We start from the raw sequence: 55,750 nt of genomic DNA on the forward strand, positions 1-55,750 counted from the left end.
TCGGAGTACCGGCTGATCCCGGTCGCTCGTGACGCGGCGATCCGCGACTGGGTCATCGAATCCGGGCACACCTACCGTACCGGTGGCGCCTTCTACCAGCTGAGCAAGTCGGAGAAGATCCAGGCGCGGAAGCAGATCGCGGTGCTGGAGAAGAGGACGGACCGCGTGTACACGGGGCCCGAGGCGCGGGCCCTGCTCGGCCTGCCGGATGCGGAAGTCCGCATCAAGCCGGACCACAACGACGACTTCATGATCTTCGTGCAGAGCACCAGCGTGAACCGCAAGCTCGTACCGAACACGCGCCTCCTGCTCATGCTCTGACGCCGGTGGCTGTGCCGGCGGCGCCCGCAGCGGCGCCGCGGGCTCCCTCGCCCCGCCGACCCGCGGCAGGGCCTCGCCTATGCCCGCACCCGCCGACGACGCCCCGGCCGCGGTGCTCGGCGGGCGTCACCACCTCACCCCGGTCGGTGTGCAGGGCCGCGAGGTCGACGAACCCGTAGGCCCCACCCCTTCCGCCCGTGCCGTGGGGGGCGGCGCCGGAACCGGCCGGGTCGCCCGTCCAGTGCGGTGCGTCCTCGCGCGGATCCGGGGCTGATGACCGAAGGCGGCCGATTCCGTACCCTGGCGGCATGCGCATGCGCCCCACTCTGAGCTGGACCCCCACCGAGGACCTGCCGCCCGGCACGACGGATCTGGAGCCGGTCGCCGAGGTGCTGGGCATGGGCGGTGTGCTGGTGCTCAGCGGGGCGGGCATCTCCACGGAGTCGGGCATCCCCGACTACCGGGGCGAGGGCGGGAGCCTGCGTCGGCACACCCCGATGACCTACCAGGACTTCACGGCCAGCGCCGAGGCCAGGCGCCGGTACTGGGCGCGCAGCCACCTCGGCTGGCGTACGTTCGGGCGCGCCCGCCCGAACGCCGGGCACCGGGCCGTGGCGGCGTTCGGGCGGCACGGCGCGCTCTCCGGTGTGATCACCCAGAACGTCGACGGCCTGCACCAGGCCGCGGGCAGCGAGGGCGTCGTGGAACTCCACGGCAGCCTGGACCGGGTACTGTGCCTCTCCTGCGGCGCCCGCACCCCACGCCGTGAACTCGCCCAGCGGCTGGAGGCGGCCAATCCGGGTTTCGAGCCGGTGCCCGCCGCGATCAACCCGGACGGTGACGCCGACCTCACCGACGCACAGGCCCGGCACTTTCGCGTGCTTCCCTGCACGGCCTGCGGCGGCATCCTCAAGCCGGACGTGGTGTTCTTCGGCGAGGCCGTCCCACCGCAGCGGGTCGGACACTGCCGCAAGCTCGTCGGTGAGGCGACGTCGCTGCTCGTCCTCGGCTCCTCACTGACCGTGATGTCAGGACTCCGGTTCGTCCGACAGGCGGCCCAGGCCGGCAAGCCGGTGCTGATCGTGAACCAGGACCCGACCCGCGGCGACCGGCACGCCCGCAGCCGGGTGGCCCTCCCGCTGGGAGCCGCCCTCACCACCATGGCCGAGCGGCTGGGCATCCCGGCCTCGCCGCCCAGCTTGCCGTGGGCAGCACGGTGCGAGTGAACTCGGCGATCGCGTCGAAGCCGACGAGTACCCTGCCGTGAGCGGTCGTCCAGACGGCGCCGGAACGGAACAGCGCGAGGAATCCTTCCGGGTCTCATCGGCGTCCAGGCCGAGACAGTCGCGATACCAGGCACCCAGAGCCACCGGGTCGGTGGCCCGCATGAGGTATCCGCCGACTCCGAGTACTCGTTCCATGGCGCCATCCGGCAGACCCGAGTCGGTTACGAGAGACAGGCCCTAGCTCTGCGGGACGTCCTTGACGAACACGATGCCGTCGCTGTGCGCCAAGTGGGACGGGTCCAGCGGGGAATAGCCGAACCAGGGGGATACGCGGGGCGCGGGTGGCATGTCGGCGAGGGCGGCTGCCAGTCGCGGGGCGTCGATGACGCAGCGGTCCTCCGGGAGCGCGTACAGGAGCCCCTCGACGGTGTCCGGCGGCGGGGCGTCCACTGCCCGGTGCCGGATCGTCCCCAGGGCCGTGGCCACGAAGGCGTACTCCTCCCCGAGTTGAGCGCTCACCAGCGCACCCGCGCTCCACCACCGCAGTGGCTTCCCGCCCATCCGCATCGTGCTCTTCTCCCGCTGGAGATGGCCGTTGTGGGCGTGGACGAGGGCCGGCCCGCGAGCGGCGACGGCGAGGAGGTTACGGGCCATCATCTGGTCCCGCACCGCCACCAGCCGCGTCATGCGGGCCGGTGAGGTGTCGGCCATCCAGTAGTGGTAGCGCAGCAGGCCGGTCGCGGTACGCCCGTACAGGAGCGCCCGGTCCCAGTCGTCCCGCGACGTCGTCGCGATCAGGTGTGGCATCTGCTCGTGGAGCAGCGCCGCCAGATCGTCGGCGAGCAACCGCAGCTCCCTGGCCTCGGAGGACTGCCCCACGGACTGGGCCGGGTCCCACATCGCTGCGGGGTCGGTCCACCGGTCGTCGGCGCCGAGCAGGCGGTCGAGCAGTTCCGTGGTGCAGGGCAGCAGGTCCGCGTCCACCCCCGCCGCGAGATAGCCGTGGAGCGCGGTGACGGCCTGCCGGGGGCTCGCGGCAGCGGTGATCTCCAGCGGGCCGTCGAAGCCGGCGAAGCGGAGCCGATCGGCCGCGGGCCGGCCGTCGTTGTAGGCGCGCATCCAGCGCACAAGCTCGCGGTTGGCCGCGGACGCCCCCCACCCGTGACTGATTCCGCGCTCCATGACCTCGTCGAGGGTCCCCGAGCCCGAGGTCACGTAGTCGTCCACGACAAGGCCCATCAGGCAGTCGCTCTCGATCGCTATCGTCCGGTAGCCCTCCTCCTCGACGAACTGCCGGAAGAGGTGGTTGCGCAGGTCGAGCAGAGCTTCCTCATCGTGGGTGGGCTCACCCAGGGCGAGCAGCCGCGGCCGGGTGGAGAGGAGCCTCATCACGGCGGCCGCCTCGACGGGATGGACGGTGTCCTTGATGTCGTAGGGCATGGCGTCAACGGTATCGTTGAACCTTCGTTTGAAACTTTCCCGCTGTATTGGCAGAGCTATGGCACGAAACCCTCAAAGTGGTCAGCGGCTCAGGCCGGTTGATCTGGCGCGCGGACACGGTCTGTCCACGCAGGCGGTCAGGAACTACGAGGAGGCCGGCATCCTTCCGGCCGCCGCTCGCACACCCCACGGCTACCGCACCTACACGCCCCTGCACGCGGCGGCGCTTCGCGCGTTCCTCGCCCTGGTGCCCGGCCACGGACACCAGACGGCTACGTCGATCATGCGGGCCGTGAACGAGGACGCGACCGATGAGGCCTTCCGCCTCATCGACACGAGCCACGCCCAGCTCCTCGACGACCGCCGGACCCTCCAGGCCGTCGAAAACGCCCTCCGCGACCTGGAGCCCGTCACGACGCCCGAACCCGATACGGACCCCGGCTCCAACTCCAGCTTCAACACCGACTCCGGGTCCGGGTCCGGCTCCGACTCCGGCTCCGGCGGTACGTTCATCGGGCCGTTGGCGCAGAAGCTCGGTATCCGGCCCGCGACACTGCGGAAATGGGAGCGCGCCGGGCTGGTGCGCCCACGCCGGGACCCGGTGACCGGGTACCGCGTCTACAGCGAGGCCGACGTACGGGATGCCCGGCTGGCCCACCAGCTCAGGCGGGGCGGCTACCTTCTGGAACAGATCGCCCCGCTGCTCGCCCAGGTGCGGGCGGCGGGCGGCTTGGAGCCGCTGGAGGCCGCCTTGTCCGACTGGCGCGGCCGGCTGGCCGCCCGCGGGCGCGCGATGCTGACGGGGGCTGCCGAGCTTGAGGCGTACCTTCGCGCGCGATGCCGCCCCGACCGCCCCGTGTAAAACGGACCGGACGTCCAGAGAGAGTGACTCAGGGGCGTCCGTGACCCCCGGTGAAGCCACCAGCCTTGCGGCTGACCCGGAAGGGGCCGCCGAGTGACCAACCCTCCCCCGAACCAAGCCCCTTGACACCCGGGTTCTCGCCCTGCCGAGACGCGAAGCACGAGTGTAGGCTTCGAAGATGACCTTGGAATGGGAGCAGGTAATCGTTCACTCGGTAGATCCGGTGGCGTTGGGGCGGTGGTGGGCCGAGGCTCTCGGTTGGGTTGTGGTCCACTCGTCCGAGGATGAGTTCGAGATCCGCCCGGCGCCGGATCGCCTGCCGGGGTTGGACTTCGTCCGGGTCGACGAGGGCAGGACGGCGAAGAGCCGACTGCACCTCGACTTCAGGCCTGACGACCAGGCCGCCGAGGTGGCTCGTCTCGTGGCCCACGGCGCACAGCATGTAGATATCGGCCAGGGTGATCAGTCCTGGGTCGTCTTGGCCGACCCTGAAGGCAACGAGTTCTGCGTCCTCGGCCAGCGGCGTCACTGACGACCCGGTCCGCGATCGAGGTCGGGGCGGGATTGAGCAGTTCCAGCTGAGTTGCCCATGTGCCTGTTCAGAGCAGGCGGACTGAGATACTCCGGCCATGGATGCCGGGATGACGGGGATCGGGGCGCAATCCGACGTGGTGGTGCCCGCACGGGCCACGTCAGCGCATGCCGCGGGCTGGGTGCTGCGTTGTGCGGTGGCAGCGGACATCGAGGTGATCGCGGAGTTGCGGGCCACCGTCATGCGCGCGGATTTGGAGCGCCTTGGTCGCTACGACGAGCACCGGGTGCGGCAACGGCTGCGAGATTCGTTCTCGACGCAGCACACGTCGATCATCATGATCGACGGTGAACTCGTAGGATGCGTCACGGTCCGGCCCACCGAAGACAGACAGTGGCTCGAGCACTTCTACCTTGCTCCGCACCGTCAGGGCCGAGGGCTGGGATCCGCTGTCTTGCGCACGGTGCTGGAGCGGACGGACGAGCAGGGCATGACCGTGGGTTTGAGCGTCTTGCAGGGCAGTGCTACCCGTCGACTCTACGAGCGCCACGGATTCGTCCTGGAAGCCCAGGACCCGATCGACGTCTTCATGGTGCGCCCGCCCGGGGCGAGCACCGCTGAGAAAGCCTGACCTACCACAGCACGACGGCCTCACCCCGGTCCGCGAGGCCGGCTGCTACGGCCGTGACGTGACGGCGGCCGCTCAGGCTCTTCGCGTGTGACCAAGAAGTGGGCCCGTGCGGCCTTGCCCCACCCCGCCTTCTGCGGCGTCTCCCATGCCCATCTCGGCGATGTGATCGAGGAGTTGGCGGACCCGTGGCCAGCCCAGTGCGAGTCAGCGTCGGATGAACGGCGTGGCGCCAAGCGGCACCGGCAGGCCGGTGCCGGTCCGAAGTACGACCTGGTCTTCGCCGACCGGCGACTGGTCACCTTGGTGCACCTGCGCACCGGGCTTCCCCACGCCGCGCTCGCCGAGTTGTACGACACGACCCGCTCCAGGGTCTCGCGAGCCATCGGCGAGACCGCGCACGCGGCTCGGAGGGCGCCGCGGGCGGCGATGCCGTGCGAGGACGTTCAGTCGAGACAGAACTCGTTGCCCTCGATGTCCCGCATCGCGATGCACGCGTCGTGGCCGTCGTACAGGAGCCGCTCGCGTACCGCGCCCAGCGCGACCACTCGTGTGCACTCGGCTTCGAGCGCGGCGAGGCGCTCCTCACCCACGAGCCCGGTGGCGACCCTCACGTCGAGATGCAGCCGGTTCTTGACGACCTTGCCTTCGGGAACACGCTGAAAGAACAGTCGCGGACCCACACCCGAGGGATCGACGCAGGCGAACCACGAACCCTGCTCCTCCGGCGGCCGCGAGCGATCGAAATCGTCCCAAGTGGCGAACCCCTTCGGTGGCGGCGATACGACGTACCCCAACACCTCGCACCAGAAGCGGGCGACGCGCTCGGGCTCCGCGCAGTCGAAGGTGACCTGGAACTGCTTGATCGATGACATCGGCGCACCATAGCAATGGCGGGGGAGGCCAACCAGCTTTCTTCCAGCGGCCGGTTGGGGCGCAGTCCCTAGAGTGGGACGGTGACCTCGCCACCGGATCCGCGGACCGGTTGGAAGGACTCACTCTACAAACCCCGGCGGCGCTCAGGTCCCGGCGGGCCGGGGATCCGTATCTCCGGGACCCTGGGGTTCGGACGGCTGAGGGTCCGTCACCCACGGCGTTGAGGGCGTGAACATCACTCGTTCGGCCCCGTATCCACGTCTGCGTGAGGGGCACCGGGCGTTCGTGCCCTGGTGTGGTGCCTGGGTGGTGGTGCCGCGGTCCCCGAGAAAGGCCGCGGCACCACCGAGGCCACCAGAGCCTGGTGGGGGGGCACGGCACTTCGCGGGCCCTGTACGTCGGCGTCGCCCACCCGGACTCGGCCCCACTCGACGGCTCCCTCGATCAGGCCGGGTTCCCTCCTCGGAACGGCGATCACCGTACGCCCGGTCGGAGGCTACCGGCGTCCGGCCGGGGTGTCCCCTGGGCCGATCCGCGGTGCGACGGCCTCGGCTGCCGGGTCGTCGGTGCGCAGCCAGATGGTGCGCTGGGGGAAGGGGATGTCGATGCCGGCCGCGTCGAGGGCGTCCTTGACGCGGCGGCGCAGTTCGCGGGTGACGGCCCACTGCTGGAGCGGGACGGTCCTGGCCGCGATGCGCACCACCACTCCGTCGGCGTCCAGCGACTGCACACCCCACACGGCGGGGTCCTCGAGCAGGAGGTCGGTGAAGGCGGCGTCCTGGCGCAGGGACCGTCCCGTCTCCTCCAGTACCCGGTAGACGGCGTCGAGGTCGGCGCCGTAGGCCACGGCGACGTCGAGGACGGCGCGGGCCCAGTCCTGGCTGTCGTTGCGGACGCGGAGGATCTCACCGTTGCGGATGTGCCACAGGCCGCCGTTGAGGTCACGCACGTGGGTCAGGCGCAGCCCGACGTGTTCGACCTCTCCCACGGCTTCGCCGAGATCGACCGAATCGCCGACGCCGTACTGGTCCTCGATCATGATGAGCAGGCCGGAGAGATAGTCGGCGACCAGGCTCTGCGCACCGAAGCCGAGCGCCAGGCCGACCACGCCCGCGCTGGCCAGGAGGGGGCCCAGAGCGATGCCGACCTGGTCGAGGACCATGGCCGTCCCGAGCAGGAAGAGCACGATGGTCATCGCGCTGCTCAGCACGGAGCCGATGGTGCGGGCTCGTTGCTCGCGTCGCTGCCGGGCGCGCGAGCGGTCGCGGTGCAGGATGGCGACGCCGCGGTCGGAACGCCGGCGCCTGACCTCACCCTCGTCCGCGGCGGGCTCCAGGATGTGCTGGACGACGCGGGTGACGGCCCGCTTGGCGATCGACCGGACGACGGCCAGGACGACGACGATGAGAGCGATGCGCAGCGGGATCTCGACCAGCCCCGCCGCATGCTCGTGCATCCAGCCTGGCCACTCCAGCGCCAGATCGTCCGCGGCGACAGGACCGGCATGTGCGGGTAGAAGCGTTGTCGGCACGAAGGCTCCGAATCTCGAGGGTTCACGGCTCGTCGGCGGCGACTACCCGGTGACGCGAGGAACATGATCGGCACCGGCCGACCCGGTTCCGCCGACACGCGCGGATCCGCTCGGGTGCCGGCCTCCGCGTCCCTGGCCGCACACCGGGTGGCGGAGGTTCGGGACGAGGAGCGGCGTGGCCCTGCGCCGTCGCCGGTCGGCGCCTGAACACCATCCCGACCGAGTACCGCAACCGGTTCCGGCGCACGGTCACGGCGTGAAAGGGAGATCTCCCGTCGACATCCCCGATGAACGCGCCCGGCGTCCTCGTCGCAGACGTCCGGCGTCCCCTTCGCAGACGACCGGCGTCCCCTTCGCAGACGACCGGCGTCCCCTTCGCAGACGTCCGGCGTCCCCTTCGCAGACGACCGGTGCCCTCGTCGCAGATGTCCGCGTCCCCTTCGCAGACGACCGGTGTCCTCGTCGCAGATGTCCGGCGTTCGCCGCGGCGCCTCCCTGGCCCGGCGTCGTGGCGGAACGGGGTCGACAGATACGATCCGCGATCAGGGGCGGCAGCGGTGCCGGCGTACTGGGCTTCGTCTCGGGCCACTTGCGTGTGCCGGCCGTAAGCGATCAGATGCCTCGCGGCCGCGGAGGTGAGTACGGGCACTCAGGACCGGGCGAGGGGCGGCTCCTGGCGTGAGTCGGGCCTCGGAACGGCGGGGCGTGGTGCAGAGGTGCGGGAGGGGTTCATGGGAACGGGTGGATTCGGTGCGCCGGCACAGCGCGGGCCCGGAGGTAGCGGCTCGGGGCAGCCGGGTTCGGAGGATCGCGGGTCGCGACGTCGCGGGTCCGGACGTCGGGGCAGGGGTGCCGCGACCGTGGCTCTGATCGTCCTCGCGGCCCTGTGCCTCGGGGCCTGCGGTACGGAGCGTGCGACGACGGGCGCGGGCGGCGAGGCCAAGGGAACCGAGGGGACCAGCCGGGCCGGTGATGACGGCGCCGGCGCAGGCAGCCGTGCAGGCGGGGTCGGTGGAACCGGCGGGAGCAGCCAGAGCAGCGGAAACGGCGGGTCGGCGACCAGCGGTGCCCGGGCCACCCCGACCGCTTCCCCGGCATCTCCCTACGTCGAGCCGGGGGCCGGTGACGGTGCCCCGCACTACCGTGAGAACAACGGCTTCCGGATCTCGGGCGGCATGTCCGCCGCGAGTGCCGAGGACGCCCGCCGGGAGGCCGACCGCATCGAGCCGGTGCTCAAGCGTCTCTGGCAGCGGAGGACGTGGGACCCGAAGTCGGTCCGCGCCGCGATGCTCGGACTCGGGTACCGGGAGGAGCGCTTCGACGCCAAGGGCAACCGGCTCAGCGGCGCGCTGCAGGTCCGGTCGATGAACTCGCGCTTCGAGAACGGCCGGGAGGTCAGGCCCGAGGGCGCGCTGGTGGGCCTGCGCGTCCACGACGACGCCTGCGTCACCGCGTTCGTGCAGAAGACCAACTACCAGGTTTCGACGAACGGCCCCTACCCGGAGACGGGTTGCTTCGAGCCACCGGCCGGCCACTGAGGCCGGCCGCCGGACACGTGGCCTCCGTCGCGACCGCCGCTCTGCCGTTCGTCGTCGCTCTCGTCGTCGGTGATGCGGGCATGCCCGGGGTCCGCCGGGGCCGGTTCGGCTTCGGCTTCCTGCCGCCGAGGGCGGCGACACCTACGGCTCCTTGGTCTTCGCGGTGAAGGCTCTCACCCGGATCGGCATGGTCGCGCCGTCAGCACGGCAGGTCCTGCGCGCAGTCTGGGGACACGACCGTCGGCTCCGCCGTACGGCGACCACCCAGCGGTCCTGCGCGGCTGCGGCCCGCCCTGGAGGACGAGGAGATCCGCCGTTCGGATGGCGACGGGCACCCTGCCGCCTCTCAGCCCCCGACAACCCACCTGACCTGTGTCAGCTTGTACGTGTGGGGTGAGCGCGGGTCGAGGGCTGGAGGAGCGCCTGATGGCACATGGCGGACAGGCGCCGGGTTCCGCCCCGTCCGGTGGACCGCGACGTGGGAGGCCGGGCAGGAGGCCGGCGCTGGAGCGAGTGCGGCGTGTGCGCGGCTCCATGGCCGCCGTTGCGGCGGCGGGCGGGGACCGGGCCCGTGCGGCGGCGCGGCGCATCGGGCGGCCGCCGCCTCCGGGTCCGTTCCGCCCCGGATTCTGGCGCAGCCCGATCCGCGGGCCCTGGCTGACGTCGGTGTTCGGCCTGGTGCTGCTGGTCGGCATCCCGGTGCTGTTCGTCACCGGGCTGCTGTCCTACGCCGCCTACAACCCCGACCTGAGTCCTCTCAACGACGAGACTCCCGACAAGGGCGTACTGGGCTTCTACCTCTTCGCCTGGCCCACGCACCCGTACTGGCTCTACCGGCTGCTCCAGGGTGTGCACGTGACGCTGGGCGTGGTCCTGGTTCCGGTGCTGCTGGCCAAGTTGTGGTCGGTGATCCCCAAGCTGTTCGAGTGGCTGCCGGTGCGCTCGGTCGCGCACGCGCTGGAGCGGCTGTCCTTGCTGCTGCTGGTCGGCGGGGTCGTCTTCGAGTTCGCCACGGGCATCCTGAACATCCAGCTCTACTACGTCTTCCCCGGCTCGTTCTACCGCCTGCACTTCTACGGCGCCTGGGTGTTCATCGCCGCGTTCGTCGTCCATGTGTCCCTCCGGCTCCGCCGGATGACACGGTCCCTGCGCTCACGTGGTCTGGCCGCGGAACTGCGCACCGACCTCGCCCACACCCGGCCCGAGCCGCCGGATCCGGACGGCCTGGTGGCCGCGTCTCCGGCGCCGCCGACGATGACCCGCCGGGGCGCGGTGGGCATGGTGGGCGCGGGTTCGCTGCTGCTCCTCGTCGTGACCGCCGGACAGAGCATCGGCGGCCGGCTGCGCGGCACCGCGCTCCTCGCCCCCCACAACCGCGAACCGGGCAGCGGCCCGAACGCCTTCCAGATCAACAAGACGGCGGTGAAGGTCGGCGTCACGCCGGCGCTGGTCGGAGCCGGCTGGCGGCTGGAGGTGCACGGGACCGGGGCACCACGGGTGTTCACTCGCGAGCAGCTCCTGGCGATGCCCCAGCATGCCGCCGCACTCCCGATCGCCTGCGTGGAGGGCTGGTCCACCGAGGACCAGCACTGGAGCGGTCTGCGGCTGGCCGACCTCGCCGCTCTGGCCGGACTGCCCGACGCGGGCAGCGTGCTGGTGGAGTCCGTCCAGCCCCCCGGCCCCTTCACCAGAGTGATGCTGCGCGGCAACCAGATCCGCGACCCCCGGGCGCTGCTCGCCCTCCGCGTCAACGGCGCGGCCCTCTCGCTCGACCACGGCTATCCGGCCCGCGTCATCGTCCCGGCCAACCCCGGCGTGAACAACACCAAGTGGGTGCACCGGCTCACCTTCAGGGCGTGACCCCATGGCACGATTCGTCCGCTGGTACGGCTCCGGACCTCTGCATCTTCTGGTCCTGATCGCCTCGTTCGCCCTCACCGGTTACGCCATGGTGCGGCTGTTCGCCGTCCGGCCGCTGGACGTGGCGATCTGGTTCGTCGGCGCTGCCGTCCTCCACGACCTGCTCCTGCTGCCCCTGTACTCACTGGCCGACCTGTCGGCCCTCTCGGTACTGCGCCATCGCGCGGCCGACCGGCCGTCCGTGCCGTGGATCAACCATCTGCGGGTCCCCACCTTCCTGTCCGGGGTGCTCCTGCTGGTGTGGTTCCCGCTCGTGTTCCGGCTGCCGGCTCCCTACCCGGGTGACACCGGGCTGTCCTACGACGTGTTCCTCGGCCGGTGGCTGGCGATCACCGGCGTACTCTTCGCCGCCTCCGCGGTGCTCCTCGCGCTGAGGATGCGGCGGCTGCGGCGGGCGGGGCCGCCCGACGGGAGCCGGCCCGCCACGGGTCGGGGTGCCACACCGTGACGACCGACGAGGGCCACCCGCTCGACGCCGACGAGCGGTACACCGCCCGGTCGGAGGACGACGGGGGCCGCAGCGGGCCGCGCACCACGGCTTACGGCTCCGGGAACCGAGCCCGACTCAGGTCGTGCTGTCCGAGGTCGTTCCCGGTTTGGTGTAGAGGACCTCGCGGGCCTGCTCCGCGGCGCGGGTGATGCTCTCGGTGATGAAGTCGAGGAAGCGGGCGATGTTCTCGAGGCGGGCGGCGGCCGGGGTGTCGGCGCCGAGGATGCCGACGCCCTGCCGCGCGGTCTCGACGAGCCGGGCGCTGGACCGGGCGCTGGCCAGGGTCGCCTGGTACCAGACGTCGTCGTCGACGACGTAGCGCTCGCGGCGGCCTTCGCCTCGCTCCCGGCGAACGAGGCCCTGGCTCTCGAGGAACGCGATCGCTTTGGAGACGGACGCCGGGCTGACCTGGAGGCGCTGCACGAGTTCGGACGCGGTGAGGCTGCCGGTGTCGGTGGTGTAGAGGCAGACCAGCACCCGGGACATCATCCTGTTGGGCAGACCCGACTGCATGAGGACGGTGGCGAACGCCTCCTCGTACTCGCGCACGGCCCCGGCGTCGCGCCCGTGGGCCTGCGGGATCGCCTCCGCCTCCCGAGGTGCGGCCTTGCTGCGCCGGTGGGCGCGGCGTTCGGTGGCGCGGTGGGCCAGGTCGGCGCGGTAGGCGGTGGGGCCGCCGTTGCGCATCACTTCGCGCGTGATCGTCGAGGTCGGACGGTCGAGGCGTCTGGCGATCTCCGCGTAGGCGAGGCCGTCGGCCAGTCCCAGCGCGATCTGCTGACGTTCCTGCTGGGTGAGCCTGCCTCCCGGCATCGCGGTCTCCTTAGTGGTCCGAGGTGCCTCCACAGTAGCGTCCACCTTCAACCCATTGCAACGACAGGGTTGAGCTCGTTGCATTAGCCGTCAGCGTCGTTGCAACGAAATATCGGCCCTGAGCTGCAATAGCTTCCCTCAAATGCAACAACCTCGTTGCCCGTTCCTTGAACGCAACGTAGCGTTTCCCATGTCAGAAACAACGACCCGAGGGAGAGTACGATGCACAAGTTCGACACCCCCGCCCTGGTCTCGGCCGTCCTCGACATCCCCGCGGGACGCACCCGGTTCATCGCCGCCGACCGGTCCGACACCACGGTGGAGATCCTGCCCGCGGACACCTCCGACGGCCGCGACGTGAAGGCGGCGGGGCAGACCGAGGTCGCGTACGCCGATGGCGTTCTGCGGATCGAGGCTCCCGCGGCGAAGAACCGGGTCCTCGGCGCCTCCGGATCCATCGAGGTCACGGTCCAGCTGCCCACCGGCTCGCGCGTCGAAGCGAAGGCGGCCCTCGCCGAACTCCGGGGCGTGGGACGCCTCGGCGACGTCTCCTTCGAGGGCGCGCAGGCCACGGTCAAGCTCGACGAGGCCGCGAGCACCCGCCTCACCCTCGCCGCCGGTGACGTCATGGTCGGCCGGCTCGGCGGCCCCGCCGACATCAGCACCCAGAAGGGCGACATCCGCATCACCGAAGCCGTGCGCGGAACGGTCACCCTGCTCACCGGGCACGGCGAGATCTCGGTCGGCGCCGCTCGCGGCGTCTCCGCCTCACTGGACGCCGGCACCACCTACGGCCGGGTCCACAACGCGCTCAAGAACACCGACGGCGCCGCCGCGGGCCTGACCATCCAGGCGACCACCGCATACGGCGACATCACCGCCCGCAGCCTGTGACCACCACGAGGGGGTGCCGGCGCCGGTGGCCGACCGGCGCCTCCGGGCCTCGTTCCCGCGCGCGGCCGCTTCGGCCGGCCCCCTGACACCCGTCAGCGGGTCGACGGGGGGAACCCCGGTGTCACTTTCGCCAGAACAGGTGGTGCGTCACACCGCTCGGGCTGGGCACGACGTCCAGGTGGAACCTGTCGAGCAGGTCGTCGGGGGAATCCCAGAGCCGCAGGCCGGTTCCCAGCTTCACCGGGGAGACCGTCACGTGCAGGGTGTCGACGAGGTCGGCGTCGAGGAACTGCCGGATCGTGGTGACGCCGCCGCCGAGCCGGACGTCCTTGCCCTGCGCCGCTTCCTTCGCCTGCTCCAGGATCGCGGCCGGGTCGCCGTCGACGAAGTGGAACGTGGTGTCGGAGAGGGTGAACGAGGGACGCTTGTGGTGGGTCATGACGAACACGGGCGTGTGGAAAGGAGGTTCGTCGCCCCACCAACCGCGCCACTCGTGGTCGCTCCAGGGCCCGCGCTGCGGCCCGAACTTGTTGCGGCCCATGATCTCGGCGCCGATGTTGCGGGGGTAGTCCCGCGTGAGGTAGTCGTCGAGGCCCCGGCTGCCGCCGGAGTCCGTACGCATGGGCCAGCTCGCGGTGGCGCCCGCCCACGCGAACAGCTTCCCGGGATCGACGTGGCCGAACGGCCGCTCCAGGCTCTGGTCCTCCCCCGCGCCGATCCCGTCACTCGAGACGTTGAAGTTCTGCACTCTCAGCAGCTGCGGTGCCACGTGTTCCTCCTGTGTGTCGGCGACGGTACTGAGACTCGCCGAGCCGGGAAAAGTCATCGCTGACCTGACAGTGTCCCTGTCCCACCGGTGACCGGCCGGCGCCGGTGCCCGTGGCTCCGCTCCGTCCGCCGCTGCGGGCCGCGGATTCCCCGGCCCGGAGGCCGCCCCAGTATGTAGAAGGGAAAATCGAGTTCATCAGTGCGCAAATCGATCACTGGATCGGTGTAATCGGCACACATGTCGGACCGCGGAGAGATCTAGCGTCGGAGTGTACGGGGCCCACGGACCAGAAAGGCATTCACGCGCTCATGGCCATCCCGCATACCGACGTCCTGCCCGAGTTCGACACCCTGACCACTCCCCCGGCCGTCGGCCGGCCGCCCGCCGACGACCTGCTCATGCCGGTCGACGAACTGCCCGAATCGGCGTCGTCGCCCGACCTGGTCTGCCGTCGCGTGCGCGACGAGCTGATGCTCGACGGCAACGCCCGGCTCAACCTCGCCACCTTCGTGACGACGTGGATGGAACCGCAGGCCCGGCAGCTGATGGCGGAGACCGCGGAGAAGAACCTCGCCGACCGGGCGGAGTACCCGCAGATCACCGCGATGGAGGAGCGCTGTGTACGGATGCTCGCCCGGCTCTGGCACGCGCCGCACCCGGAGCAGGTCCGCGGCTGCTCGACCACCGGCTCGAGCGAGGCCGCCATGCTCGGTGGCCTGGCGCTCAAGCGCCGCTGGCAGGAGCGCCGGCGCGCCCAGGGCAAGGACACCGCACGGCCCAATCTCGTCATGGGCGCGAACGTGCAGGTGTGCTGGAAGAAGTTCGCCAACTACTTCGAGGTGGAGCCGCGTTACGTCCCGATGGAGCCGGGCCGCTACCACCTCACGCCCGACACGCTGACCGCCTACTGCGACGACAACACCATCGGCGTCGTGACCGTCCTCGGGTCCACGTTCGACGGATCCTACGAGCCGGTCGCCGACATCTGCATGGCGCTGGACGGGTACCAGGCGGCCACCGGCACCGACATCCCCGTGCATGTCGACGGTGCCTCCGGTGCCATGGTGGCGCCCTTCCTCGACCCGGGTCTCATGTGGGACTTCCAGATCGAACGGGTGGCGTCCATCAACACCTCGGGACACAAGTACGGCCATGTCTTCCCCGGTTTGGGCTGGGCGCTGTGGCGCGACGCCGAAGCCCTCCCCGACGACCTGGTCTTCGAGGTCGACTACCTCGGCGGCCGCTCCCCCAGCTTCACCCTCAACTTCTCCCGCCCGGGCGCCCACGTCGTGGCCCAGTACTACAGCTTCCTCCGGTACGGCTTCGACGGACTGCGGGATCTGGCGGCGCAGAACCGCACGACGGCTCGTGCGCTCGCCTCGCGGATCCGGAGCATCCCGCCGTACGAGCTTGTCACGGACGGCTCCGAACTCCCGGCCTTCGCCTTCCGGTTGGCGCCCGGCACCCAGGGCTTCACCGTGTACGACGTCTCCCAGGCCATGCGCGCACGCGGCTGGCATCTGCCCGCCTATGCCTTCCCCGCTCCCTGCCAGGACGTCCGCGTCCTGCGGCTGGTGGTGCGCACCGGCTTCACCGCCGAACTCGCGGGCATGTTCGTCACCGACCTGACCGAGGTCACGAGGCAACTCCACACCGCCCGGTCGACTCCTCCGGCGCGCAGCGAACCCTTCGCCGCCGTCTGATCCCCGCATCGGCACACGGGGCCCGGCGGCCGAGGGGCCCGGGATCGCTCACCGGTCGCCCGGCACTGAGGGCGGCGGAGCTTCCGTCTCCCATGGCGAGGGCGTCGAGTGTCCCGGCCCGCCGTCGCAGCCACACCCACCCGGTCGCCACGACCACGGCGGCGAGCGGCACCTGTGCCCAGGGCGCGCCGCCCAGGCTGCCCGGCAGCCACATCATCGCCGACCGGGCCGCGTGCCCGCGGGCCGCGCCGAACACCGTGACCGTGGTGACGGCCTCGAAGCCGTACGCCGGCGCCGTACCCGTCAGGATCAGCCGCAGCGCTGTCAGGCCCGGGGGCGAGCGGGCCACGGTGTGCATGAGCGCCGTGGCCGCGAGCCCACGGTGACGTCGGCGGCGGCTCTTCCGGGCCGCGGACCGGGCCGGCCCGGAGGCCGATCCGCGGGCCGGGGCGCAGGGCGATTCACGGACCGGGCCGCAGGCCGATTCGCGAACCGGAGCGCAGGCCGATTCGCGGGCCGCCGGGGCGAAGGCCGGGGGCGCTGTGCGATCTGCCCGGCACGTCGCGCGGACGACCCCGGGCGCCGCCGTTACGCTCGGCGTTCTCGTTTCCGGTCCCGCCGCTCCGCACGCCCCGCGGGTGTCCGGCGCGGCATCGTGCGCGGGTTCAAGGAGGCAGCGTATGCGGGTGGGTCTGCACGCCCTGGGCATCGGAGACGGCGCTCGTCCGGAGGTCATCCGCGCGGTGGCGCAGGCGGCCGAGGCGCACGGTTTCAGCCGGCTCTGGGCGGGCGAGCACGTCGTGATGGTCGACACCCCGGTATCGCGCTACCCGTACTCCGAGGACGGCCGGATCGCCGTCCCCGCCGATGCCGACTGGCTCGACCCGTTGATCGCCCTGGGTTTCGCCGCGGCTGTGACGCAGGACATCGGGCTCGCCACCGGGGTACTGCTGCTCGCCGAGCACCATCCGGTGGTGGTGGCCAAGCAGACGGCGACCCTGGACGTCCTCTCGGCCGGACGACTGACGCTCGGCGTCGGCATCGGCTGGTCGGCCGAGGAATTCGCCGCGCTCGGCGTCCCGTTCGCCGGGCGCGGGCGGCGGACCGAGGAGTACCTGGCCGCGATGCGCACGCTGTGGCGGGAGGACGTGGCCACGTTCGAGGGCGACTTCACGCGTTTTCGTGAGGTGCGGGTCAACCCCAAGCCGGTGCGCGACCGCCGCATCCCCGTCGTCATGGGTGGCAACGGCGACACCGCGCTACGCCGGGCCGCGACGATCGCCGACGGCTGGTACGGCTTCAACCTCACCGCCGCGCAGGCCGTCGAGCGTGTCTCCGTACTGGCCGGGCACTGCGCGCGGCGGAACCGCCCGATGGCGGAACTCACCGTGGCCGTGGCGCTGACCGACGCCGCGCCGGAGCTTCTGCCCGGACTGGCCCGAGCCGGTGTCACCGAATACGTCGTGGTCGGCGCACCACCCGCGACACCGGACGAGGCCGGTCACTGGGTCGCCGGCCTCGCCCGCCGATGGCTGGGGAACTCTCGCTCCTGAAGCCCGGCGCGGCACGTCGGGGGGCCGAGGATGCCGTAGCGGTCGTAGGGGTTCACCGGCCGGGGGGAACCGTCGGCCGTGCAGTCGGGGGCCTCCTCGGGGAGCACGGCGTCGAGGGCTGCCCGTTCGGCGCGGCCGGGGGTGTCGCCGGGTCGGGGACGATCTCGGTGCCCTCATGGCCGGTGCGGATCGGGGAGGGTCACGTCGTTCGGCGGTGCGTACCGGCGTTGCCCGCGTGGGAGACGGGCAACCGCGCGTCCCCGTCGGTGGCCCGCTCGGCAGCCGAGGCCAGGCCCGGGTACGGCGAGCCTGCGGCGGTCATCGCGGTGTCAGCACACAGAACTCGTTGCCGTCGGGATCGGCCATGGTCACCCGGTCGTCGCCGCTCTTGCCGGATTCGATGCGGGTGGCGCCGAGAGCGAGCAGGTGGCCGACCTCTGCCTGGAGATCACCGTGGGCCGGCGGAGCGAGATCGAAGTGCAGCCGGTCCCTGCCTGCCCTCGGCATCAGCGGTGGACCACCCCACGTGATCTTCGGGCCGCCGCGCGGGGAGCGGATCGCCGTCTCCTGGTCCTGGTCCCAGACGAGGGGCCAGCCCAGCGATTCGCTCCAGAAGTGGCCGACCTCCCGTGAACCGTCGCAGGCGAGCGCACCGATGAATCCGCAGTCGGCGAGGAAGTCGTTGCCCGGTTCGATGACACAGAACTCGTTGCCCTCGGGGTCGGCGAGCACCACGTGAGCGTCCTGCGGGCTCTGGCCGACGTCGATGTGCCGTGCGCCGAGCTCCAGAGCCCGGGCCACCGTCCGCTGCTGGTCCTCCGGGGACGTACTGGTCAGGTCGAAGTGCATCCGGTTCCGGCCCGTCTTCGGCTCCTGGCTCGGCACGAAACTCATCCGGAACCCGGTGTCGTCGCCGGGCAGGAGCGCGGCACCCCCGCGCGGATCGTCGACCGTCTCCCAGCCCAGTACACCGGCCCAGAACGCCGCCAGAGACAGCGGCCGGCTCGCTTCGAAGCAGACCGCGAACAGTCGACACGTCATTCCCCTCGCTCCTCCGATCCGCTGACCGACCGCTGTCGACGGGGCGTGCCGCCCCGGGGGGCGAAGCCTAGGGCGGAGTCGGCGTCAGGCGCAGCCGGATTTTCGAGGGCAGCCGGAGCAGGCGCGTCGCCGACTTGACTCCCCCGTTCCGCAGTTCCGCCGTTGCGCAGTTCCGCCGTTCCGCCGTGGAGGCGGTCGCTCCGGCCGCGAGGGACCCGGCCGACAGCCGCCGGTCCCTGGCGTAGGCGGACGGGTCAGCCGTCCTCCTTGAACTTCTCCATGCGGCGGCGCATGCTGCGCGGCGGGATGCGCAGGTGGGTACCGATGGATGTGGCGGTGTACTCGTCGACCATGGTGCGCAGCACGGTCTCCATCGCCGTTCCGAACACCGGCGGGTCGCCGGCGTCTTCGGCGCCCGCCGCCCTGGCCAGCCACCACGTCCGGAACTCGGGGGTCATGGCGTTGTCCAGCAGCCCCCGGCCGTTGTCGTCCAGCGGCCGGCCGAGCGTCCGGGTGGACCCCTTGCCGCTCTTCACGGGCGCGGCGGACGAGATGCCCTCGCTGTCCTCGGCCCGGCGCTTCTTGTGGGTGTTCGTGCGGCGCTCCACGGTCTCCTTGAGTCGGTTCGGGGCGACTCCGAGATGGTCGGCGATGCTGTTCATCGAGATGTTGCGCTCGTTGATCAGGGCGTTGATCGCTTCCAGGAGGGCGGGGGGATAGTTCAGGGCGGCGTTGGTCTTCCCGCTGTTCTTGGCGTCCTTGGCGGCGTCCTTGGCCCTCTTGCGTTCCTCCAGGAGGTTCTTGAACTCCGGCCCCATGGCGTTGTCGAGCAGCTCCATCGCCTCGGGGTCGTTCTTGATGTTCTCCTTCCGGGGCCGTTTGACGCCCTTGCGGACGGCTTCCGATGCGGAACCCGCGCTCACCTGCCCTCGGATGCCGCTCAGGTCCAGCTCGGCGAACGTCCTGGTCAGCGAGCCGTCGCTGCCCTCGACCACATCGGAGTCGGAGACGGTCTCATGGCCGCCCGTGCCGTGTGCGGCGTGGCTGTAGGTGGTCCTGCCGTCGGCCGTCCGCTGCCTGGCCGTGACCCGCGTCTGCCGTCCGCCGGGTGTGCCCGTCTCCGCGTCGGCGGGGGCGCGCTCCCCCGAGTACGCGGAGATGCGGGTGCCGTCCTGGGCCTTCGTGACGATCTGCCCGGACATCCAGTTGCCGCCGCCCTGCCCCTGGGGCGGCTGGGCCACGTGGGACAGGTGCTCCAGGATGGTGGCGGCGGATTCCTGGAAGAACGAGCCGAAGTTCTGATTGAAGCTCAGCGGGAAGCCGCGCTGCCGGTAGTGCTCCAGCATCGCCCAGCACGCCTTGCAGGGGCGCTTCACACCGCGGACGACGATCCGCTCGCCGTGCTCCTGCTCCGAGAGCCCGGCCGTCTCCAGCATGAGCATGAGCTTCTGCTCCGCGTGCATCGGCTTCCTGCCGTCGGGGTTCTCCCGCGAGCCGGTGGAGTGCTTGAGCAGGATCACCGCGCCCTTGTGGTCGTCCGAGGTGAGCATGTCGCGCAGCTCGGCGATCATCTGGGGGCTCGTCGGCTGTGCCTCCAGCTGGAAGACGGGTCCCCTGCGTCGCATCGCCTCCGCGGTTTCGCTGGCCCGCTGGCCGCGGTAGACCTGCTGGATCTTCAGGCGGGCGCGCCGGTTGACGGCGACGACGTCGTCCGCTTCCCTGGTCGGCCGTCCCGCGCGCATCGCCCGTTCCGGCTGTTCCCGGCTCATCAGGTGGGTGAGGTCGAGGGCCGGGGCGTCCTCGGCCCGGTCGGCGGACTGGGCCTGGAGGTACTCCATCAGCAGGGTGATCGAGCGGTTCCGGTTGGTGGCGAACACCAGCCGCCCGTTGATCAGCATGCCCTGGACCTCGGACTCGCGCGGAGCCGTCTTCTTCTTGGGCGCCGCCTTCTTGGTCGCCGTCCCTCCCCCGGCGGATGCGGACGAGGCCCCCGCCATGGCGGTGTCGCCGTCCCCGTCGACGGTGGAGGCGTCGCCCTGAGTGTTCTGCTGCGCGACGTCGTGCAGATAGCGGATGCAGTTGAAGAGCCGGATGCAGACGTGCCGAAGGGTCTGTTCGGCTCGCTCCCCGCTCTGGTCGCGGGGGAACCTGACCACCGCCTGCTGCGTGGAGCGGCCCTCCTGCTGCAGCGTCGGATCGCAGGTGCAGGCCCGTACGTCCTGGACGAGCTGCTGGAAGACCTCGTCGTCCTCCATGGCCTCGGCGATGCCGGACTCGTCGTCGCCCATGTAGTCGTCGTCGGCCTCGTCGTCGGTGCGCACCCGCTGCACCGGCGCCGCCCCCACTTCCGCAGGCGACGCGGTGGTGGCCGGGTGCCCGGCGCCGGGCCCGGTCGCGCGCGGCACCGGGACGGGCCCGCTCATCACCTTGCGTGCCTGCTGCTCCGCCGCCACCTCCCAGCGGTCGCCGGGGTCGGAGACGGCGAGGCCCCGGTGGTCGACCGTGCCGCCCACCGGGCCTTGGGCCTGCTGCAGGTAGTGCCCCAACTCGTGGGCGAGGGTGTGCTTGTCGGCGCCGCCGGAGCCGACGACCACATGCCGGCCGGAGGTGAACGCGCGGGCGCCCACCTCGGCGGCGGAACGGCGCGCGAGCCGCCCGGTGTGCACGCGCACACCGGAGAAGTCGGCACCGCCGAACCGGGCCTCCATCTCCGTCCGCACTCCGTCGTCCAGCGGGCTTCCGGGCCTGCGCAGCACGTCGTGGACCAGGGAGGAGCGCTGTACCGGGGTGGTGCCGTGCGCGCAGCCGGGCCCGTGCTCGTGCTCCTCCCGGCGCTCCTGCCGGGCCCGCTGCACCATCCGGGTCACCGCGGCGTTGCCGACCGAGCGCTGGAGTGCCGCCGCCGGTTCGGGGCCGACCGGCGCTCCGGGTACCGGTCCGGTGGACTCGGCCGACCGGCGTCGTACCGGTTCCGGGGTGACGGTCGTCCCCTGCGGCCGGGCTCGGTCGGCGGCGGATTCACGCAAGGGACGGCCTCCCCGGTTCGGTGGCGTCGCACCGTCCGGGAACGGGCGGGCGCCAGAGCGGTCGTGCCACGGTCCCAGCTTCGCGCCGGCCCTGCCAGGGCCCTCCAGGCCCGGGCGAAGGCCGGCCTGCTGCCTGAAAGGGAAATCGGGCTGCCTCAGAAGACCGCACCGCGGGCCGGCACCGGCCCGCGGTGCGGGATCCACCGGTCGCAGCGACCGCAGGGAGAAGGTGCGTCCGAGTTCGGCGACGCGCACGCATCGTCCACCCGCTACGGTCTTCCGGGTGACCGAACTCCCGACCCTCCATGCCACCCGCGCGGCCTACGACGCCATCGCACCCACCTACGCACAGCTGTTCCACGACTCCCTGCGCGAACGTCCCCTGGAGCGCGCCCTGTTGACCGCCTTCGCGGAGCTGGTACGGGCGAGCGGCGACGGCGAGGTCGCGGACCTCGGCTGTGGGCCGGGGTACGTCACGGCTCACTTGTCCGGGCTGGGACTGAAGGCCTTTGGCGTCGACGCCTCTCCCGTGATGGTCGGGCTCGCGCGCGACGCGCACCCCGGACTCCGGTTCGAGGTCGGCTCGATGGCCGCACTGGACATCGCGGACGGCGCGCTCGGCGGGGTGCTCTCGCGCTGGTCCGTCATCCACACCCCGCCGCGGGACGTGCCCGCCGTCCTGACCGAGATCGCCCGGGTCCTGGCACCCGGCGGGCACCTGTTGATCGACTTCCCCGCCACCGACGGCCCCCAGCACGAGACACAGGCCTACGACCACGCGGTGGCAACCGCCTACCGCTGGTACCCCGACCGTTTCGCCGCGCTCCTGCGCGACCAGGGACTGACCCAGGCGGCCCGCACCGTGATCGAGCCGCAGCCCACCGACCGGCGGCAGTTCCAGGAGGTCCAGCTCCTCGCCCGCAAGGCGTAGACCTCGGACACGTGACGGCTGCGCCTCCGGAAGACGGGCCGGGGATCGCACGGAATCGGCCGGCCGGGGAGCGGCCACGCGAGCCAGGTGATCGCCCGGCCAACTCCTACCCGGCCGGTGGTGGCGGCTCCTCGCCGAAGACCCAGGGTGCCAGGACGACCAGCCAGCCGTCCGGGTCCTCGAAGAGGAGGGCGCCGTGTTCCGGCCAGTAGGGGTTCGCGGCGGACACCGGGCCGTGCCCGTGCTCGGCGAGCCGCAGGGCGGCTGTGGCCACGGCTTCGGGGCCGCGGAGGTAGAGCACCAGTTGGTTCTCCGGGTGCGGCTCCGGGATGCGGGGTGACCGGCCGTGCTGCAGGAGCTCCATGTGCACGGGAGTGCCCGGCAGGCCGAGCACGACGCCGTCGTAGCCGTGGTGGCCACGCCACTGGGCGAGTACCGGCAGGCCGAGGTGGTCGCGGTAGAAGACCAGGACCTCGTCGTACTTCGCGGTCGGCCGGGCGAAGCGTACGGCTCCCACGTCGAGGTGGCTGGGCCAGGAGTGTGCCATGGGGCGATCCTGCCACTCCCCCGCCGGTGCCGGATCGGCCTTTGGACCTACGTCCCGGGACACCGCCGCTCGGCGCCGGCACGGCTGCCCGCATACCCCTGCGCGCGCCCGCACGCTCCGCTGCCCGAAGACCCCGTCGGCGCGTTCCGCTTCGTCCCGCGCGGCGTTCACGGACGGGCTTTCGCCCGCCGCCGCGTGACGTTCGGGTGTGGCACCCGTTGAACGTCGCGACATCCACGGGACGCGCGCGGTGGTGAGAAGGGCAGGGCGGCGGATGACGACGGCGGAGAGGGAGCTGACCGAGCGGCTCGGGTTGGCTACCGGCCAGACGGTGCGGGAAGTCGGCTACGGCCAGGACTGCGACCAGGAGGTGCGTGCGGCCGTCGAGGGGGTGACGGGGGAAGAGCTTCTCGACGCGGAGACCGACGTCCGCGTGGACGCGGTGCTGCTGTGGTGGCGCGAGGAGGACGGGGATCTCACCGACGCTCTGCTGGACACCGCGAGCGCCGTCGGGGCGGCCGGGCGCGTCTGGCTGTTCACTCCCGGTCAGGGGCGCTACGGGTACGTCGAACCGCGCGAGATCGGTGAGGCAGCCCGTCTTGCCGGACTGACGGGGATGGGCGAGGTGGCCGTACCGGATTGGACCGGTACGGGGCTCGCACCGATGCGCAGGCCCGGTAACCCCCTTGTGTCCACGGTTTCCGGGCACACGTGACACGCACCCGCCGTTGCGCGCTGAAGGAGGAGACCATGGAGGACAGTTCCTCGCTGAGGGCTGTGGGATGGGCGCGCTCGCTGCCCGTGAGCAGCGGGGTGAAGGTCGCCCGGGACTGGACGCGAGACCACCTCGCGTCGCTCGGCTGGGCACAGACGGCACCGGACCTGGTGGACGCGGTGCTCCTGACCGTGTCCGAGCTCGTCACCAACGCCCACGTGCACGCCCACAGCGCAGCCCAGCTGATCCTCACGTGGGACCGGGACTGCCTGCACGTGACCGTGCACGACGCGTCTCCTCGGCTGCCCGAGCAGCGGCACCCGGGCGAGGAAGCGCTGGGGGGCCGCGGTCTGCTTCTGATCAACGCCCTCGCCGACGACTGGAAGGTCTACCGCTGCCCCTACGGCAAGGACGTCACCGCCTGCTTCCAGCCACCCCCGCCCTCCACCGTCGCCTAGCCCGGGCGGCAGACCGGCTCGGGCTGCCCTGCGCCGAGTAACGGCCGGTCGCGGGTGCGGCCGCCGGAGCCGCCCGCACCGCCCGCTCTCACGGGAGGTCACCGGTCCAGTCGAAGCGGCGTGGGTCGCCGGGGCGCGGCTCGTACATCGCCCGGCCGCCGGCACCGAACCGCCCCAGCTCGGTGGGGAGGGCCACACCGGTGCCGATCTCGCCCCGCGTCCAGCCGGTGACGTCGAGCAGCAGGCCGTCCAGTGGGCCGCCGACCAACTCGACGTAGCGCGCTCCCGGTCGAGGGCCGGGGTTGTCGTGGTCGCGGCCGTAGACCCGGCCGCGCAGCAGCTGCTCATCGTCCTCGTCCATCCGTCCAGCCTCGCAGCCGGCACTGACAGCGAGGCCCGGCCCGGCCCGTCCCGGCGGTCCTGCCCAGCCCGGCGGTCCTGCCCGGCCCGGCGGTCCTGCCCGGCCCGGCGGTCCTGCCCGGCCCGGCGGTCCTGCCCGGCCCGGCCTGCGGCGCCTTCGCAGCCGCGGCCCGCAGTGCGCTGTCGGTCCGGGCCTGCGGCGTCTTCTCCGTCCAGCCTGCGGCGTCTTCGCGGCGTCTTCTCCGCCAGGCCCCGCGGCGTCTTCTCCTCCCGGCCTGCGGCGTCTTCACGAGGGGGCAGACACGGCCCCGCGAGCGGGCATACCGTGGGCCCGCACACGCGGGTCCCGTCCGCGCGCCTCTCCCCCGGGCCCCGTCAGGCCGCGGGCGGGTCGCCTCGGTCCGTCGCCGGCTGCGCGCGGGTCGGCCCCCCTCTTCCGGTGCGCAGCAGGCGCAGCCCGGCGAGGCTCTGGAGTGTCATCGCGGCGGCGGCCGTGGCGGTGACGGCGAAACCACCGCGCGCCCCGAGCGAGTCGACCGCCCAGCCGGAGACCGCCGCCGCGGCCGCCGACCCCGCCGCGTTCGCGGAGCCGAGCCAGGAGAACGCCTGGGTCAGGACGGCCCGGTGGACGCTCGACTCGGTGAGCACCGCGAAGAGCACCAGCAGGGGCGGGATCGTGGCACCGGTGAGGACCACGACCAGTCCCGGCCCGAGTGGTGAGCCGACCGTGAACAGCAGCAGAGTGCCGAGCATCAGCGCACCCGTCACCGCGAACAGTTGCACAGGGGCCGTGGCACGCCACCGGCGCAGCCCGTACAGCCATCCGGCCAGCAGGCCGCTGCAACTCGATACGGCGAAGACCGCGGCAGCGGCGCCCGGTGCGCCGTGCTCGACCACGAACGCGGTCACCGACACCTGCATGGCGCCGAAGAACACCCCGAGGGCGAGATTGACGCCCATCAGCACGAGGACCTCGCTGCGGAACACCGTTCGGTCCCTGCGGGCGTGCGGGGCGCCGTCGGCCGCCGGTGCGGGCGCGCTGCCGCGCTGCGCCGCGAGGACCAGACCGCCGGCCACGGTCAAGGAGGCCGCCAGCAGCGTGCCGGCCAGGGGGTGTCCGGCGGCGGCGAGTGCGCTGACCAGCGTCGGGCCCACGAGGTAGGCCACCGTGTTGCCGACGGACTCCAGTGCGAAGGCGGTGGGCAGTTCCGCCGCTCGGTCGGTGCGCAGCAGTGCCGCCCAGCGTGCCGCGGACATCGCGGCGAGCTGGGGAACGCTGGCCCCGACCAGCGCGCCGCCCAGGGCCAGGAGGGCGCCGGAGGCATCGGCGGCGACCAGGGACACGAGGACGGCCACGGCGAGGGTGTGGGCGAGGAGGGTCGGCGGCAGGACCCGGGTCTGCCCGAACCGGTCGAGGAGACGGGCGAGTTGTGGTGCCACGAGGGCGTCGGTCACCGCGAATCCGCCGCCGGCCAGACCTGCCGCGGCGAAGGTGCCGGTGTGGCTGTGCACGAGCCAGACCATGCTGAGGCTGGTCATCGCCAGGCCGACGCGTCCGAGCGAGGCCGGCAGGAAGAAGGCGGCGGCACCCGGGGTGCGCAGCAGGGAACGGTAGTTCGCCGATGGCACGGCGAGTCCTGTTCGCTGCCCGGCGGGGCGGCCCACCTGGGTCGTCGGTGCCCGAATGAACCGACCCGTGGTCGCCGCCTGGAAACGTCCAGTGCTGGCGCGGAGAGGGGCACGCGCGCCCCGCACCGACTCCGTCACCGGGCAGGTTTCTCGAAGTGTCGTCGCTGGCTGTGAATCGCGGCCATTCTCGTCGCCGGGGGCGGAGATGTCCATCGGGAGCCCGATGTGGGCCGCCTCGGGCCGGTGCGCCGGGGAAAATCCCTGCCGTGGCGGCCGGAGAGGGCGCAGACTCGGCTCATGGCCGACATGGGGACGTTCCGGGAGGCGGTCACCGCGTGGGCGGCCGGTGGCCCTGGCGAGACCGCGCACGAACTGGCCGCAGGGCTGCCCGTGCGGGCGGCCGTGCTGCTGGAAGGGCCGAGCGATGCCGCGGCGGTCGGCGCGTTGGCCGCGAGCCGCGGCCGGGACCTGGAGGCCGAGGGCGTCTGCGTCCTGGCGATGGGCGGCGCGATGAACGTGGGACGCTTCGCCCACCTCCTCGGGCCACCGGGTCTGGGCCTGCGCCTCACGGGCCTGTGCGACGAGGCGGAGCGCCGCTACTACGCGCGCGGCCTGGAGCGGGCCGGTGCGGCACAGCGGGCGTTCTTCGTGTGCGCGGCGGATCTGGAGGACGAGCTCATCCGCGCGCTCGGCGTGGCACGGGTGGAGGAACTCATCGGGGCCCAGGGCGACCTGCGCGCCCTGCGGACCTTCCTGCGCCAGCCCGCGCAGCGCGGCCGCACCTCGCAGCAGCAGTTGCGGCGCTTCCTCGGCACGAAGAAGGGGCGCAAGATCCATTACGGCCGTGTCCTCGTCGAGGCCCTCGACCCCGAGCGCACACCCGCCCCGCTCGACGCCCTGCTCGCCGGCCTCTGACCACTGAACGGCAGCCGCCTGCGCGGGAGTACCGGGACGCGTGCGGGCCGCCGGTGAGCAGGCGGAGACCGAGGAAGACCGCCAGGGCCCGGCGGCGACCGCCGGGCGCACGGTCGCGGCCCGCGGTGTGAGCGCATCGGTGGCACGCGCCGGTGAGCACGAGAGCCGGCCGCCCTCGGTCCTCGGAGGCGGTGCCAACGCTCGTTGCGCAGGGTGGCCCCCGGGGCCGACGACGCGCGGCCGGATGCGCCCTGGAGCCGCGCCGCGAGGGCTCCCGCGGCCGCCATCCGCCCGAACTGTGATGAATCACTGCTAAATTCCAGGTTCGGCAAGTATGCGGGTTTTCGACAGGTGTCTCGAAGTGTCACCGGCGGACGGGGGCGAAGGATGAGAAGGGACGGCCGCGTCGCGGTGGCGCCCGGGATCGCTCGGCTGCACACCTCGCCCGGACTGGCCGGGCCGGGCCGGCTCGGCCTGGTGACCAACCACACCGGCGTCCTGCCCGACCTGCGGCCTGCCGCACCCGCGCTGCTCGAGGCCGGTGCGCGGCTGACCGCTCTGTTCGGTCCCGAGCACGGGCTGCACGGCACCGGCCAGGCGGGCGAGAGTGAGGCCGCCGAGACGGACGCCACCACCGGCCTGCCGGTCCACGACACCTACCGGTGCAGCGGCCCCCGCCTCGACGAACTGCTGCTCGGCAGCGGAGTCGACGCCCTCGTGTACGACCTGCAGGACGTCGGCGCCAGGTTCTACACCTATGTGTGGACCATGTTCGACCTGATGGCGTCGGCGGCCCGTACCGGCGTACGGTTCGTGGTCGCCGACCGGCCCAATCCTCTCGGTGGGCTCGTCAGCGAGGGGCCGCCGCTCGACCCGGAGTGGGCCAGCTTCGTCGGGCGCGCCCCGATACCCGTCCGCCACGGCCTCACCTGCGGCGAACTGGCCCGCCACCTCAACGCCGCCTCGGTGCCGCGCGCGGCCGGCCGGTCCGTCGACCTGACGGTCGTCGAGGCGGCCGGCTGGCGGCGGGAGGCGGACGCGGGGGCCACCGGGCTGCCGTGGGTCGCGCCCTCGCCGAACATGCCGACGCCGGTCACCGCCGCCGTCTACCCCGGCACCTGTCTGTTCGAAGGGACGAACCTCTCGGAGGGCCGCGGCACCACGCAGCCCTTCGAGCTCGTCGGGGCCCCGTACATCGACGCGCGATTCGCGCCCTCGCTCACCGAACTCGCCCTGCCGGGAGTGCACTTCCGTGATCTGCGCTTCGTACCGACCTTCCACAAACACGCCGGACGGCCGCTGCGCGGGGTCCAGCTCCACATCACCGACCGCGAGGCGTTCGCTCCCGTGCGCACCGCCGTCGCCATGCTCGCCACGCTGCGGCGGCTGTATCCGGACGACTTCGCCTGGCGCACCACGGACGACGGCGCCGAGGGGACCGGGCACCGTCATTTCATCGATCTGCTGTGGGGGTCCGACCGGTTGCGGCGCACCGTCGACGCGGGCGAGGACCCGCTGCCGTTGTGCGATCCACCGGCGCCGCCCGGCGGGTGGGCCGGCGACGACGTGCTGCTCTATCCGTAACGCGGCACTCCCCGCGCCGGAGCAGGGCGGCGACGTGGGCGGCGTGCGCGGCGTCCGAGACGTGGGCGGCGTCCGCAACATGGGCGGCGTCCGCGACGTGCGCGGCGTCCGCGACGTGCGCGGCGTCCGCGACGTGCGCGGCGTCCGCGACGTGGGCGGCGTCCGCAACATGCGCGGCGCCCGCGACGTGGGCGGCACCCACGGCGTGCGCGACGTGCGCAGGGAAGGACGATCCCGTCGATGAGCGATCGCACGACCGCCTCCCGGGCCGGGATCCGGGGCTTTCGGGTGGGTGACGGTCCGCAGGTGGTGCGGGCATGGCGCCGGAGTGCGCCGGCCGATCCCATCACCCCGGACCGGTTCCGCTCCCTGGTGCTGCTGGACGCCAACTTCGATCCGGAGGGGCTTCGGGTCGCCGTCGACGGCGACCGGGTCGTCGGGGCCGCCTACGCGGTGCGCCGTCTGACGCCGGTGACCGGCACCGACCTGGAACCCGAACAGGGCTGGATCCCGTTCTTCTTCGTCGACCCGGCGGTGCGCGGGCGGGGGCTCGGCCGCCGGCTGCTGACCGATGCCCTCGACTGGCTGCACGGCCACGGCCGCACGCGGGTGGACTTCTCCTCGTACACCCCGAACTACGTCCTGCCGGGCCTGGACGCCGCGGCGTACCCGGAAGCGGCCAGGCTCCTGGATTCCCTGGACTTCCGCACACTGTACGAGGCGGCGGCGATGGACCGCGGGCTGGTCGGGTACCGCCTGCCGGACGACGTGGCCCGCCGCTCGGAGGAGCTGACGGCGCAGGGCTACCGGTTCACCACACCGTCCGACGACGACCTGGTCGACCTCGTCGCGCTCGCCGGGAACCACTTCAACCCGGACTGGGCGCGGGCGATCCGGGAGTGTCTGGCCGCGGGTACCCCGCTCGACCGGATCGTCGTCGTCCGGGAGCCTTCGGGCCGCCTGGCCGGGTGGGCGATGCACGGCGCGTACGAGTCGGTGGACGAGCGGTTCGGCCCGTTCGGTGTGCTGGAGGAGACGCGTGGCACCGGGCTCGGCAAGGTCCTGCTGCACCTGGTCCTGGAGCGGATGCGGGCGCGCGGCGCGCACTCCGCGTGGTTCCTGTGGACCGGTGAGCGGTCCGCGGCGGGCCATCTGTACCGCAAGAGCGGTTTCACCACGACCCGGAAGTTCCGCGTGCTGCGCCGGGAGGCCGTCCGATGACGCCGGGAGACCGTCCGACGACGCCGGGAGGCCATCCAACGACGCCGGGAGGCCATCCAACGACGCCGGGAGGCCATCCAACGACGCCGGGAGGCCATCCAACGACGCCGGGAGGCCATCCAACGACGCCGGCGAGCCGGGCCGGTGGCCCGGCCCGGCCGCCGGCGCCTGAGGGCAGCGGAGCGGACGGCCGTCGGCACGCGTCCCGCGGAGGTGGCGCGGGTGGGCTGAGCCGCCGTCACTTCGCGCTCGCGCTCCCCTCGGCGCTGCTCACCGCCGGATGCGCCGCGCCGCACCAGGGCACCGGGCGGCCCGGGGACCCGATCGTCCTCACCCTGCTCTCGCACTACGCCAGCGGCGCACTGAAGGAGGCTCTGCAGGGGCCGGTCGACGAGTGGAACGCCACGCACGACCGGGTCAAGGTGCGGACCAAGGCCGTCGAGTTCACGGATCTGCTGACCACGTTCATGGTCCGGCAGGCCGCGGGCCAGGGCGCCGACATCATCCACCCGTACTGCCTGTGGGCCGGTCAGCTCGTCCGGGCCGGGGTCCTGCGGCCCGCTCCGTCCGAGCACGCCCGGGAGATCAGGCGCGGCTACGGCGCGGCCGCGGTCGAGGCGTCCTCCGTGGGCAGTGAGGTCTACGGCTACCCCACCGAGGTGCAGACCTACGCCCTGTACTACAACAAGCGGCTGCTGCGCGAGGCCGGCGTCGACGGCCCGCCGCGTACCTGGCGGGAGCTGGAGGAGACTGCCTACCGCACCACCAGGCGGGACGAGTACGGCAACACGCTGGTCCAGGGGTTCGGGCTGTCGACCATCGACGACTCCACCACCGTGGGCCAGACACTGGCCCTGCTCAACGCCGCTGGCGGATCGTTCGTCTCCGCGGACGGCAGGAGCACCGCCATCGACTCGAAGGCCGGCCGGGCCGTGCTGGACCTGGAGCACCGTCTCGTCGCCCGAGGTGCGAGCGACCCCGGCGTGAACGTCTACAAGGCGTTCGCGTCCGGGCAGGTGGCCATGGTGATCAGCGCCGGCTGGTGGACCGGGAGCCTGAAGTCGCAGATGGGTGGGGCCTACCGGGATGTCGGCGTGACGGCGCTGCCCGTCCCGGAGGCGGGCGGTGCGCGCGCCACCCTCTCCACCGGGTTCATGCTGGGAGTCGACGCGGCCGGCAAGCACCCGCGCGAGGCCTGGGAGTTCCTGCGCTGGCTGAACGCGGAGAAGGTGGGCGTGAAGAGCGCCGGGAAGGGCGCGCGGGCGACCCGGATGAGTGCCCTGCAGGTGTCGGTGGGCTCCCTGACCGGCCGCGCCGACGACATGCGGACGCTCCTGGGCGAGGGCGGCGATCCCAATCTGCGCCCGTTCCTGGACGCGCTGGCGTACGCGGTGCCGGAGCCGAACGTGCCGGGCGCCCAGCAGGCCAAGTCGTTGCTGCGCAAGAACATCGAGGCGTTGTGGACCGGCCAGCAGTCGGTCGACGAGGCCTTGCGCACCACCCGCCGTCAGGTCGATCAGGAGGTGTCGCGTCCATGGTGAGCACCCTGGCGCCGGAGACGACCGGGCGGGCGCCCGGCCCGCGGTCCGCCGCACCCGCCGTCGACGGCCGCCGCCGGGCCCGGCGTCGCCAGGCCGTCGTCGCCTATCTCTTCCTGGCGCCGACGCTGCTGTTCTTCGCGGTCTTCCTGATCCTGCCGCTGGGCTTCGCGCTGCTGCTGTCGATGTCCCGCTGGGCCGGCTTCGACCTCGGTGACATCGATCCGGTCGGCCTGGACAATTTCACCGGTCTCTTCGCGGCGGGATCGACGTTCCTGGCGCCGATCCTGAGCAATACGCTGCTGTTCGCCCTCGGCACCGTGGCGCTGGCGCTCGCCGGGTCGGTGCTCGTCGCCGCCTGCATCGACCGGCTTCGGTTCCAGGGGCTGTGGCGCACCCTGTACTTCCTGCCGATCGTCACGACCGTCGTCGCCGTGGGGAACGTGTGGAAGTACATGTACGAGCCGGGCGGCCTCGTCAACGGCGTCCTGAACGCCGTCGGCCTTGACTCGGTGGCGTTCCTGCAGGACCCGGACACCGCGCTGCCCTCGGTCGTGGTGGTGCAGGCGTGGGCATCGGTCGGTACGGCGATCCTCGTCATGACGGCCGGCCTGAAGTCCATTCCCGAGTCCTACTATGAGGCGGCCGCGCTCGACGGCGCCGGGCCCGTCACCGTCTTCCGGAGAATCACGCTGCCGCTGTTGCGGCCGTCCCTGCTGTTCGTGTGCGTCACCCAGTTCATCACCGGCCTGCAGTCGTTCGCGCTGATCATCGTGATGACGAAGGGCGGGCCGGGGGACGCGACCAACGTGGCCGCGCTGGAGATGTACCGGCAGGCCTTCAGCTACGGCGACTGGGGTACGGCGAGCGCCGCCGCGTTCGTGCTGTTCGTGGTCGTCCTCGTGGTCACCCTGGTGCAGTTGTGGATCTTCCGGCGCAAGGGGGAGGACGCATGATCCGCCGCCGTTTTCCGTGGCTGTCGTATCTCGTGGTCGTGACCGGCGCCGTGCTCACGGTGGTGCCGTTCCTCGACATGGTGATGACGTCCTTCAAGGGGTCTGGGGAGGCCGGCACGCTGCCGTACCGGTTCCTGCCCGAGGCGTTCGACCTGTCCAACTACCGTGCGGCGGTCGATCAGCTCGATCTGCCGGTGCTCTTCCGCAACAGCGTGGTCGCCACCGGCCTGATCACCGGATCGGTGCTGCTGACCTCGTCACTCGCCGGTTACGCGCTGGCCAAACTCCGCTTCCCGGGGCGGGACCTCGTCTTCCGCCTGGTGCTGTCGACGATGATGTTCCCTCCGTTCGTCTTCTTCATCCCGCACTTCCTGATCCTGGTGCACTGGCCGATGGCGGGCGGCAACGACCTGTTCGGACGCGGCGGCGCGGGCCTGACCGTCAGCATCGCCGCGCTCGCCATGCCGTTCCTCGTCAACGGTTTCGGGATCTTCCTGACGCGTCAGTTCATGCTGTCGATCCCCGACGAGGTCCTGGAGGCCGCCCGTATCGACGGGGCCGGCGAGTTCGCCGTGTGGTGGCGGATCGTGGTGCCGCAGACCAAGCCGGTCGTGGTGACGCTCGGGCTGCTGACCTTCGTCGACGCCTGGAACGAGTACATCTGGGCGCTGCTCGTCTCGACCGCCAACCCGGACGTGATGACCCTGCCCGTCGGCATCCAGCTCCTGCAGGACTACGTCGACCCGACCCGCACGATGCCCATCGTCATGGCCGGGCTCGTGCTCAGCGTGCTGCCGGTCCTGATCATCTTCCTGCTGCTGCAGAAGTACTACATCCGGGGCGTCATGCTCAGCGGCCTCAAGTGAGGCGTCCGGCGTCCGGCGTCCGGCGTCCGGCGTCCGGCGTCCGGCGTCCGGCGTCCGGCGTCCGGCGTCCGGCGTCCGGCGTCCGGCGTCCGGGGAGGATCTCGTCAGGGGGTGGATCGGAGGAAGTCGATGAGCGCCGCGTTCACCTCTTCCGGGCGTTCCTGCTGGGTCCAGTGGCCGCAGCCGGGCAGTTCGAGGGGCTCGCTCCGCAGGCCGGGCATCAGGGCGGGCAGTATCCGGATGAGCTCGGGGGTGCCGGGGAAGGCGGGGACGATGTCCCGGTCGCCGTAGATGTACAGGGCGGGCGAGGTGACGACGGCGCCGTGCCAGGGAGCGGTCAGTTCCCAGTTGCGGTCGATGTTGCGGTACCAGTTGAGGGCGCCGGTGAAACCCTGGGAGAAGCTCTCGGTGAGTGCGTCGAGATGCTCCTCGGTGAACCAGTCCGGCAGCACCTCGGGATCCGGCATGGGCGCGAGCCAGCCGCGCTCGGGGTCGACCAGCGGCTGCCTGCCCTCGCCGGCGTCGGGGGCGTCACCGGAGGCCCAGTAGAAGAACTTTCGCAGGGCGGTGCGCGGATCCCGGGCGAACTCGGCGTCGGCGTCGGCGGATCGGTTGATGTGGTTCCAGTAGAAGCGGCCGCCGAACCTCTTGTCCATGGCCGCCAGCGGAGGTTCCGTTCCGCGGAAGGGGGGCGGCACGCTGAGGCCTGCCACGCCGAGCACCATGTCCGGTCGCAGCAGGGCGGTGTGCCAGGCCACCGGCGCTCCCCAGTCGTGCCCGACGACGTACGCCTTCTCCTCACCCAGCGCCCGGACGAGTCCGACGACGTCGCCGACCAGGTGGAGGATGGTGTACGCCTCGACGTCCTGGGGGTGGTCACTGCGTCCGTAGCCGCGCTGGTCGGGGGCGACCACCCGGAATCCGGCGTCGGCGAGCGGGCCCAGCTGCCGCTGCCAGGAGTGCCACGACTCCGGGAAGCCGTGCAGGAGCACCACCAGGGGGCCGTCGCCCTGTTCGGCGACGTGCAGCCGAACGCCGTTCACATCGAGCATCCGATGTCTGACCATGCGCCCGAGCGTACGCGCCGTGATCTTCGGACGGCGGCGTCGGTGCCGGGGGCGTGACGGATCTGCCCCGTTCGTCCCACAGCACCGGGCCTCGCGTGTCAGCCGGCGAACACCTTGCCCTCCCTCAGGCTTGCGGAGCGGTCAGTATCCGGCCGTCGGGCGCGATGGTGGTGGTCAGGCCGTGTCGGACACTTCCTGGGGGTTGTCGGCGTCGTCGGCAGTGCGCACTGGTCCGTCGGCCGTCGGGTGAGGCCGGGTGGGCCGGATGGCACCGCTGCTTCGAGGGCCTCGGCCGGGTCGCGTGCCGCGTGCCGAGGCCCAGGGCGGCGTGTGGGTGCGCAGGTGGCGGCGAACGCGGACACGCGTCCGGGCCATGAAGGGCACGGCCCGGGTGTGGGGCAGGCGTCGCATGGCGCCGGTGGCCCAGGACGGGGCGTGCCTGCGCAGGTGGCGGCGAACGCGGGCGCGGGCTCGGGCCAGGGACAGCAGAGCCGCGGCAGCGGCCGGGGTCGGGTCGGTCAGGTCGTCGGTCACAGCCACCTGGACGCCGCCGTGGTACGGCGCCGACAGGTTGTAGAGGAAGGTGCTCAGCGTCGCGAAGCAGGTACCCAGGAGGACTTCGAGGACGACGACCCCGCCCCCGACGGTCAGGGTGGTGGTCAGCGTGGGCAGATCCTCCGGGGCCATGGTGTTCAGCACGGTCCAGACGGCGAGTGTGCCGGCGACCGCGATGACCCCGAGCCCGGCGAGGAGCAGGAAGCTCGTCGCCATCACCGACCAGGGGTCGCCTTCGGATATGCGCAGCCGTGTCGTCCGCGGGCCGGCCGTGGGGCGCCTGCCGGGTGTGGGGGGTCTGCCGAGCGTGGCCGTGCTGCCGGGCGTGGACAGCGTGCCGGGCGGTATCGGGCGTCCCTCGTCGCCGGCTGCCCGGCCGGCAGTGACCGGGCCGGGCCGGTGGGTGGGCACCAGATCGGATGGCGTCGCGTCCGGAGGCACCGGGTCGGCGGACACCGGGTCGGCAGGCGACACATCGGACGGCATCGAATCGGAGGCCGCCGGGCCCGGAGCCACCGAGTCACGGGGCACCGGGTCGGCAGGGGACACATCGGACGGCATCGAGTCGGAGGCCGTCGGGTCCGAAGGCGCCGAGTCGCGGGGCACCGGGTCGGCAGGTACCCGTGCCGGGTGCGATCGGGCGTCGGTGGCGGCGTGTTGCCCCGCCCCCGGCGCCGACCGCTCGTCCGGGCGAGCCCCGGGTGCCGTACGTGCCGCGGGGTCGTCCGGGGGCACTATATGTGGGCGCTCGGCGGACCCGCCCTCCCGCTCGGCGGTTCCGTGGTCTTCAGAGAGGCGGGAACCGCCGCCCTGCTTCGGGGTCGACTGTCCGCGGGTGCTGCGGGGCCTGCGCTTGGCTCGGCTCATGCCTGTCTCCCTGACTGGCCCGGCCCCTCGCGGTGCCCTACGGGCCCGTCGACCGCCGGGCGGCCTCTGGGGCCTGCTGGTCCGTGCCTCCGACGGTATGGACCATTGCGCGGTCATGCACCCGCTGAGGGCGGCGCGGAGAGCGGAGAACCAGGTCCACGCGGCGGCGGGGCCCCGCGTCACCCCGGCCGGACCGGCCCCCGCAGCGGCGCCGGGGCGATTCTGGGGCGTGGGGCCGAATGGGCGTACGGTGCACCTGCCCGTGCGGATGCCCGCCACCCGGGAAAGGCACCGCGGGCGACGACTGGACGCCCGGTCCCGTATGGTCCGGCCCCGGCGGGGCGTGTCAGAGAACCCGCAGGACGCCTACGACCTTGCCGAGGATCTGTGCCTGGTCGCCGGGGATCGGAGCGTAGGCGGGGTTGCGCGGCATGAGCCACACCCGCCCCTCCTGCCGCCGCAGCACCTTGACCGTCGCCTCGTCCTCGAGGAGAGCGGCGACGATGTCACCGTGGTCCGCACTGTCCTGGCGCCGCACGGTGACGATGTCGCCATCGCAGATCGCCGCGTCGATCATGCTGTCGCCGGACACCGTCAGGGCGAAGAGGTCCCCCTCGCCGACCACTTGGCGGGGCATGCTGTAGACGTCCTCGACCATCTCCTCGGCGAGCAGGGGCGCACCGGCGGCGATCCGTCCGACCAGCGGCACGTCGACCGGCGCCTGGCTCCTGTCGCCCAGATCGGGCGCCCATGAGGGCCGCACCTGGTAGGCGCGGGGACGGTGCGGATCGCGGTAGAGGACGCCCTTGCGTTCGAGGGCCAGCAACTGGTGCGCGACCGAGGAAGTGCTGGCGAGCTGGACGGCCCTGCCGATCTCCCTCATGGACGGGGGGTACCCCTGGCGCTGGACGGTCTCGGTGATGAACCGCACGATCGCCCTTTGGCGGACGGTCAGTTCGCCCTTGGCGGCCCGGCTTCCCGGTGGCCGACCCCGGCGAGTGTGTGCGTTGTTCTCCATCCGGGACACCTCCGTGCAAGATCGCTCAGACCGCGACCCTATCCGGCGCACCCCGGCAAAGGGAACAGGCATTCGCTTATACACGCGTTCGAGGAGGGGCTCCGAATGAACGGCCGCCCTCGCCGGCCCTCTTCCCCGTGGCGGCGAAAGATGCCCGGCCCGCGGGGGCGGGCGGTCCGCGGAGGGCCGTTCCGGGAGCGGGAGCGGCTGCGGGATGATCGGCGCGGGGCACACCCCGGCGGGTGAGCGGGTGCCTGCGGACACGTCGAAGAATGTGCAGATCAGGGCGCGGTTCTCGGCCGGCCGGGGGTACTCGGGAGGCACCTGTGCTCCCGTTCTCGCCGCCTCGGTGGCCCGTCCAGGTGGCGGGACCCGTACCGGCCAGTTGGCGGGAGGGTTCCGGACTGCTGGCGGGTACCTGGGCGGGTCGCGTGCGCAGATCCTGGAGTGTGACGCGCAACGCGTCGACCGTTCGTGCTTCGCGGACCGGAGCCGGTGGCCACGACAGGCGGCCGGCTGCCGCCGGAAGGTCGTCTCCACGGCTTCCCGGCCGTAGAGGAGGGCAGGCGCATGACGATTCGACTGACACTTCTGTGCGCGCACCCCGAAGGAACATCCGCGGACACCGTCTTCGGTTGTCCTCCGCCAGGTGAGCGCGGCCTCCCCGGTGCCGGCGTCGTCCCGATCGTGCTGCCTCCCCCTTCGCTGACCGTCGGATCGCCTTCCCGCGCCTCCACACAGACCGCCGCGGCCCTGGCACTGCATGCCACGGTGGAGCCCGCGCTGCGTGACCTCGACTACGGCACCTGGCGCGGTCGCACGGTGGCCGACGTCGTCGCGACGGACCCGTTCGGATACAGCGCCTGGCTCAGAGACCCGGATGCCGCGCCCCACGGCGGCGAAACCGTACGTCAGCTCTGCCGGCGCGCCGCACACTGGCTCGACGGACTGCCCCCGGACACGGGCCGTACCCTGGCCATCACCGAGCCGGCCGTCGTCCGTGCTCTGCTCGTCCACGCCATGTCCGCACCGGCCCGCGCCTTCTGGAAGCTGCCGCTACGGTCGCCCCTGAGCACCGTGTGCCTCACGCGGAGCGGTGGCGCCTGGAGTGTGCACCCGGCCGAGGCGGCTTCGGACCGGGGCTCGGGACGGCACACGTCCGTGCTCATCCCCGCGCCCGCCGCATCCCGTCGCCTGGCCGCCGACGCCAAAGCCCGCCGCCGCGGAGAGAAGACGGTCTGACCCGGCCCGACGGGGCGAAGCCGACCCCACCCGGCACCGGACGGACCCGGTCCGCCGATTCCCGGTGAAACGCCCCTCGCAGCACGGGAAGGGCGCCGGGTTCCGTGACGGCGTGGAACGTCGAGTCATCAAGGACATCGGCGCCGCCACCGACCATCTCGGGTGGGCGGATGGCCTCGTTGACCGAGGACTCGTGGCACGTGCGGATCGGGAGGATGGCGAACCGGACCGGGTGCCGCGACTCGCGGCCCAGTCATGAGGGTGAGTGCTCCAGCCAGTCGCCGGGCACCCCCCGCCGCACCCCGGGGGACGCCCGAGCCGTTGTCCGTCATCCACGCGGTCGGCGGGCAAAGGGCGAACCGCCGTCACAAGAGGATGGGGATTGCGGCGGGGTGGAGTGCGGCCTGGAAGGCGATGGGTTCGACTGGCCCCAGTGGCCCGATCCGATCCCACGGCGCATCAGCGATCACCAACCGGACAGACACATCCGATCAACTCACCAACCGATCAAGGAGACGCGCTCCAGGCGGCCCCCCGCATCAACGTCCCGTCGTCCGCAGCCCGTTGACTCAGTTGGACAGCGCAGGCGGCTGCACGGTTCCAGGGGTGCCGCTGCCGAGCACCGCGTCGGCCTGCAGGCCGATGCCGTTCGGATCGGCAGGCGGATGCCCCTCGGCTGGACGGGCGGATGCCCCTCGGCTCTGCTTCAGACGCCCTTCGGCGCTGCGGCCGCCCGGCGCGTAACCGGCGGAAGGCTTCCGGGAGTCGAGATCGCCGCATTCCGGCAGCGGCTCCCCGACGAGCACGCGCATCCGCGTACCGTCGGACGTCTCGCCGGGCGCCCCAGCCACCGCCTCCGCACATCTCGCCGCCGTTCCCCGCACCCGGTAAGCGCGCGGAGAGAGCACCACCCGGGCCGGACTCGACGGCGCCCCGAGCGCGTCGCCGACGGCGGAGCCGCGGACGGTGACGACGACGTGCCGTACCCGGACGGAGGAGAGGCCGCAGGGGCGTTCACCGCGTCAGGGTACGTCGCTTGCCGTGCACTCGTCCGGCACCATGGGTGCCGGACGGGATCGCCTGACCGGATCAGTAGGCGGAGTTGACGTTGTCGATGGAACCGTAGCGGTGGGCGGCGTAGTTGGCGGCCGCGGTGATGTTCGCCACCGGGTCGGTGAGGCTGCCAGACGTGCCGTCGACGTGGTACGCGTTGAAGGTGGGCTGGATCACCTGCAGGAGCCCCTTGGACGGGGTGCCCTTCTGCGCGTTCACGTCCCAGTTGTTCTGGGCGTTGGGGTTGCCGCCGGACTCACGCATGATGTTGCGGTGCAGGCCCTCGTAGGAGCCCGGGATGCCCTTGGACTTCATGATGCTCAGGGACTGCTTGATCCAGCCGTCGAGGTTCCCCGCGTGACTGGTGGCGCTCTGGGAGCCGGCGCCGGTGCGGGAGGCAGCGGTGGCCACGTGGGCGGTGCTCGCCTGCGGGGCTTCGGCGGCCTGCGCGGCCGTCGGCATCAGGGTCAGAGCGGCGGCGGCCGCGCCGGTGGTGGCGATGCCGGTCAGGGTGATGTTGCGCAGGCGGGCGAAGCGACGGGTACCGGTGTTCATGGTCATCAGGGTCTCTCCTGTCAGGACGTCATAGAGGTCGCCGGCCGATGTCGGTCACGGCCTGTAGGCGTCGGGGCGAGGCCCCGTGCTGCGAGGCGGTGCGGGTCGGGCCTGACGATGTACGCCCGATCCGTCCGCGCCTCCCGGCAACGAGAAACATGGTTAACGGCGCTCGGAGAGGGTGGCAAGAATGTGACGTACTACCCGACTACGGAGGAATGCCCGAATTATTCATTTCCGGTGCCGTCTGCCCTGCTCGCGCGAAGACGCCTCTACGATCCTCGATAGGACGTGATCTGCGTCCTATGGGTCGCGTCACGCCCTCAGCCCCCTCCAGCCCCCGCGGGGACCGCCTCCGGACCGCAATCAGATCGCGTCCGGGCCCTCTCCAGACGCGGTCCGCGCCTCGTCCGGATCCCGTCCAGATACGGTCCAGATCTCGTCCAGACCGCCTCCGGATCGACGCTCCGGCCGGTCGAGGCCGCCGAGCCACGCGGCGAGGCCGCCGACCGGGGCGGCCTCGGAAAGAAGAAGGGGGAGCGCCTCACGCAGACGGCGATCCACCTGCGGAGAGGGTGAGGGGACCGGGGCGCCTGCGGGCGGTAGCGCCTCAGCCGCGCGGCGAGGCCGCCGACCGGGCGGCCTCGGAAAGAAGGGGGAGCGCCTCGCGAAGACGGCGATCGACCTGCGGAGAGAGCGAGGGGACCGGGGCGCCTGCGGGCGGTAGCGCCTCAGCCGCGCGGCGAGGCCGCCGACCGGGCGGCCTCGGAAAGAAGAGGGGGGAGCGCCTCGCGCAGACGGCGATCGACCTGCGGAGAGAGCGAGGAGACCGGGGCACCGGCGGGCGGTAGCGCCTCGGCCGCGCCAGGTGACGCACAGACTCTGTGCGCTGCGACCGAGCGGCCCCTCCTCGCCGCACAGGGTGGACTCCACCGACCCTACTAAGCGCTTGCTCATTACGCGACGCCCTCAGCGTTCCCAGTCGGGCGCGGCGCTGCCGCAGGTCACCGAACTCGACCTGGAGCCACTGCCGGTGCGCACGTTCCCGCTGGCGCCCGAGCCGATGTGCCCGCACTGCCGCCCGTTCACCGAGGAGAGCGCCCGGCACGCCGCCCGGGAAGCCGCCCGGGGGCCCGCCATCTCCTGGCCCAGACCGCATCCCGACGCCTACCGGCTGCGCTCCCCCGCCGACTACGCGCTGCCGGTGAAGGGCCTGGCCAATCCGGTGTGCGGAGTGCTCGGCGGCGGCACCTGGATCGACGTGACCTCGCCCACGACCGCGCCGGTCGCCGGCAGCGTCTTCATGCGCGGCTACGCCGGGCTCACCGACGTGACCTGGAGCGGGCAGGCCAACTCCTTCGCCCGCAGCCGCGACCTGGCGTTCCCTGGAGGGCCTGGAGCGTTACGCGGGCACCCGCCGCAGGCACCGCGCCCCGGTCGTGACCGCGTCCCTCGACGAACTGGGCGAGCGTGCCCTGGATCCGCGGGCCTGCGGGCTCTACGGGCCCCGCACGTACGCGCGGGACCCGATGGTCGAGCCCTTCGACCCTGCCCGCCCGCTGCCCTGGGTCACCGGCTGGTCCCTGCGCGACGACCGTCCGGTGCTGGTCCCGGCCCGGCTCGTGTACTACAGCGCGGGCACCCGCACGGACAACTTCGTCTTCGAGTGCTCCAACGGCTGTGCCACCGGCGGAACATGGGAGGAGGCGGTGTTCTTCGGGCTGCTCGAACTGGTCGAGCGGGACGCCTTCCTGCTCGGCTGGTACGGCGACCTGCCGCTCCCGGAGATCGACCTGGACTCGGTGGGCGGGCCCGGGGTGCGGGCCGTGGTGGCGCGGGCCGCGCTGCAGGGCTACGACGTCCACGCCTTCGACAACCGGGGGGACCTGCCGGTGCCCGTCGTCACCGGTCTCGCGGTCCGCCGCGACGACGGGCCCGGCACCCTGGCCTTCGCGGCCGGCGCGTCCTTCGTCCCGGAGACGGCCGTGGAGTCCGCGGTCTCCGAGATCCTCACCTACATCCCGCACCTGCCCGGTCAGGTCGCCAGCGGCCGGCCGAACTCGCGGCCATGGCCGAGGACTTCGACCTCGTCACCCGGCTCCCGGACCACAGCCGCGCTGTTCGGTCTGCCGGTCATGCGCCGGCATGTCCGGGGTTATCTCGCGCCGGCCCGGACCGCGTCGTACGACCGGAACACCCCGCCGGACGTGGTGCTCGCACAGCACACGGCGGCCTTCCCGGCGGGGATGGTGGCGCATGCCGACGGCCCCGTACTGGCCGGCAGCCGCACCCTCGAGGTCCTCTTCGAGGGCGAGGGCGGTCACGCCGCCACCCCGCATCGCCTCGCGGACAACTGACGGCAAAAACGCGGGCAACGATGTGCGGCTCCCTCGGAGCTTGCCGTGTCACCTGCGGATTTGCCGAGTCATGGCCAAGACTTTGTTGGCGCACCGAGCCGTCGGCCATAAGCTCGCCCGCGCTCCCCCCACGCGCACAGGCACAGCGCGCGGACGTGCCTTCGAAACGCCCTAAGGACCCCTCGTGAACAACCGGCGCAGACAGCAACTGCTGCAGGCCGTCACTCCCCTGCTCGCCGACGGCGAGCAGGTGGAAGCCGCCTCCCTCGCCAAGGTCGGCTCCGTCTCCGTCAAGCGCCGGGTGCTGACCACCGCACTGGTCGGCGCCCTCACCGCGGGCACGGTCATCGCCACCGTCCAGCCGCGTCCGATGTACTGGGTCCTCACCGACCAGCGGCTGATGTTCTTCGACGCCCGCACCACGACGGGCCGGCCCGGCGGACTGCTCATGTCCCTGCCGCTCGCACTGACGTCCGCCGCGCCGGTGAGGAAGGCGCTGCTCGGTCTGGGACTGCAGACCGTGCTCACCGTCCAGGGACAGGAACAGGGCCTGAAGCTCACCTTCCCGCCCGCCTACAAGGCCGCGGGCAGGGACCTCGCCGCCCGCATCGGCGCCGCGGCCTGACGCTCCGGCCCCGGGCCTTACCAGCGGTGCGCGACGCGGATCAGGAGCTGCACGACCAGGTCGCGCTCTTCCTCCAGGCGCTCACCGTCGAGGCCGGCGCCGCCGCCGACTCCGGCAGGCCGCTGGCCGGCCTGCCGATGGGCGACGGCCCGCACACCATGGACGCCCCCGGCACCCCGGTCCGGATCGGCTACGGCCGCTACCCGGGGCTGCGCGAGTTCCGCGTCACCGGCCTGATCCTCGACGAACCCACGTCACCTTGACGAGCCGAAGTCAGTCGATTGCCCGCAGAAAACACGAGCGTCCCCGTCCTCCCGGTCGCGGAGGCGGGGGCGCTGTGGTGTGCGAGGGCTGGCAGCTTCAGGTCTGGCACTGCGAGGTCGCCGCGCTGGACCAGTTCGACCAGGCGCCCCCCGCGGGCCTCACGTGGACGCGGATCGTGACTTTGACCGTGTCACAGACGCGGGACTTGGAGGCGATGGCGATCGGGCCGACCGTGGAACGCCGCTCCACGATGGTCCGGCCGCTGCCCATTTTCACCCAGTCGGCGCTGCCCGCCTGAAGGTACGCCTCGTACTCGACCCATGAGGCGTGGGAGCGGGAGTTGGTGATGAGGGCGTGGGCGGTGATGTCGTGCCAGAAGACCCCCCCGTCCTTCCAGCGTTCGGCGGAAATACAGCCCCGGGCGCCGATGTTCTGCGTCGAGACCCCGCCGCCGCAGGCGACGGCAGCGGCGTGGGCCTGGGCGGGGAAGGCGAGCGCGGTCACGGCGGCTGCCGCGACGAGGACTCCCGTACGTTTCGTGGTTCGGGCGGTTTTCGTCATGAAGGTACCGTATGCGCTCGTTCAGTCGCCCGCACCGGTATTCGGCACAGTCACGGTCTGGTCCTGGACATCCTCGACCGGGGTGGAATCTGTGATAGAGCCGCCGGATGAAGGACCCTTCACCGTGCGGTAGTGCTCACAGGCCGATGCCGTCGGTCGGAGCGTCCTTGAAGCGTTCGCCCTCGTCCACGCACTCCGAGAACACGGGGCTGTTCTCGGACCGCCCGCCCTGGCCGCGGAGTTATTCGCGGCGTTTCCCGTTGTTGCGGCCGTGGTGACCAGGCCGCGCCGGGCGGAGTGGCCGGTGATACGGCGGCCGGTCAGCCAGGCGTACCGGGCGCAGCGTGCCAGGACCCGCCGGACGCCGTCCGGGGGACAGGAAATCCCGGTGCCGCGACCATCCCATGCGTCCGCCGTCGTACACGCCCTGACGAGGCGTCGGAGGGGGCGGGCCGGGGCCGGCGGTGAGCGCGCCCGGGCTCGGGGCGGCGCGCCCGGCGTGGGGTCACCTGCCGTAGCGCCGTTCGCGGGCGGCGTACGAGCGCAGCGCGCGCAGGAGGTCTATCTGGCGGAACGCGGGCCACAGGACCTCGACGAAGTGCACCTCCGCATAAGCGGACTGCCAGAGCAGGAAGCCGGACAGCCGCTGCTCACCCGAGGTACGGATGATGAAGTCGGTGTCCCGGCCCGCCGAGGAGTACAGGTTGTCGGAGATGTGCTGGAGGTCGAACTCCTCGGCGAGTTCCCGCGGATCGCCTCCGGCGGAGATGTGCTTGTCGAAGGCGGTCCTGACCGCGTCGATGATCTCGCGCCGCCCGCCGTACCCGACCGCCACGTCGACCCGCAGGCCCGTCCGGCCGTTGGTGCGGGCGACCGCGTCCTTCAGAGCGCGTGCGGTCTCCCCGGGGAGCAGGTCCAGAGAGCCGATGACCTCGATCTGCCAGTCCTCGTCGGCCGCGCAGATGCTCGCCACTGTCTCCTCGATGATCTGCAGCAGGGGCCCGAGCTGGGCCGGAGGCCGGTGCAGGTTGTCGTCGGAGAGCATCCAGAGGGTGACGTGCTCGATGTCCGCGGCGTCGCACCAGCGCAGGAAGTCGCCGACCTTCGCTCCGCCGACGCGGTAGCCCTCCCGGGGATCGTCGTGCCCGGCGCCGCGGGCCCACCGGCGGTTGCCGTCGAGCATGATCGCGACGTGCTGTGGACGGGGCAGTCCTTCCAGCTTGCGCGTCAGGCGCCTGACGTACAGGGCTTCCAATGCGGAGCGAAGCGCCCTCAGTGCCACGTGCCATGTCCCTTCGTCCCCACACAACGGCTTGCGAGCGCTACCGTATCGCCCGCCGGGGAGCTTCAGCCATCGCCCGGGTCCGTCCCGTCCGGCCTCGGCGGAACCATCCTTTTTGCGGCGGCTCGTGGGCATGGACAGGGGGTGGGGTGCCCTGGGCGGGGCGGCCGGGACCAGGCACTGTCGGGTGACCTCGAGCGCATGCGCCCAGGGCTCCTTCATCAGCTGACGCCCCGTGTACCGGCCGTGGTTCCCTGGGCGGTCACGCCCCGTCAGCATCGCGCCGGCGGCTCCTGCCGTCATCGAAGCAGGCCGGCCAGCCCTCTCGCTTGATCTTCCGGAGGGCGAAAGCGGCTTCGTCCGGTGCGGTGACCGAGGACCTTTGCCGGGTTGCTCGTTGTGCCGGGTGTCGGTGACGACGTTCGGCAGGGGCCGGGTATGGCATTACCGGTGAGGGATCGCCCCGCAGGGGTGTTCCTCGTGGCCTTCAGGACGCGCCCGCAGACGTGACACGGCCGCGGGATGCGGCACTCGCGCTGCCGGCAGCGACGGCAGACCGGTTTCCCGTTCCGCCGCCCGTGAGACCACCAGACCCGGTCGAAGCCCCACGGCCCTTGGGAGCTCTGCCTCAGCCAACCTGCCCCGTCGGCCGCATCGTGATGTGGTTGATGTCCACGCTCGCGGGCTGGTTGACGGCGAACACAATCGTGTCCGCGATCTGCTCGGCGGTCATCGCGGCGGCTGCCTCGGGGGTGCCGCCGCGGGCGTGCCAGAACGGCGTGTCCACGATGCCGGGGGCGACAACGGTGACGCCGACTCCGTCCTGGCCGACCAGGAGGCGGGTGTTCTCGGCGAGGGCGTGGGCGGCCCACTTGGTGACGGAGTAGAGGTTGCCGGGGGTGTGGCGGACACCGGCGACCGAGCCGATGATCACGATTCGGCCCTTGGAGGTCCTCAGGTGGGGCAGGGTCTCCTTGATCAGCAGGGCGGGGCCCAGGACGTTGGTGAGGATCATGGCGCGCATGTCCTCAGGGGCCTGGGTCTCCAGGTTGCCGGGCAGGGAGAAACCGGCGTTGGCTATGACGTTGTTCAGCTGGCCCCAGGTGTCCAGCACGTGGCGGACGGCGGCGGCGACGTCATCCGCCTCGCCGGCATCGCCGGTGATCGTCAGCAGGCGCTCGCCCGCCCCGGCGGTGGCGGCGAAGGCGGCCAGCTTGCCCGCGTCGCGTCCGGTGACGGCCACGCGGTGGCCCTGCTTGAGCAGGGCGCGGGCGGTGGCGGCGCCGATTCCGGTCGAGCCACCGGTGATCAGAGTGACGGGCTCCATGGGACGGCCTCCTCGGCGACGGGGTCATCGGGGCGAAGCGCCTGCACTATATCCAGCGATCTTCGACGCCGGCTTTCTCTGAAGGCTCCGCTTCTGACAGGAGTTCGGCGGTGCCTGCCGATCAGTCGAGTCGTTGACAGGACAGTGGGACATAGGGGTGATCCGACTGGCGCTCAGTGAGAGCGACTTGAACCGCTCCTGCCAGTGAGCAACCGGCGTTACCCCGCGATGGTGCATGGGGGGGACGGTGGAGCGATCGCGGTCGGGTGATCAGTGGGGTGCTGTACCGGGGCCGTACGCGCCCGGGGCGTCGGCTGCTCAGGGGGCCCGCCCGTCCGGATCCGTCACCCAGCGGATCGTCCGGATCCGCTCTTCGAGGATGTCGAGCACGAGGGCGCCGAGAACGTCGCCGTTCCGGTCGCGGAACACCACGCCCGGACCTTCGTCCACCCGGTGCGGCTGCATGGTGACGCCCCTGCGGGCCAGCGCCGGGACGATCGCGGCCAGCACCCGGGCCACCTGCTCCGCTCCGGCGACGCACGTCGGCCACGGCGACGCCTCGCCACCACCGTCGCGCGTCTGATGAGCCTCAGGCGCCTCGTGCATCATCCCGGAGGCGATCGAGAACAGCAGGGGCCGCAGCTCCTCGAACCTTTCGATCCGGCTCACGCGGGTCTCTCCTCGGGTTCGAGCGGTCGTTCGCCGGGGTGGCGAGCGCCCGGGCGTAGCCGGTGCCGGCGGGGTGCCCGGTGTCGCCGAGGCCGGCGATTCGGCGGCCACGGTCGCGCTTGAGCGGGTCTGAAGCGGTTCTCCGGCCGGGAGCCGGACAGTGACCGGGACGTCCGTCGCCGTGACATCGAAGGAGGCCGCCATGTGGCACCTGCCGGGCCCCCGCGCCGTGGGCCGTGCGATCTACTGTGCCCTGTCGACGTTCGGCATGCTCCACACCGGCCCGCACCACGCGGCCCCGCCGCTGACCGGGCCGGCCCCCGGCCACCCGGAGCGGCTGTGCGCGGACGTCCCGTTGACGCCCCTGGAGCTGCGGCTGGTGCGGGAGTTGGGGGTGGGGTAGCGCGCCGCCGCGTACGAACGCGAAGAAGCGCCGCTGCCGGGGGCCCGGCAGCGGCGCTCTGGGAGGGCGGGGTGTCCGGGGTTCGCGGCCGGCCACGCTCAGCCCGCCGCGTTGCGTTCCGGGGGCAGGATCAAAGTGGGTTCGAGGAGGACCCGTTCGGCGGTTTCCTCGTGTCCGCGTGTCAGTGCGGGCCGTACGCCCCGCTGCTGACGCCAGCCGGCCTGGGCGACGACCACGGCCACGTAGGGGATCGTGACCCCGCCGACCAGGGCGCAGACCGCGAAGACCGGCCAGCGGTTCCAGGTGACCGCCATGAGTACCACGCAGACCGTGCGCACCAGCATGGCCGCGAGGTAGCGGCGCTGGCGACCGCGCACGTCCTGCGTCAGACCGGTGCGCGCCCCGGTGATCGACTCGGTCCGGGCTCCGCCCCGGTCTCGTGCGGTCCGGCCGCCCCCGTCCCGTGCGGTCGGGCGACCCCGACCTCGTGCGGTTCTACCGCCCCGACCTCGTACGGTCGGGCTGCCCCGGTCTCGTGCAGTTCGGCTCATTCGGGCCTCCGTCGACGTTCCGGCACGGTGCGCCGGCCGGCCGGGCATCGCGGCCCCCTGGGGAGCGGGGCGGGCGGTGCGCGTGGTGCGGACGTGCGGCCCGCTCCGCGAGCGCGCCGGGGAACGGGTGCGCCGGCGACGGCGGGCCGAGTGAGGCCCCTCCGCTGTGCACCTGGCGCGACGTCGGCGGAGCGGGTGATCGTCCCCTGATCACCCGCGCCACCCTCACCGAACCCGGCGTTCCGCTGCGTGGCGCCGGGTCAGTGCAGTTCGGGGTTCGGCTCCCGCCCCTCGACGGGGTGCTGCGCGCCGGGCTCCGGGTGCCCGTTGGCCGAGTGGTCGAAGTGGGTCAGGGCTTCCCGCATCTCCTGCGCTGTCGGCTTCGCGATCTGTCCGCCGTACAGCCAGCGGCTGAACCGGTGGCGCAGCATCTGCTTGCGCAGGTGCGGGTTGGGCACACCGTCCTGTTCCGGCGCGGGCGCCGGCAACGCCTCGTAGGCCTCCCGGGACAGCAGGGCGTACTCCTGACCGCGGTCCAGGCGCTCGTGCACCTCGACGAACTCGCCGTGCGGGAGCCTCTTGATCCGTCCGGTCTCGCGACCGTGCAGGAGCTTGTCCTTGTCCCGCCGCAGCAGCCCGAGGCAGATCCGCCTGGCGACCATGTACGTCAGCACCGGGACGACGAAGATTCCGATCCGTACCGACCAGGTGATCGCGTTCAGGGACAGATGGAAGCGCTCGGCCAGGATGTCGTTGGCGCCTCCGAAGAACAGCACCATGTACAGGACGATGAACGCGCTGCCGAAGGCGGTCCGGGTGGGATGGTCGCGCGGCCGGTCGAGGAGGTGGTGCTCGCGGGTGTCCCCGGTCACCCAGGCTTCCAGGAACGGCCACATGGCGAGTACGCCGGCCATCAGACCCGGCAGGACGACGGCCGGGAGGATGACGCCGAGGTTGACGGTGTAGCCGCCCCACAGAGTGAACTCCGAGGCGGGCATGGCTCGCAGGGACCCTTCGAGGAAGCCCATGTACCAGTCCGGCTGGGACCCTTGGGAGATCTGGTCGGGGCGGTAGGGGCCGTAGGTCCAGATCGGGTTGATCTGCGCGATGCCTGCCAGCATCGCGAGTACCCCGGTGACCAGGAAGAAGAAGCCGCCGGCCTTGGCCGTGTAATGCGGCATCAGGGGCTGGCCGATGACGTTCTTCTCGGTGCGGGCCGGACCCCGGAACTGGGTGTGCTTGTGGTAGAAGACCAGGATCAGATGGACCGTGACCAGGGCGACGACGATCCCCGGGATCAGCAGGATGTGAATGCTGTAGAAGCGTGGGATCACGTCCGTGCCGGGGAACTCACCGCCGAACAGGAACATCTGCAGATACGTTCCGACCAGTGGAATGGCGAGCGTGACGCCCTCGGCGATACGCAGGCCGGTGCCCGAGAGCAGGTCGTCGGGGAGGGAATAGCCGACGAAGCCCTCCAGGGTGACCAGGACGAGGAGCACGAAACCGATCAGCCAGTTGACCTCGCGCGGCTTGCGGAACGACCCGGTGAAGAAGTGCCGCATGGTGTGCAGGCACAGCGCACCGATCATGATCAGGGCCGACCAGTGGTGCAACTGGCGGATGAACAGACCTCCACGCACCTCGAAGCTGATGTCGAGGGTGGAGGAATACGCCTGTGACATCTGAACGCCCTGGAGGGGCACGTGCGACCCGTGGTACACGGTCTCGCTCATGCTGGGATCGAAGAACAGGGTGAGCCAGACGCCGGTGAGAAGCAGCATGATGAAGCTGTAGAGGGATATCTCGCCGAACATGAACGACCAGTGGTCGGGAAACACCTTGCGGATCAAGAACCGGAAGCTGTAGATCCCGAGCCGCCCGTCCGCCCAGTCGGCGACGCGCTCTCCCCTCGACGTCGCGGTGCGCTCGCTGTGCGGCACCCTCTCAGTCGTGCTCATACTCGCGCGTTCTCCCCTCGCATGCCCTGGAACGGCTGGCACGCTATCGACGCGCGCCACGGCCGTACAACCGCCTTCAAGCCAGCCACCGGGGTCAACTCGACCAGTTCTCGAGCGAGTTGCGAGTGGTCCGCGAGTACGTCGAATTCCCCGGTACCCAACAGGCTTGATCTTTTGGCCGGTTCATCGGACCCGTCCCACCCTGGATGATCCAACTCGCTTTTGTGCAAGTGCAGTTGATTCATCTCTGCCATACCCGAAAGCGTAATTGCCGCCTCTTCCGCGGGTGCGGGCGGGGACCGCTTTCCACGCGGTCCCGAGGTCACGCACACCGTGCCGCCGGCGATCACCGCCCGGTACCGCCTCGGTGCGCCGACGAACTCAAGGGCCGCTGCGGCCGGGTGGAGCCGACGCGCACCCCGAAGGCGGGCACGGGCGGGGCCGCGGGGGGCCGCCGCCGCGCGTCCGGGCCGTGGGTGGCGCTGGGGGGCACCGTGGACAGGGGCCCGCGCCGGCCGCGGAGCACGGCCCACAGGCGGCGGGGACGCAGCGCGCCGGTCCGCGGGACGCCGGTCCGGAGGCGTTCGAGGAGCAGCTCGGCCGCGCCCGGGTCGGTGGTCGCGGCGGCGGCGAGCCTGGCCGTGCACCACCGGCCGAAGCGGGCCCGCAGCCCGTTCCCCGGCTCCCGGCCGAGGCCGGCCGCGGCCGGGTTGCCCAGGCTCGCCCGCCAGGCGGGCGCCAGATGCCGGGCGAGGGCACGGCGCAGCCGGTAGCTGAGTCCGACGGCGGTGCCGTGGCAGGAAAGCATCTGGTCCAGGACGAGTGCGGACTGGACCGCGAAGGTCATGCCGTGGCCGTGCGCCGGGTCGAGGGCGACATGGGCGTCACCGACGACGAGGAACTGGTCGGGCCAGCGGCGCAGCTTCTCGTAGTGGCGCCAGCGGGTGTCGGCACGGTCGCAGGCGTACACCGGACCGAGGGGGGTGGCCGCCTCGATGACCTCATGCAGCAGCGGGTGGCGCAGAGCGCCCGCCGCGCGCAGCAGGCCCTGGTGATCGGTGGGCGGCGGGCCGCCGTCGGCCGCGCTGAGCGTCACCGACCACCGGCCGCCCTCGATGGGATGGAGCATGCCCTGCCGCGGCCGGTCGGGGGAACCCATCAGCAGCAGGCTGCTCCAGTCGGCGACATGGCCGACGGGTGGGGCGAACACGGTGGAGGCGTACGTGATCCCGGTGCGGGCCAGCGTCTCCACGGGCGTGGGGTAGCCGAGTTCGGCCAGCCAGCGTGGTGCGCACGAGCCGCGCCCGGTGGCGTCCACGACGAAGTCGGCGCGTATCAGACGCCGGAGGCCCCAGCCGCCGGGGATCCGCCGGTCCCGGCCGCGTGCCCAGACGCCGACGACGGTGTCCTGACGGCCGGGCTCCAGCGAGACGACCTCGTGCTCCGCGAGGAAGGCCACCTTCGGATCGGCGCGCAGCCTGTCCCGTACGACGGCGTCGATCAGGTCGCGGCCGGCGCTCAGCGCGGTCGGGCCGGACTCGGAGCGGGGCAGCCAGCCGGCCGGGCCCAGCAGCAGCGTGTCCCGGGACAGGTGGACGGGGACCGCTCCGGCGCGGGTGAGATCCGCGACGATACCCGGGAACAGCTGCTCCAGGCCCTGGTGCGCGGCGGGCATGAGCAGATGCGTGTGCCGGGCCTGGGGCACACCGCGGCGCCGGCCGGCGCCCCGGGGCAGCCGGTCGCGGTCGATCACGGTGACCCGCTCCATGAAGTTGGCGAGGGCCCGCGCGGCGGTGAGCCCGGCGAGGCCGGAGCCGATCACCACGGCGTGTCCGTGCCCGTCGTCCTCGTCGACGGCACATACCTCCGGGCTCATTCGCGGTCCCCCTCCTGTGCGTCGTGACTGCATCATGCGCGGCGGGGGCCCGGCAGGGGCAGGGCATTCCCGGCCGCGCGCGGGGCACCGGCACACCGCCGCGGCCCCGCCCGGGCCGGCCGCCGTCCGGCGCGTGCGGGGCCGAAGTGCCTGGTGGGACGGACTGTCGCCGGCGCCGGAGGACCCGAGCGGGCGGGTCGCCGGCACGGCAGCGTCCGGGGCAGGGACTCAAGCGACTGTCGAGGCGGCCCCGAAGGGGACTCCTGCGGACGTCGAGCGCACGAAGCGCCAGCGGGTGGCCGGAGGCGGGCGGGGCCGGTGCCGCCGGGAGCGGCGGGAGCGGCGGGGGTGCCCCGGCGAGGCGGGCAGGAGCAGCGGGGCCGGTGCGATCCGGTGACCGGGCAGCAGGAGCGGCAGGGCCCGTGCAGTCCAGTGGCCCGGCAGCACGAACGGCAGGGCCCGGTGCTATCCGGTGGCCCGGCAGCAGGAGCGGCAGGGCCGGTGGCCGGGCTCGGGTGGTCCGCCGTACCCTCGGTGACCGGGCGCAGAGTCCGGCTCACGCGTTGCGGTACGCGACCCGCCTGGCCATGTCCGTCAGCTCACCGCGCCACACCTGGTCGACGGGCGCGTCGGCGATGGCCTTGCAGCCCCGCTCGACGAGGGCGTCGATGTGCTTCTCGACATCGGCGGGAACGCCGGTGTCCACCAGGCGCCGGCGCACCTCGTCGGCCGTGTGCCCCGGCTCCGTGATCAGGGCGTGGATGCGCTCGTCGCGCTGCATCGCCCAGCCCAGCAGCAGTGTCATCTTGTGCTGGGTGAAGTCCAGGCCGGTGGGCTTTCCGGTGTCCGCGGAGTCGCCGAAGGCGTCCAGCAGGTCGTCACGGAGCTGGAACGCCTCCCCCACCGCCTCCCCGTACTCCTCGAAGGCGGGAGCGAGGTCACTGCGGCCCGCCGCGGTCGCGCCCACGACAAGAGGCCGGTGGATGGTGTACCGCCCGGACTTGATCTTCGCGATCAGGCGTGAGAGCCGGGGGTCGACCGAGAACGCGGCGGCCGCGTGGACGTCCATGTACTGGCCGATCATCACCTCTGATCGCAGCTTGTTCCATTCCGGCAGGGCCGGCTTCGGCGCCTGTGACATCAACTCCCCGGAGTACACGAGCGCGAGGTCGCCGACGAGGATCGCCACGCCCTCTCCGTACCGGCGTGCCTCGCCCTGCCATCCGCTGCTGTCGTGCAGCGCGGTGTGCCTCGTGTGGACGGTCGGCAGTCCGCGCCGGTGGCTGGAATCGTCCAGGACGTCGTCGTGGACGAGGGCGGACAGGTGCAGCATCTCCAGGGCCGCGCCGACCGCCACGATCCCGGGTGCCTCGGGGTCACCGCCGGCGGCGAGATAGCCGGTGATGCAGAAGGCGGGCCGGATGCGCTTGCCGCCCGACTCGATCAGCTCGGCCAGCGCGTCGATGGGGACGACCGCCCGCTCGTCGACCCCGGCCCACGCGTCACGTTCGGCCGCAAGGAGCGAGCGCAGCCGGTCCTCGACGCGCCGGAGCAGTTCGGCGCCGGTGCGGCGGGCGAGGCCGGCGGGCTCCTGGCCGGTGCCGGTGGTCACGTCCGAAGTCACGCGTGTCTCCTAGGGTTTAAATGCAGGGGTACTTGAGCGGGTGCGCCCCAATGTCCTCCGACCAGGCCGTCATTGCCCGGCCGAGCGCGTGCCCGACCTTCGGTGATACGGCCCGCACGGGGCGGAACTGGAGTTCCCCTTTAGGGGCGATGGACCGCGAACGGTGAACGTTGACACCTTGAACAGTCCCGTGGAAGCCTCGCTGTGCACCCATGGTTACGTCGGGACAGCGTCGGGGGGTAAGGAACGCACAAGACGCGCTGTATCCACCGAACGTAAAGGCCCGCTGGTTGCCGGGCCGGATCAGAATTCCGTGCCGAGATTCCCCGGCCCGGGCCGGCCGGTCATGGTCGTGGCATCTTCCGATGATGACGACGTGGGACCGACGCACCAGCTCTCCCTCTCTCGAGGGGCCATCGATCCGACTATGACCGCCAATTGGGCGTGGGCATTTCATCTGCCCTGTGACGACGGCCGGCCGAGCCACCTCATGAAGGAGATCGAATGGATTTTCACGCCTGCCCCGAAACCCGCACGAAGGTCCCCGGCGAGGTGGCCGAGTCCACCCTCGGCGCCGCACGCATCCGGCAGCTGGAAGGCAATCTGCGCGCGCTTCCCGGCCTCTACCAGGAGAGTCTGCACCACATAGCGCCGATCTCGCGGCGCATGCACCAGACGCGTGTGTCCGGGAGCCGGAGCAGGGATCACCTGAACCTGTCGGCGCTCGACGCCCGGCACAACATCCTCGCCATTCTGGAGTCGTGGTCGGAGTTCGTCGCCGACGAAGTCGGGGATGCCGTCCCCGACCGCTCGGTTCCGCAGCTGGCGAATTTCCTCCTGCGTCACCTGGAGTGGCTCACCGCGCAGCCTCCGGCGATCGATTTCGCCGACGAGGTGGACGATCTCCGCGTGGAGCTGCTGCGCACCATCGACCCAGACTCCAGTGATGTTCGTAAGCTCACCTGGGAGTGTGTCGTGGACAGCTGCACGGGGACGATCAACACCTCGCCGCAGCACCTCGGAACCACGGACAGGAAAAGCATCCGATGCTCGTCGGGACACACCTGGGAAATGCACGAATGGATCACTCTGCGACCGCTCATGGAGCGGCAACGGAAGGCCGTCACCGCATGATCAAACCGCCTCGCCACCGCCTTGTGCCCACCAATGTGGCCGCCCTGGCCGCAGGTGTGTCCGAGGCGACGATCCGCAAGTGGGTGAGCCGCGGGAAGATCACCCGATACGGCACACCGGGCCGTTCCGAGTTCGACATAGAGGAACTCACGCAGATCGCCTTGCGGCGACGGGGCTAGAGAAGCCGACCCTTGCGGTCGCCACCGAATTCGCGCAGGTCGGCGGGGTATCTGCGGGAGTCAGGGCGGCCTTGGAGAGCGTCGGGAGCCGGTTGCGGCTCCCGACGCTCGACGGTTGTCGCCTGCCCGTGGGCGGGCGCAGCCCTTCTCCGCCATGAGCTTTGCCGTCCGCCACGACTCACCCGTCCTCGGCGACCACGGCCACCACCGAACCGAACGGATCGGACCGGCCCTCGGTGACCACCGGTTCAGCCGAACCGACGGGACCCGACCGGCCCTCGGTCACCACCGGACCGACAGGATCGGACCCGCCCTCGGTGACCACCGGTACCTCCGACCCGCTCGGACGAGAGCCGCCTCCGAGGGACACCGGCACCACCGCAGCGGCCTCTGCCTCTGCCTCTGCCTCTGCCTCTGCCTCTGCCTCTGCCTCTGCCTCTGCCTCTGCCTCTGCCTCTGCCTCTGCCTCAACGGTGCCGCAGGCGAGGGCCGCACGGGCGATGGCGTCGGAGTCGGTGAGGGTCACCGAGTTGACGCCGGGGCGGATGCCCGCCGCCGTGACCCAGTGCACCGACTCCGTCGGCACGCCGAAGGCGAAACGGCGCGGGTGTGCCTGGCCCGCCGCGTCGACCAGGTGGAACGGCCGCCCGGTGACGGCCAGTCCGTCGCTCTCGTAGCTGCCGCCGGCACGCGTGCGGATGCGGTAGGGGGCGCACTGCCCGGTGGCCAGCAGCCGCTTCAGCAGCGGGTCCTCCGTGCGGGTGAGCGTGATGTCGGGCAGGCGTGCCTCCACGAGTGCCTCCACGCGGACCTCGGAGCCGGGCACGAGGGGGGAGCCGACCGTGTATCCGGTGTCGTCCGCGGTCACCCGCAGATCCGGTCCGACCACGCTCAGCACGCCGGCCTCGATCAGGGCGATCATCTCCTCGACGCGTCGCGCGGGCGGTCCGATCGACAGGAACGCGTTGAGCGGGGTGTACCAGTTGTCGAGGTCGGTGCGGTACGAGTCGCCGTGCAGGCCACCGTGGTCGACCGCGAGGCGGATCTCGTTGCGCAGGTCCCGCAGGACGTCCAGTGCGGCTTTGACCGGGCCGCTGACGTTGCCGGACCTGGCTTCGGAGACGTCCCTGCGCAGGTAGCCGAGGAGCCAGTCGGTGAAGTCCCACGGGCCGGCGAACTCCCGGTCCCGGTACGGGCGGGCGATGATTTCCCAGTCCCAGCGGTACTTCTCGCCGATGCCGTACGCCGAGAGGACGGCGTCCTGCTCCCGCCGCCCCGGGCCGGCCGCCAGGAAGTCCTCCTGGAGCCGCCGTGCCTGGGCGACGTGCCCGCGCGACGTGAACAGGGTGCGGTAGTAGACGGCCTCGACCTCCATGGAGATCAGCGGCCACAGGTCCTTCCTGAAGTCGAGCCCGGAGTGCTCGTGGGTGCTGCGCAGCCGGGCGATGCGGTCGGCGGTGAGCACGACCGGCTCGTGGCGTCCGTGCGGGCCCTTCTCGTTCTCGCCCCGGGCCTGGTACGGGATGCCGCGCCGGGATCCGGCGTGGATCCGTGGCTCCCGCCCGCTGGGCCGGTAGACGAGTTGTCCGGCGGACCGCGAGAAGGAGCCGCCGCGGCCGACGGTGAGTTCGGCCATGTAGTCGAAGAAGTTCAGTCCGAGCCCGCGCAGCAGCACCCTGGTGCCCGGCGACAGCACG

The 55,750-nt window shown here is 72.0% G+C and carries 50 protein-coding genes and 6 pseudogenes (2 of these 56 only partly in view); 29 read left to right on the forward strand and 27 right to left on the reverse strand.

Annotated elements, in window-relative coordinates; translation table 11 throughout:
- Window positions 1–321, forward strand: the end of a protein-coding gene (locus ABVB68_RS12215; protein ID WP_353600962.1) for a vWA domain-containing protein. 720 nt of this gene lie to the left of the window's left edge; only the last 321 of its 1,041 coding nucleotides appear in the window; its start codon lies beyond the left edge, outside the window; it ends in the stop codon at window positions 319–321.
- 308 nt (window positions 322–629) lie between these two features.
- The gene (locus ABVB68_RS12220) at window positions 630–1,547 is read left to right on the forward strand and encodes an NAD-dependent protein deacetylase (RefSeq protein ID WP_353600963.1); all 918 of its coding nucleotides are present in this window, start codon (window positions 630–632) and stop codon (window positions 1,545–1,547) included.
- Here ABVB68_RS12220 and ABVB68_RS36890 read toward each other — a convergent pair.
- The 3 genes and pseudogenes from ABVB68_RS36890 to ABVB68_RS12230 all read right to left on the reverse strand — a co-directional run.
- A pseudogene (locus ABVB68_RS36890) lies at window positions 1,516–1,641 on the reverse strand (SgcJ/EcaC family oxidoreductase); the annotation flags it as partial. The gene ABVB68_RS12220 and the pseudogene ABVB68_RS36890 overlap by 32 nt on opposite strands.
- A pseudogene (locus ABVB68_RS12225) lies at window positions 1,641–1,742 on the reverse strand (VOC family protein); the annotation flags it as partial. The pseudogenes ABVB68_RS12225 and ABVB68_RS36890, both read right to left, overlap by 1 nt.
- Window positions 1,743–1,784: 42 nt before the next feature.
- The gene (locus ABVB68_RS12230) at window positions 1,785–2,987 is read right to left on the reverse strand and encodes an erythromycin esterase family protein (protein WP_353600964.1); all 1,203 of its coding nucleotides are present in this window, start codon (window positions 2,985–2,987) and stop codon (window positions 1,785–1,787) included.
- Window positions 2,988–3,045: 58 nt separating this feature from the next.
- Between ABVB68_RS12230 and ABVB68_RS12235 the strand changes: the two genes are divergently transcribed.
- From ABVB68_RS12235 to ABVB68_RS36895, 4 genes and pseudogenes are all read left to right on the forward strand, one after another.
- The gene (locus ABVB68_RS12235) at window positions 3,046–3,849 is read left to right on the forward strand and encodes a TioE family transcriptional regulator (protein WP_353600965.1); all 804 of its coding nucleotides are present in this window, start codon (window positions 3,046–3,048) and stop codon (window positions 3,847–3,849) included.
- Between the two features lie 178 nt (window positions 3,850–4,027).
- Window positions 4,028–4,381 carry a VOC family protein gene (locus ABVB68_RS12240; protein WP_353600966.1) on the forward strand — a complete coding sequence of 118 codons (354 nt, stop codon included), beginning with the start codon at window positions 4,028–4,030 and terminating at the stop codon, window positions 4,379–4,381.
- A gap of 97 nt (window positions 4,382–4,478) precedes the next feature.
- A complete protein-coding gene (locus ABVB68_RS12245; RefSeq protein WP_353600967.1) occupies window positions 4,479–5,012 on the forward strand; it encodes a GNAT family N-acetyltransferase in 534 nt (177 codons plus the stop codon).
- 162 nt (window positions 5,013–5,174) lie between these two features.
- Window positions 5,175–5,393 (forward strand): annotated as a pseudogene (locus tag ABVB68_RS36895) (helix-turn-helix domain-containing protein); the annotation flags it as partial.
- A gap of 62 nt (window positions 5,394–5,455) precedes the next feature.
- On the opposite strand, the gene ABVB68_RS12250 reads toward ABVB68_RS36895, so the two are convergent.
- Both ABVB68_RS12250 and ABVB68_RS12255 read right to left on the reverse strand, forming a co-directional pair.
- The gene (locus ABVB68_RS12250; protein WP_353600968.1) at window positions 5,456–5,884 is read right to left on the reverse strand and encodes a VOC family protein; all 429 of its coding nucleotides are present in this window, start codon (window positions 5,882–5,884) and stop codon (window positions 5,456–5,458) included.
- 497 nt (window positions 5,885–6,381) lie between these two features.
- Complete coding sequence (locus ABVB68_RS12255; RefSeq protein ID WP_353600969.1) at window positions 6,382–7,341, reverse strand: mechanosensitive ion channel family protein; 960 nt, start codon at window positions 7,339–7,341, stop codon at window positions 6,382–6,384.
- A gap of 935 nt (window positions 7,342–8,276) precedes the next feature.
- Between ABVB68_RS12255 and ABVB68_RS12260 the strand changes: the two genes are divergently transcribed.
- The 3 genes from ABVB68_RS12260 to ABVB68_RS12270 all read left to right on the forward strand — a co-directional run bounded on the left by ABVB68_RS12260 (window position 8,277) and on the right by ABVB68_RS12270 (window position 11,322).
- Window positions 8,277–8,954, forward strand: a complete 678-nt coding sequence (locus ABVB68_RS12260; protein WP_353600970.1) for a hypothetical protein — start codon at window positions 8,277–8,279, stop codon at window positions 8,952–8,954.
- 534 nt (window positions 8,955–9,488) lie between these two features.
- Window positions 9,489–10,814, forward strand: a complete 1,326-nt coding sequence (locus ABVB68_RS12265) for a molybdopterin-dependent oxidoreductase (protein WP_353600971.1) — start codon at window positions 9,489–9,491, stop codon at window positions 10,812–10,814.
- A 4-nt stretch (window positions 10,815–10,818) separates the two neighbouring features.
- Window positions 10,819–11,322: a hypothetical protein gene (locus ABVB68_RS12270; protein ID WP_353600972.1), complete on the forward strand. Its 504-nt coding sequence runs from the start codon at window positions 10,819–10,821 to the stop codon at window positions 11,320–11,322.
- Between the two features lie 117 nt (window positions 11,323–11,439).
- Here ABVB68_RS12270 and ABVB68_RS12275 read toward each other — a convergent pair whose 3' ends face one another.
- On the reverse strand, window positions 11,440–12,177 hold the full coding sequence (locus ABVB68_RS12275; RefSeq protein ID WP_353600973.1) for a GbsR/MarR family transcriptional regulator: 738 nt from the start codon (window positions 12,175–12,177) through the stop codon (window positions 11,440–11,442).
- A 222-nt stretch (window positions 12,178–12,399) separates the two neighbouring features.
- On the opposite strand from ABVB68_RS12275, the gene ABVB68_RS12280 reads away from it, so the two are divergent.
- Window positions 12,400–13,071: a DUF4097 family beta strand repeat-containing protein gene (locus ABVB68_RS12280; RefSeq protein WP_353600974.1), complete on the forward strand. Its 672-nt coding sequence runs from the start codon at window positions 12,400–12,402 to the stop codon at window positions 13,069–13,071.
- 121 nt (window positions 13,072–13,192) lie between these two features.
- Here ABVB68_RS12280 and ABVB68_RS12285 read toward each other — a convergent pair whose 3' ends face one another.
- A complete protein-coding gene (locus ABVB68_RS12285) occupies window positions 13,193–13,840 on the reverse strand; it encodes a dihydrofolate reductase family protein (RefSeq protein ID WP_503006084.1) in 648 nt (215 codons plus the stop codon).
- A gap of 308 nt (window positions 13,841–14,148) precedes the next feature.
- Here ABVB68_RS12285 and gad point away from each other — a divergent pair, with 308 nt between their 5' ends.
- On the forward strand, window positions 14,149–15,543 hold the full coding sequence (gad, locus tag ABVB68_RS12290) for a glutamate decarboxylase (protein WP_353600976.1): 1,395 nt from the start codon (window positions 14,149–14,151) through the stop codon (window positions 15,541–15,543).
- A gap of 67 nt (window positions 15,544–15,610) precedes the next feature.
- Here gad and ABVB68_RS12295 read toward each other — a convergent pair.
- Window positions 15,611–15,919 (reverse strand): annotated as a pseudogene (locus tag ABVB68_RS12295) (iron chelate uptake ABC transporter family permease subunit); the annotation flags it as partial.
- Window positions 15,920–16,223: 304 nt separating this feature from the next.
- Between ABVB68_RS12295 and ABVB68_RS12300 the strand changes: the two are divergent.
- Window positions 16,224–17,096 (forward strand): LLM class F420-dependent oxidoreductase, encoded by an 873-nt coding sequence (locus tag ABVB68_RS12300; RefSeq protein ID WP_353600977.1) that lies wholly within the window; start codon window positions 16,224–16,226, stop codon window positions 17,094–17,096.
- Between the two features lie 318 nt (window positions 17,097–17,414).
- Here ABVB68_RS12300 and ABVB68_RS12305 read toward each other — a convergent pair whose 3' ends face one another.
- Together ABVB68_RS12305 and ABVB68_RS12310 are read right to left on the reverse strand one after the other, a co-directional pair.
- Complete coding sequence (locus ABVB68_RS12305) at window positions 17,415–18,137, reverse strand: VOC family protein (RefSeq protein ID WP_353600978.1); 723 nt, start codon at window positions 18,135–18,137, stop codon at window positions 17,415–17,417.
- Window positions 18,138–18,391: 254 nt separating this feature from the next.
- On the reverse strand, window positions 18,392–21,163 hold the full coding sequence (locus ABVB68_RS12310) for an eCIS core domain-containing protein (protein ID WP_353600979.1): 2,772 nt from the start codon (window positions 21,161–21,163) through the stop codon (window positions 18,392–18,394).
- 283 nt (window positions 21,164–21,446) lie between these two features.
- On the opposite strand from ABVB68_RS12310, the gene ABVB68_RS12315 reads away from it, so the two are divergent.
- Window positions 21,447–22,094, forward strand: coding sequence for a class I SAM-dependent methyltransferase (locus ABVB68_RS12315; protein WP_353600980.1), 648 nt, complete (start codon window positions 21,447–21,449; stop codon window positions 22,092–22,094).
- 106 nt (window positions 22,095–22,200) lie between these two features.
- Here ABVB68_RS12315 and ABVB68_RS12320 read toward each other — a convergent pair whose 3' ends face one another.
- A complete protein-coding gene (locus ABVB68_RS12320) occupies window positions 22,201–22,641 on the reverse strand; it encodes a VOC family protein (RefSeq protein WP_353600981.1) in 441 nt (146 codons plus the stop codon).
- 274 nt (window positions 22,642–22,915) lie between these two features.
- Between ABVB68_RS12320 and ABVB68_RS12325 the strand changes: the two genes are divergently transcribed.
- Window positions 22,916–23,356: a DUF3052 domain-containing protein gene (locus ABVB68_RS12325; protein WP_353600982.1), complete on the forward strand. Its 441-nt coding sequence runs from the start codon at window positions 22,916–22,918 to the stop codon at window positions 23,354–23,356.
- Window positions 23,357–23,391: 35 nt separating this feature from the next.
- Window positions 23,392–23,814 carry an ATP-binding protein gene (locus ABVB68_RS12330; RefSeq protein WP_353600983.1) on the forward strand — a complete coding sequence of 141 codons (423 nt, stop codon included), beginning with the start codon at window positions 23,392–23,394 and terminating at the stop codon, window positions 23,812–23,814.
- A gap of 88 nt (window positions 23,815–23,902) precedes the next feature.
- Here ABVB68_RS12330 and ABVB68_RS12335 read toward each other — a convergent pair whose 3' ends face one another.
- Window positions 23,903–24,175, reverse strand: a complete 273-nt coding sequence (locus ABVB68_RS12335) for a hypothetical protein (protein ID WP_353600984.1) — start codon at window positions 24,173–24,175, stop codon at window positions 23,903–23,905.
- Between the two features lie 374 nt (window positions 24,176–24,549).
- The gene (locus ABVB68_RS12340; RefSeq protein ID WP_353600985.1) at window positions 24,550–25,803 is read right to left on the reverse strand and encodes an MFS transporter; all 1,254 of its coding nucleotides are present in this window, start codon (window positions 25,801–25,803) and stop codon (window positions 24,550–24,552) included.
- Window positions 25,804–26,100: 297 nt separating this feature from the next.
- Between ABVB68_RS12340 and ABVB68_RS12345 the strand changes: the two genes are divergently transcribed.
- The 7 genes from ABVB68_RS12345 to ABVB68_RS12375 all read left to right on the forward strand — a co-directional run bounded on the left by ABVB68_RS12345 (window position 26,101) and on the right by ABVB68_RS12375 (window position 32,883).
- Window positions 26,101–26,718, forward strand: a complete 618-nt coding sequence (locus ABVB68_RS12345; protein WP_353600986.1) for a TOPRIM nucleotidyl transferase/hydrolase domain-containing protein — start codon at window positions 26,101–26,103, stop codon at window positions 26,716–26,718.
- Window positions 26,719–27,105: 387 nt separating this feature from the next.
- Complete coding sequence (locus ABVB68_RS12350; protein WP_353600987.1) at window positions 27,106–28,302, forward strand: exo-beta-N-acetylmuramidase NamZ family protein; 1,197 nt, start codon at window positions 27,106–27,108, stop codon at window positions 28,300–28,302.
- 43 nt (window positions 28,303–28,345) lie between these two features.
- Window positions 28,346–28,546, forward strand: coding sequence for a hypothetical protein (locus ABVB68_RS12355; RefSeq protein WP_353600988.1), 201 nt, complete (start codon window positions 28,346–28,348; stop codon window positions 28,544–28,546).
- Window positions 28,543–29,523 (forward strand): GNAT family N-acetyltransferase, encoded by a 981-nt coding sequence (locus ABVB68_RS12360; protein WP_353600989.1) that lies wholly within the window; start codon window positions 28,543–28,545, stop codon window positions 29,521–29,523. Before ABVB68_RS12355 ends, ABVB68_RS12360 begins: the two co-directional genes overlap by 4 nt.
- 266 nt (window positions 29,524–29,789) lie before the next feature.
- Complete coding sequence (locus ABVB68_RS12365; RefSeq protein ID WP_353601059.1) at window positions 29,790–31,064, forward strand: ABC transporter substrate-binding protein; 1,275 nt, start codon at window positions 29,790–29,792, stop codon at window positions 31,062–31,064.
- Window positions 31,058–32,017, forward strand: a complete 960-nt coding sequence (locus ABVB68_RS12370) for a carbohydrate ABC transporter permease (RefSeq protein ID WP_353600990.1) — start codon at window positions 31,058–31,060, stop codon at window positions 32,015–32,017. The genes ABVB68_RS12365 and ABVB68_RS12370 overlap by 7 nt, the downstream gene beginning before the upstream one ends.
- Window positions 32,014–32,883, forward strand: a complete 870-nt coding sequence (locus ABVB68_RS12375) for a carbohydrate ABC transporter permease (protein WP_353600991.1) — start codon at window positions 32,014–32,016, stop codon at window positions 32,881–32,883. The genes ABVB68_RS12370 and ABVB68_RS12375 overlap by 4 nt, the downstream gene beginning before the upstream one ends.
- Window positions 32,884–32,987: 104 nt before the next feature.
- On the opposite strand, the gene ABVB68_RS12380 is transcribed toward ABVB68_RS12375, so the two are convergent.
- From ABVB68_RS12380 to lexA, 3 genes are all read right to left on the reverse strand, one after another.
- Window positions 32,988–33,950, reverse strand: a complete 963-nt coding sequence (locus ABVB68_RS12380; protein ID WP_353600992.1) for an alpha/beta fold hydrolase — start codon at window positions 33,948–33,950, stop codon at window positions 32,988–32,990.
- A gap of 174 nt (window positions 33,951–34,124) precedes the next feature.
- Window positions 34,125–35,489: a DUF3566 domain-containing protein gene (locus tag ABVB68_RS12385; protein WP_353600993.1), complete on the reverse strand. Its 1,365-nt coding sequence runs from the start codon at window positions 35,487–35,489 to the stop codon at window positions 34,125–34,127.
- Between the two features lie 229 nt (window positions 35,490–35,718).
- Complete coding sequence (gene lexA, locus ABVB68_RS12390; RefSeq protein ID WP_353600994.1) at window positions 35,719–36,390, reverse strand: transcriptional repressor LexA; 672 nt, start codon at window positions 36,388–36,390, stop codon at window positions 35,719–35,721.
- 570 nt (window positions 36,391–36,960) lie between these two features.
- Here lexA and ABVB68_RS12395 point away from each other — a divergent pair.
- The gene (locus ABVB68_RS12395; protein WP_353600995.1) at window positions 36,961–37,632 is read left to right on the forward strand and encodes a histidine phosphatase family protein; all 672 of its coding nucleotides are present in this window, start codon (window positions 36,961–36,963) and stop codon (window positions 37,630–37,632) included.
- Window positions 37,633–38,201: 569 nt separating this feature from the next.
- Here ABVB68_RS12395 and ABVB68_RS12400 read toward each other — a convergent pair.
- The gene (locus tag ABVB68_RS12400) at window positions 38,202–38,444 is read right to left on the reverse strand and encodes a hypothetical protein (RefSeq protein ID WP_353600996.1); all 243 of its coding nucleotides are present in this window, start codon (window positions 38,442–38,444) and stop codon (window positions 38,202–38,204) included.
- A 277-nt stretch (window positions 38,445–38,721) separates the two neighbouring features.
- A complete protein-coding gene (locus ABVB68_RS12405; protein ID WP_353600997.1) occupies window positions 38,722–39,246 on the reverse strand; it encodes a transglycosylase SLT domain-containing protein in 525 nt (174 codons plus the stop codon).
- A 961-nt stretch (window positions 39,247–40,207) separates the two neighbouring features.
- Between ABVB68_RS12405 and ABVB68_RS12410 the strand changes: the two are divergent.
- The 3 genes and pseudogenes from ABVB68_RS12410 to ABVB68_RS12420 all read left to right on the forward strand — a co-directional run.
- A pseudogene (locus ABVB68_RS12410) lies at window positions 40,208–41,408 on the forward strand (YcaO-like family protein); the annotation flags it as partial.
- A gap of 373 nt (window positions 41,409–41,781) precedes the next feature.
- Window positions 41,782–42,222, forward strand: a complete 441-nt coding sequence (locus ABVB68_RS12415) for a hypothetical protein (RefSeq protein ID WP_353600998.1) — start codon at window positions 41,782–41,784, stop codon at window positions 42,220–42,222.
- Window positions 42,223–42,248: 26 nt separating this feature from the next.
- Entirely contained in the window at window positions 42,249–42,485 is a 237-nt protein-coding gene (locus ABVB68_RS12420; protein ID WP_353600999.1) for a hypothetical protein, read from the forward strand.
- Window positions 42,486–42,582: 97 nt separating this feature from the next.
- On the opposite strand, the gene ABVB68_RS12425 is transcribed toward ABVB68_RS12420, so the two are convergent.
- From ABVB68_RS12425 to ABVB68_RS12440, 4 genes are all read right to left on the reverse strand, one after another.
- Entirely contained in the window at window positions 42,583–43,047 is a 465-nt protein-coding gene (locus ABVB68_RS12425; RefSeq protein WP_353601000.1) for a hypothetical protein, read from the reverse strand.
- 505 nt (window positions 43,048–43,552) lie between these two features.
- Window positions 43,553–44,323, reverse strand: a complete 771-nt coding sequence (locus tag ABVB68_RS12430; protein WP_353601060.1) for an isoprenyl transferase — start codon at window positions 44,321–44,323, stop codon at window positions 43,553–43,555.
- A 634-nt stretch (window positions 44,324–44,957) separates the two neighbouring features.
- The gene (locus ABVB68_RS12435) at window positions 44,958–45,656 is read right to left on the reverse strand and encodes an SDR family oxidoreductase (RefSeq protein WP_353601001.1); all 699 of its coding nucleotides are present in this window, start codon (window positions 45,654–45,656) and stop codon (window positions 44,958–44,960) included.
- 318 nt (window positions 45,657–45,974) lie between these two features.
- Complete coding sequence (locus ABVB68_RS12440) at window positions 45,975–46,325, reverse strand: sigma-70 family RNA polymerase sigma factor family protein (protein ID WP_353601002.1); 351 nt, start codon at window positions 46,323–46,325, stop codon at window positions 45,975–45,977.
- Window positions 46,326–46,527: 202 nt separating this feature from the next.
- On the opposite strand from ABVB68_RS12440, the gene ABVB68_RS12445 reads away from it, so the two are divergent.
- Window positions 46,528–46,728, forward strand: a complete 201-nt coding sequence (locus ABVB68_RS12445; protein WP_353601003.1) for a DUF6059 family protein — start codon at window positions 46,528–46,530, stop codon at window positions 46,726–46,728.
- 98 nt (window positions 46,729–46,826) lie between these two features.
- On the opposite strand, the gene ABVB68_RS12450 is transcribed toward ABVB68_RS12445, so the two are convergent.
- From ABVB68_RS12450 to ABVB68_RS12465, 4 genes and pseudogenes are all read right to left on the reverse strand, one after another.
- A complete protein-coding gene (locus tag ABVB68_RS12450; protein WP_353601061.1) occupies window positions 46,827–47,138 on the reverse strand; it encodes a DUF3099 domain-containing protein in 312 nt (103 codons plus the stop codon).
- A 476-nt stretch (window positions 47,139–47,614) separates the two neighbouring features.
- Window positions 47,615–49,240: pseudogene (gene qcrB / locus ABVB68_RS12455) on the reverse strand (cytochrome bc1 complex cytochrome b subunit); the annotation flags it as partial.
- A 346-nt stretch (window positions 49,241–49,586) separates the two neighbouring features.
- Entirely contained in the window at window positions 49,587–51,116 is a 1,530-nt protein-coding gene (locus ABVB68_RS12460) for an FAD-dependent oxidoreductase (RefSeq protein WP_353601005.1), read from the reverse strand.
- Between the two features lie 556 nt (window positions 51,117–51,672).
- A complete protein-coding gene (locus tag ABVB68_RS12465) occupies window positions 51,673–52,740 on the reverse strand; it encodes a polyprenyl synthetase family protein (RefSeq protein WP_353601006.1) in 1,068 nt (355 codons plus the stop codon).
- A 504-nt stretch (window positions 52,741–53,244) separates the two neighbouring features.
- Between ABVB68_RS12465 and ABVB68_RS12470 the strand changes: the two genes are divergently transcribed.
- Complete coding sequence (locus ABVB68_RS12470; RefSeq protein WP_353601007.1) at window positions 53,245–53,874, forward strand: hypothetical protein; 630 nt, start codon at window positions 53,245–53,247, stop codon at window positions 53,872–53,874.
- On the forward strand, window positions 53,871–54,053 hold the full coding sequence (locus tag ABVB68_RS12475; protein ID WP_353601008.1) for a hypothetical protein: 183 nt from the start codon (window positions 53,871–53,873) through the stop codon (window positions 54,051–54,053). Before ABVB68_RS12470 ends, ABVB68_RS12475 begins: the two co-directional genes overlap by 4 nt.
- 178 nt (window positions 54,054–54,231) lie before the next feature.
- Here ABVB68_RS12475 and ABVB68_RS12480 read toward each other — a convergent pair whose 3' ends face one another.
- Window positions 54,232–55,750 carry the 3' portion of an FAD/NAD(P)-binding protein gene (locus ABVB68_RS12480; protein WP_353601009.1) on the reverse strand. 683 nt of this gene lie beyond the right edge of the window, so only the last 1,519 of its 2,202 coding nucleotides appear in the window; the start codon falls outside the window, past its right edge; its stop codon occupies window positions 54,232–54,234.

The sequence above is a fragment of the Streptomyces sp. NPDC096012 genome, from assembly GCF_040426375.1.
Lineage (GTDB): Bacteria > Actinomycetota > Actinomycetes > Streptomycetales > Streptomycetaceae > Streptomyces.

Bases quoted from the DNA above. Each gene is read 5' to 3' on its own strand.
- ABVB68_RS12220 (WP_353600963.1), top strand. From the start codon at position 630: ATGCGCATGCGCCCCACTCTGAGCTGGACCCCCACCGAGGACCTGCCG.
- ABVB68_RS12230 (WP_353600964.1), bottom strand. From the start codon at position 2,987: ATGCCCTACGACATCAAGGACACCGTCCATCCCGTCGAGGCGGCCGCC.
- ABVB68_RS12235 (WP_353600965.1), top strand. From the start codon at position 3,046: ATGGCACGAAACCCTCAAAGTGGTCAGCGGCTCAGGCCGGTTGATCTG.
- ABVB68_RS12240 (WP_353600966.1), top strand. From the start codon at position 4,028: ATGACCTTGGAATGGGAGCAGGTAATCGTTCACTCGGTAGATCCGGTG.
- ABVB68_RS12245 (WP_353600967.1), top strand. From the start codon at position 4,479: ATGGATGCCGGGATGACGGGGATCGGGGCGCAATCCGACGTGGTGGTG.
- ABVB68_RS12250 (WP_353600968.1), bottom strand. From the start codon at position 5,884: ATGTCATCGATCAAGCAGTTCCAGGTCACCTTCGACTGCGCGGAGCCC.
- ABVB68_RS12255 (WP_353600969.1), bottom strand. From the start codon at position 7,341: ATGCACGAGCATGCGGCGGGGCTGGTCGAGATCCCGCTGCGCATCGCT.
- ABVB68_RS12265 (WP_353600971.1), top strand. From the start codon at position 9,489: ATGGCCGCCGTTGCGGCGGCGGGCGGGGACCGGGCCCGTGCGGCGGCG.
- ABVB68_RS12270 (WP_353600972.1), top strand. From the start codon at position 10,819: ATGGCACGATTCGTCCGCTGGTACGGCTCCGGACCTCTGCATCTTCTG.
- ABVB68_RS12275 (WP_353600973.1), bottom strand. From the start codon at position 12,177: ATGCCGGGAGGCAGGCTCACCCAGCAGGAACGTCAGCAGATCGCGCTG.
- ABVB68_RS12280 (WP_353600974.1), top strand. From the start codon at position 12,400: ATGCACAAGTTCGACACCCCCGCCCTGGTCTCGGCCGTCCTCGACATC.
- gad (WP_353600976.1), top strand. From the start codon at position 14,149: ATGGCCATCCCGCATACCGACGTCCTGCCCGAGTTCGACACCCTGACC.
- ABVB68_RS12300 (WP_353600977.1), top strand. From the start codon at position 16,224: ATGCGGGTGGGTCTGCACGCCCTGGGCATCGGAGACGGCGCTCGTCCG.
- ABVB68_RS12305 (WP_353600978.1), bottom strand. From the start codon at position 18,137: ATGACGTGTCGACTGTTCGCGGTCTGCTTCGAAGCGAGCCGGCCGCTG.
- ABVB68_RS12320 (WP_353600981.1), bottom strand. From the start codon at position 22,641: ATGGCACACTCCTGGCCCAGCCACCTCGACGTGGGAGCCGTACGCTTC.
- ABVB68_RS12325 (WP_353600982.1), top strand. From the start codon at position 22,916: ATGACGACGGCGGAGAGGGAGCTGACCGAGCGGCTCGGGTTGGCTACC.
- ABVB68_RS12330 (WP_353600983.1), top strand. From the start codon at position 23,392: ATGGAGGACAGTTCCTCGCTGAGGGCTGTGGGATGGGCGCGCTCGCTG.
- ABVB68_RS12335 (WP_353600984.1), bottom strand. From the start codon at position 24,175: ATGGACGAGGACGATGAGCAGCTGCTGCGCGGCCGGGTCTACGGCCGC.
- ABVB68_RS12345 (WP_353600986.1), top strand. From the start codon at position 26,101: ATGGCCGACATGGGGACGTTCCGGGAGGCGGTCACCGCGTGGGCGGCC.
- ABVB68_RS12350 (WP_353600987.1), top strand. From the start codon at position 27,106: ATGAGAAGGGACGGCCGCGTCGCGGTGGCGCCCGGGATCGCTCGGCTG.
- ABVB68_RS12360 (WP_353600989.1), top strand. From the start codon at position 28,543: ATGAGCGATCGCACGACCGCCTCCCGGGCCGGGATCCGGGGCTTTCGG.
- ABVB68_RS12370 (WP_353600990.1), top strand. From the start codon at position 31,058: ATGGTGAGCACCCTGGCGCCGGAGACGACCGGGCGGGCGCCCGGCCCG.
- ABVB68_RS12375 (WP_353600991.1), top strand. From the start codon at position 32,014: ATGATCCGCCGCCGTTTTCCGTGGCTGTCGTATCTCGTGGTCGTGACC.
- ABVB68_RS12380 (WP_353600992.1), bottom strand. From the start codon at position 33,950: ATGGTCAGACATCGGATGCTCGATGTGAACGGCGTTCGGCTGCACGTC.
- ABVB68_RS12385 (WP_353600993.1), bottom strand. From the start codon at position 35,489: ATGACCGCGCAATGGTCCATACCGTCGGAGGCACGGACCAGCAGGCCC.
- lexA (WP_353600994.1), bottom strand. From the start codon at position 36,390: ATGGAGAACAACGCACACACTCGCCGGGGTCGGCCACCGGGAAGCCGG.
- ABVB68_RS12395 (WP_353600995.1), top strand. From the start codon at position 36,961: ATGACGATTCGACTGACACTTCTGTGCGCGCACCCCGAAGGAACATCC.
- ABVB68_RS12400 (WP_353600996.1), bottom strand. From the start codon at position 38,444: ATGCGCGTGCTCGTCGGGGAGCCGCTGCCGGAATGCGGCGATCTCGAC.
- ABVB68_RS12405 (WP_353600997.1), bottom strand. From the start codon at position 39,246: ATGACCATGAACACCGGTACCCGTCGCTTCGCCCGCCTGCGCAACATC.
- ABVB68_RS12425 (WP_353601000.1), bottom strand. From the start codon at position 43,047: ATGACGAAAACCGCCCGAACCACGAAACGTACGGGAGTCCTCGTCGCG.
- ABVB68_RS12435 (WP_353601001.1), bottom strand. From the start codon at position 45,656: ATGGAGCCCGTCACTCTGATCACCGGTGGCTCGACCGGAATCGGCGCC.
- ABVB68_RS12445 (WP_353601003.1), top strand. From the start codon at position 46,528: ATGTGGCACCTGCCGGGCCCCCGCGCCGTGGGCCGTGCGATCTACTGT.
- ABVB68_RS12460 (WP_353601005.1), bottom strand. From the start codon at position 51,116: ATGAGCCCGGAGGTATGTGCCGTCGACGAGGACGACGGGCACGGACAC.
- ABVB68_RS12470 (WP_353601007.1), top strand. From the start codon at position 53,245: ATGGATTTTCACGCCTGCCCCGAAACCCGCACGAAGGTCCCCGGCGAG.
- ABVB68_RS12475 (WP_353601008.1), top strand. From the start codon at position 53,871: ATGATCAAACCGCCTCGCCACCGCCTTGTGCCCACCAATGTGGCCGCC.